Origin of the sequence: Mucilaginibacter dorajii (genome assembly GCF_024808255.1) — a bacterium.
GTDB lineage: Bacteria > Bacteroidota > Bacteroidia > Sphingobacteriales > Sphingobacteriaceae > Mucilaginibacter > Mucilaginibacter dorajii.
The window spans coordinates 115,344-172,744 of the sequence record NZ_JANTYS010000015.1; the positions used below are offsets into that span (position 1 = coordinate 115,344).

Sequence of the window (57,401 nt, forward strand, 5' to 3'; positions counted from 1 at the left end):
GTGCCAAATGGTTCGAGATCGATCCGGTTTACCCGGTAATGAAATTAATGCACTGGATGCATATCATCAGGCTGAGGAAAGCATATTTATAGGACGATGAGATTATTAGACTTTTGGACTATAGGACAAAAGACTAATAGCTAAAAAATAATTGGCATTAAGAAAAGCGATTCTAACGGATCGCTTTTCTTATATACATCCCTATGCAAGGAAGGGTGTTCTATTTTGAAAAAGGCCATCATGTCCCAAAATCCAACAGTCCTAAAGTCCAACAGTCCCAAAAATCCCTATCTTTGCCGCTCATAAAACCCATACCATGAGTGTTTCTGTATTAGCTCAAAATTTACGCGGATCTGAGATCATTAAGATAGCAGGTGAGATAAACGAATTAAAAAGACAAGGCCAGAATATCGCTAATCTAACTATCGGCGATTTTGATTCAAATATTTATCCCATTCCGGATGACCTGAAAGAAGGCATTGTTGCGGCTTATAACCAAAACCAAACCAACTATCCGCCGGCTGACGGCATGCTTAACCTGCGCGAAAGTGTTTCGGTATTTTTAAGCAGCCGGATGGGATTAAACTATAAGGCCAATGAGATCCTGATCTCGGGTGGTTCACGTCCGCTGATCTACTCCACCTTTTTGGCGCTGGTTGATCCGGGCGATAAGGTAGTTTTCCCGGCACCATCATGGAACAACAATCATTACAGCGACCTTACCGGCGCTAATGCCATTATTGTTGAAACCAAGCCCGAAAACAACTTTATGCCAACCGCCGATGAAATTGCACCTCATTTGGAAGGGGCAACTTTATTAGCACTTTGCTCGCCATTAAACCCAACGGGCACCATGTTCAACAAAAAAGATCTGGAAGAAATTTGTGACCTGGTAATTGCCGAAAACAAAAAACGCGCAGCCGGCGAAAAACCGTTGTACTTGCTGTACGATCAAATTTATTCGCAATTAACCTTTGGCGACTTTAAACACTATGATCCGGTTACTTTACGTCCCGAGCTTAAACCATATACTGTATTTGTTGATGGCGCATCAAAATGTTTTGCCTCAACAGGTGTACGTGTAGGCTGGGGATTTGGTCCAGCTAATATTATTGATAACATGAAAGCCATTGTTGGCCACATGGGTGCCTGGTCGCCTAAAGCCGAACAAGTTGCTATGGCTCATTTCATTACCAATACCGCGGCTGTTGATACCTACTTAGCCGACCTTAAAGGAAAGATCCAGGCCAGCCTTACAACCCTGCATGAAGGTTTCCAGGCGATGAAGGCCGAAGGCTTTAGTGTAGATTCTATTCAACCGATGGGTGCTATTTACCTCACCCTAAAAATTGATTATACCGGCAAAACCACTCCTGATGGAGCGGTTTTAAATAACTCTGCCGACATCAACTTCTACCTGATCAAAGAAGCTAAGGTGGCTTTGGTACCGTTCTCGGCCTTTGGTACCGATGATGATGTAAACTGGTTCAGGGCATCGGTAGGTGCAAGTACGTTGGAAGATATTCAACAATTGATACCAAGGATTAAAGAAGCCCTTGCTAAATTGAAATAACAGCTTTTTGATATTATTTTACAAAGGGGTAATGCATTACAATATGCACTGCCCCTTTTTTGTATGGCCATTTTTATATCGTCATCTTATGACATATGATCAATTGGGCCCGTAAAGAGTTCATTGTTGTTCGATACAAAAGCGTATGGAAGAATAGCCTGGACGAGAAAACGGACATGAGTTTGCCCTTGCGACTGCAAAGCACCCGAAAGAAAGCCTTTAGGGCCTGTTTAAAATCGCATTAACACAAAACGATGGCGCAACTTTTAAAGTAAAGTTACCTCAATAATCAATGCGTGAGCTATAACAAACAGGTAAATTAGGGTAAATAAATACCAGGCAGGTTTAAAACCTGTTAAAGCAAATACCCGGAAAAGAGATAGATAGGTAGTAGTAGATGTATCATACAAAGTAAATGGCCAGATATAGCTATCCGGCCATTTACTTTAATTATAATTTACCAACGGCCACCGCCGCCGCCGCCTCTGTTATCTTTTGAGTAGCCGCCGCCACCGCCGCCACGGTTACCGCCGCCGCCATAGCCGCCACCGCCGCCACGGTTGCCACCACCATAACCACCGCCACCTCTGCTGTCTCTTGGTTTTTTATCTTCAGCCTGGCTAACAGCAATTGACCTGCCTTTAACATCAGATCCGTTTAAACCTGTGATAGCTGTTTGTGCAGCTTCGTCATCAGGCATTTCAACAAATCCGAATCCTTTGCTTCTGCCAGATTCCCTGTCAATAATAATTTTTACAGTGCTAACTTCACCGTACGCTTCAAAAAGCTCTTTTAAATCGGCTTCCTCTAATTGAAAAGGAAGGCTTCCTACAAATATGTTCATCAATCTTTAATTTATAAAGGCAAGGTTATTTAGTTGCCCAGTTTTGTTAACATCAAATATAGTAATAGATATTTGATGATTACTGCATCATTTGGTGAATACCTGCTTTTATTTTTAAAAAAAGTTAACTTTTATTGATTTTAGGTTAAAAAGGTTCTGTTTTTAACTGTAAAAGAGCAGTTTAATAATTGTTAATATTATTTGCCGTGTTATTTAATTGAAAAAATTATAAAAACAAGCGGTTTATTATTTAAAAACGGGCGGGCAGATAATTTTTATATTTAATGGTAAATACCACTGTGCTATTTAGATGATCGGCAACTTACCTGTAAGGCATTTATGCTTAGCTTACCGATTGAATGGTATATGATTTGCCGTTGAGTGAAAAAGAATCGCCTGCAGATTTACCACTAAGCTTGAGACCAACCGGGGAAGCCGGTGAAACCGCGAAATAAGTTTTACCACCTGCCTGCAAACTCCCTGCACTGATAGCGAGGTAAAAATTTCCGTTATTGGTTACAATCACGCTGCCTGGTTCGGCAATAGTAGCTGTACTGCTAACGCCTATGCGGTTTAAGGCAACCAGGAGTTTATTAGCCTCATTTAATTGGGCCAGGTTACGGTTGGTTTCCTGCTGAGCCATTTCGCGGCCGGTTTCGTACTTATCGCCAGCGCTGCTTTTGGTATCATCATTTGATGATTGCTGAGCCTCCTGAATAGCAAGTTCGGCGGCATCCATACTACGACGCACATGGTCAACACATAAATTGTATAATTCTCTTTTCAGATCACTCATCGGCACAAATAAAGCAATAATTGTGGAAGATTGCGACGGCGACAAGCGTATTGGCCATAGATGGACAAATTCTGCTGTTCCTCCTGGCTATTAGCATACAAGGCATTTAAACATCGCCAAACGTTATTGCCAGTTAACTTATGTATACAAATATCATAACATAGATATAACCTGTAGCCACAGGCAAAAATGTTAAATTGGGCTATAATATCTATGGAACCACTATCACAAATCAAAGGCGTTGTAAAATTGCTTGCACTACTTTGTACACTGCCATTTATCTACGGATGTACCAAACAAAAGGTAATTGAGCCAGAATCACCAGCTAACAGCATTTATTTTTCAACCACTTCGTCTTCAATTGATTCGGGCATTTTTGCTTCATACTGGCTTAATGATAAGTCGTATCGTCTGCAAACTTCTACCAGCGTTTTGGGTGAATATCGCAATACGCTTTCTGTAGCCTACGCCATTACAGTTTATGGTAAAGATGTATATATAGCAGGGGCTTTAAACGATTCTATGGGCTATTGGAAAAATAAGAAATTTCACTGTATAGCGGTTAACAACAGAGCAGCATATGGCATAGTTACCAACGGAACAGATGTGTATACCTTAAGCGATGATGCCAATTACACCCCGGTTTGCTATAAAAACGATAAGCTTTATGGAGAGGGCGGAGTAGCTATCGCGATGGGTGGAAACGATGTGTATGTTGTTTCAAGAACATTTTTATTTAAAAATAATGTACCTACTAATTTTTCCACTCACTTTTCCTACATCGAGGCTGTAGCCGTTAGCGGGAATAACGTGTACGTGGGCGGAAGAGGAAATGAACTTTTAGGTGCGCCAGCCCGCGTTTTAAAGAATGGCGCGGTAGTGTTTGAAACAGATAACTTTCTTTTCGTGAAAGGGTTAGCTGTTAAAGGAAATGATTTGTATGTAGCCGGCAATAGCCAGCTACGCGGAACAATATCCGTTTGGAAAAACAATGAGAAGACCATACTTGCTACACCCGACGGGGCACCGGCAGAATTAAATTGTATAGCGGTGGACGATAATGGTGATGTTTACGCAGGCGGACAAATAGACAACATCGCTGCCAATGTCAGCGAATCAGCCTATTGGAAAAATGGTGTACTAACCATTCTTAGCACCGATAACTCCATTGTTACCGGTATTGGAATAGTAAAAAAATAAATGCTTATGCCCCAATGTTGTTAACCTGATCACCCGGAATACCGCGTTGCGATTTTTTTTAATCTTAAATTCCTCTTAATTCACCCCTTCTATGTTGACATCGGAGCGCAACGTTATAGATGGAGGATGCAATTTCAAAAATTAAATAGTTAATTCAGGTACTTATTTGTGGGAATCGTCAAGAAAAATAAAAGTCCCCTTGCACTCGCTGCTTGGGGACTTTAAACCTAAACCTTATCACTATTTGCAGGTATGAACCTACAAAGTAGATAAACGCTTGAAATAGCCGGGTTGGTATATATGCTGTTATGTAATTGACAATAAAATGATAATTATTATCCAATTTACCTGCAATTAACTATCTATCAATATCTTATATTTAATTCATTTCAGCCATTATTAAAAACTCAAACGAGCTTAAAAGTATGAGGCAAAAAAACGAAGGGTAGTTATTACGTGTTTTGCCCAGTATGACCATTCGTGCCCGCCACCGTGTTCCTCATAAATATGAGGCATCCCGGCCTGCAACATTTTTTGATGCAAATCGCGGTTGTACCTTATCAGCAAGTCGTTTACACCACAATCAAACCTAACCGGTGGGAGTTGGTTCCTATAATGTTTAAAGGTTGCAAACACATCCTCGTCAACTACATTGTCCTGTGCGTAATATTTTAAAGGCTCTTCGGCAAAAAGCTTAATCTGCGGTAAGCTGGTGATAGACGACATACCGGATACAGCCCTAAACAAGTGACCGTATTTTGCACCAATACGTAAAGCGCCAAACCCACCCATTGATAAGCCCGAAATAAACAAAGGCGAATCTTTTTTTGCACCTGCTATGTTCTCTCTTATGGCCATAGGCACATCTTCGGCTATCCATTTTTCAAAATTGTAGCCGCTGTTAAGTAAATAGCCAGATCCGTCGCCCCAAAGCCCGTCTGATGGCATGGCAATAATCATGGGTGGCAATTCGCCATTGGCTATTAATTCGTTGGCTGTTAAATGCACGCCGGCGCTATGGCTCCAGCTCCAGACGCTGCCATACACACCATGCAGGAGTATCACAATGGGCACGGTATCCGCGGGCTTTGCACCCGGCGGCACGTAAACACAAATATCTCCCCGGCCTTTAAGGTTAGGGCTTTTTACCGTAATAAAGCGCAGGTTGTTACTTTCAAACTGCGGGTTCGAAATCTCTGTTGTTTTAAAGGGCATCTTCTTGATGGAACACTATAACTCCTTTGGCGTTTCTGCCATTAAGCATGTCGTCAAACGCTTTATCCAGTTCATTTATTTTATAAGTACGTGTAATCATTTCTTCCAGCAGCAGGCTCCCAATCTCATAATGATGTACAATTTGTGGAAAATCTACCTGCGGACGGCATTTGCCATACAGCGGGTTTATATAAATTTTATCCCATTCAAAAAGGCGCATATCAATGGTCACATCCTGTTCAATACCACTAACCTGTACCGCGGTACCTGCGTTGCGCACCATAGCCAATGGCGCCGCTCCTAACCCGGGTATGGCAGTACATTCAAAGGCGTAGTCGGCACCCCGGTTTTCGGTCATGGCTTTTACCTGTTGCGCGGCCTTTAAAAGCCCGGTATCGGCGCTATCGGCCAAAATGGTATGCGTTGCGCCAAACTTCAGGGCCATATCCAACCGGTTTTGGTTGATATCTATGGCGATGATCATCCCGGCATTGGCAATTTTTGCACCCTGGATCACATTTAAACCTACGCCACCTGTACCCAACACCACTACTGATGACCCAGATTTTACTTTGGCCGCGTTAATTACCGAGCCATAACCAGTCATTACTCCGCAGCTAATAATGCTTGCTGCCGGGAATGACATAGTTGTTGAAGCATTTTTAACTACTGCAGATGCTTTAACCAGTGTATACCCGGCTATGGTACCTATGTTAAATGAACGCAAAACAGGCTCGCCGTTAAACGTGGTACCCAACAAGGCAGCATGCCCGGGTGTATACCCATTGCCACCCGCCGCTACCGGCGAAGCCACCTCACATAGGTGTTGGTTACCCTCTAAACATTGAAAGCATTTACCGCAATGCATTGCCCAGTTTAATATCACTTTATCGCCTGCGCTAAGATCGGTTACCCCGGCACCTACCTTTTCAATAACGCCTGCCCCTTCGTGGCCTAAAATGAGTGTTTTGCCCCAGTTAAGGGAGTCATAATCGGTATGGCAAAGGCCGGCGGCCATTACTTTTACCAACACCTCATCGGCCTGTGGGTCCTGTACCAGGATGTCCTGTATCGAAAAGCTTCCGTCGCCATGGGCAATGGCTGCTTTGCACGTAATTGCCATGCTTTAATATTTATTGTTTAGCAGATATAAGGTCAAATTTCCATGCCTTTAATGGTGCCCGTGAGCGTGAAATTTGCCAAGAAGTAACGAGCAAAAGTAGGGCTACAAGTGAAATTAAAACTATACAAAATTATTCAATAAGTGGCCAATATTATCCCTTTACCTTTCTTATTGAACACTATTTTAACTATAAGTATAATTTACCTGAATAAAATCCACCACTATAAACCCCGTTTATTCATTGTATATTAGTATTGCTTTATGTTGTTTTGAATACCAATTATAACATCATGAAAATAATGAAACTTGCTGCAATTACAGGTATGTTTTGCATTGCAGTTACAGCAGTGGCAGCTACGTGGCATTTGAAAAAAAGTGAGCGTAAAAACGGCACAGGCGACGAGATCATTTATCATATTTTTCAGCGGAGTTTTTTCGATAGTAATGGCGATGAGCATGGCGACCTGAACGGCATCCGCCAGAAGCTGGATTATTTGCAAGAGCTGGGTTTTACATCTGTACTGTGTACCCCACTTTATGAATCCATTTATTACCATAATTATTTTGCTATCGATTTTCAAAAGATCGACCCTAAATATGGCACGCTGCAGGATTATTTGGTGCTCATTAAAGAACTTCACAAACGGGGAATGAAGTTTTATATGGATATGGAAACCCAGTATGTTACCGAAGACTCCAAATGGTGGAAGGATGCCTATGGCAACCCTAAATCATCATACACTGATTACATACTTTGGGACGATCATGAAAATAAAAAACCATCCACCATTGTGAGCGGCCTAACCGAATTAAAAGGCTATGATGGCGTTACCCATAAAATTACCACAGCCAATTTAAACAGCGAAAAATCAAAAGCTTATAACGATAAACTATTCAGTTACTGGCTGGACCCTAACCACGACGGCAAATTTGACGACGGTGTAGATGGTTTCAGGATTGACCACATGATGGATAACCTCGATAATAAAGGGGCGCTGCCTCATTTATTTGACACCTTCTGGAACCCGCTGTTTGCTAAACTGCGGGCTATCAACCCTAAAATAAAGATCGTTGCCGAACAAGCCAATTGGTTTAGCCTGGGGTTGGATTACCTGGACAAAGGCGGCGTTGATGAAGTTTTTGGCATCAGGCTGGCCTATGCCATCAGGCTTTTCAGGAAAGATCTGTTTATGGCTAATGCCGATTCGACCTTAACTATGAACCCGCCTGGTAAGCAGCAGATAGTTTTTATTGAAAACCATGATATGAGCCGATACAGTTCGGCAGTTAGCGGTGATATCCGCAAGCTTAAAATAGGCTGCGCGCTTAACCTGTTGATGGGTGGCACGCCGGCTATTTATTACGGGCAGGAGTTGGGCATGACGGGCGCATCGCAAAACTTTGGCCCGACCGATGCAAATGAGATCCCGGAGCGGCAGGCCTTTGATTGGTATGCCAACGCCCAGGGCAAAGGCATGGCCTACTGGTACAAACAAAAGGGCGAGCATAAGGATCAATTCAATGACGATAAGCCCAACGATGGCATCTCTTTAGAAGAGGAGCGAAAAGATACCAACTCGTTGTTTAATTATTATAAGGCGATGATCCGCCTGAGAAGATCAAATTCCGCCATTACTAAGGGCACTTATAAAACAGTTGATAATGATAACGACAAAGTGTTTTCGTTTATCCGCAGGGATAGGGAAAAGGCGGTTGTTGTAGTGGTTAACCTATCTGATAAAGATCAGGTAGCTAAGGTTGATGTGCCTGGGTTGGTTGGCAAAAAAGTAAGTGTTTTTTTAGGGAAGGATATGCCTGTGGTAAGCGAGGGTAAATTGAACCTGAGTTTGGCAGCTTACGGGATTGGGGCCTGGGTGGTGGAGTAAGCAACGACAATTTTTCACCGTAGAGACGCATTACATGCGTCTGAAACTTTACAGAGCGGATTTGTGATTTGCTTGTCCTGCGGGAGACGCATGTGATGCGTCTCTACAAAAAAGTTGACTACACTATCCTCTTAGCGTTATCCTTTGCAAAAGTATCCCAACCCGAATATGATTTTTTGCTGCCGCCGGATTTGGCACCGGTGCTTATCCTTTGGAAGGAGTGACAAACTGCTACGGCCAAACCATCTGTCGCATCTAAAAAATCGGGGGTTTCGGTAAACTTCAGGAGGGTTTGCAGCATTGCGGCAACCTGTTCTTTGGTGGCGTTGCCATTGCCGGTGATGGATTGTTTTATTTTGCGGGGCGCGTATTCCGTAATCTCTACATTGCGCGATAAAGCTGCAGCCATGGCTACGCCCTGCGCTCTGCCCAATTTAAGCATTACCTGGATGTTTTTGCCATAAAATGGCGCCTCAATAGCCAGGCAATCGGGATGGTAATTGTCAATAAGGGCAACAGTTTTTTCGAAGATACGCTGCAGCTTCAGCATATGATCATCCAGCTTTTCCATTTTTACAACGCCCAGGGCTATCAGTTCAATTTTTGGTCCGGTTTCTTTAACCAGGCCATAGCCCATTACCGCTGTACCGGGGTCAATCCCCAAAATGATCCGCTCCTTTGTGTTAGCCTGCTGCATACTGTTCAAAGGTAGGTAATCAAAGCAAACTATTGTGTAAAACGGCTATATATTGCTCACGGCTTATCATCCTGGCCCCCATTGATTCCAGGTGATCTGTATGTACCTGGCAGTCTATCAAATTAAACTTACCACTCTGGCACAGGTAAATAAGCGCCATTTTTGAAGCATTGCTTACCCTGCTAAACATACTTTCGCCACAAAAAACATCGCCAACCCAAATGCCGTAAAGTCCACCCACCAATACTTCACCCTCCCAAACCTCTACCGAATGGGCATAACCGGCCGTATACAGCGCAATGTAAGCATTCATCATATCATCGGTAATCCAGGTACCATCCTGCCCCTCGCGCGGTGCTGTCGAGCAGGCTTTAATCACATCGGCAAAACAGGTATTTGAGGTGATATTAAACTTGCCCAAGCGCATTATCTGTCGCATGGATTTAGAGATCTTTAACTCCTGTGGATAGAGCACAAAGCGTTCATGCGGCGAATACCACAGGATGGGGCTTTCATCACTGTACCAGGGGAAAATGCCATGCTGATAAGCTAATACCAAGCGCTGGGTAGATAGGTCGCCGCCTACAGCCAAAAGCCCGTCTGGTTCGGCCAGATCGGGCTCAGGAAATATTAAACGTTCATCAAGCCTGAATATCATCGGGCGCAAATTTACGCTTTGCGCCGAATCACCAGTTTTTTATTTTGCGCTTTAATAACCGCATCCATATATATCTGCATTTCGGTGTATTTTGCTGCGGGTATAATATAATCCGTAAGGTTAAATTTCGCCGTGCCGGTTACCTGGTTTTTAGTTGCATCGTAAACATATTTAACATCGTAACTGCCGTAAGTAAATTTTAGCGTTTGATTAGCAGGAAGCGCCTCCACTTCAAAACCAGCAGGCAGATCAATAGTTGTTACGCATGATTTTTGCAATGGCGTGTCAAAATAAAAATCATTCTTCCTTTTCTCAACAATGGGAACTGTGCCTTGCCAAAGTGAAAATACGGAAGGCTTATAAAACTGTTTATCGGCTGTTGCTACATCACAAAACTTATCATATTCAAGGCTTATATCTACTTCTTTTACACCGCCATTATCTGCCGATGGTGTAAAACTAAACACCGATGGCTGTTTCATATGCAAATCGCGTATAATGTATTCCTTTTGCTCATCGGTTTTTAGGGCAGCAACGCCGATGTAGTCCGATCTGTATATTCCTGTACTCAGAATTTTTAACTGAGCTTTGGCTCCTCCATCAACATCTAAAACTATATGTACCTCGCTGTTAAACTGGTTATCAGCCGCCAAACTTTTAGGTGTATTTATTAACCGTCCTCCATTTTCTGTAATTAAAAGCGCCTTGGTGTTCTCTGTAGACGGATCCATTTTGCCGAATGGCCTGGTATTACTTGTACACTCCAGCCAGGTGGTGTCATTTTTAAACGGAACGCACAAAACAACGTGATTAAACGTATTAGCCGGAAAAGTGGCATCAATAGGCTCGGCATTATTTGCCGACCTTATAACTGTATAATATGAGTTGATATTAACTGCTGTGAGTAAAGCCCGCATGTAGTTGGATAGTGCTTTACAATCCCCATATTTTTTTTGGTCTACAAAGGTTGCCGGGAAAGGCTTATAACCACCAATACCCAACTGGATCCCCACGTATCTCATGCTTTTTTGCATATAGTTATATAAAAAGCGGGCTTTCTCTTTGTCCGTTTTTATGGTATCGGTCATCTTTTTGACCTCAGCAGCCCGTTCCGGGCTCAATGTGCAGCCATCTGCATATAGCGCCTTTATCCAATTTCCAAAAGATTGCCAGCTGCTAAAATCGCCGGGGTAACCGTAACAATCAAATGAACTTGCAGCAAAAGATATTTTTGGTAAAACGCTCCATAATAAAACATTTTCCTCTTTTTTTATAGCCTTCAAATTTTGCGCTTTCCATGTATAACTTTCAAGGCCGTCGGCATTCCCTTTTTCGGGCTTTATTTTGGTATTGGTGTTTTTAAACCGGAGGCCAATTGTGGGATTATAAGAGATTTTATAATATAAAAACTGCGCCGATTGCTCAACCTGATTTTGAATGTACCAGCTATCCAGGCCAATAAAACTGCTTTCGTCTTCTTCATAAATTTTCTCAATAGTGATAGGGTAGGATGCAACAGCATGCTTAACGGCTAAAAATCTTTCATTGGTAACCATAGTTTCGTCATCTGCCTGGGAGCCATCGTACATATCACTTTTGCGATATTTTTTTATTTGCTTACCCAATGCATCAAAAACATTCATTTCTATGCTACTGTAGGAATCATATTTTTTATTGTAACCCATTTGCATGACAGCTTCATTATCATCTTTTTCATTTAATATAGTTATAATGCTATGATGTTTCAACAACATTTTTCCGGGCCCTTTTACGGTAACTTCATCATTTGAATATCGCACAACCGAATTTGCATCCTCCTTTAACGAATCGGGAATGGTTGAGGCGATGTATAAATCTTTAGGGATGTTTTTATCCTGGCCATGGCTTTTGCCATATAGTGCACATAAGGCCGCTGTTATAAGCAGCAGCCTGGTATAATATTTGGTAAACATGTTGTTATTAACCTTTTTTAAGTACTACCTGCTCGTTAAGCATATCATGCATTAGCTTGTAAAATTGCCTTAGCTCATTGTAGCTTTCCTTATCGTAATGAGCCTCCTTGTGTTCGATGATATAGCGTATTTGAATATATCCGTCATCTTCGGCCACCATTCTTTTAAAGCTGATGCTTTTATCCTGCATGGTCATAACGTTGCTTTTGGGCAAAGCATCAATTTTAAAACCAGCCGGCAATTTATATCGCCCAATTACCTCGTATTTAGTTAAGTAACCAAAATCAATATCCGTTGCGCGATTTTCGCTTAAAAAAGGATTTATGCGCATGGTGCTGAACAAATTAGGATTAAAGTAAATGTAATTACCATCTGATCCATTAAGGTCCAGGTTGAAAGATACATTTTGTGTTAAAGGGAGTGTATCAACCTCTATATTTTCCATTTTCAGGGAATTTATTTTAAGGTTATTGTCGTTATCCCGAATAAAGTCAATGTACTTTTTTTCACCATCTGTTTTATAGCGTCGGGTGTTGTTTATTTTGTGATACGAATAACTAACTATATTGGCCGTTCCGGCAATTTTACTATCCGGCAATATATCTGCATTTATAATGGTTAACTGCTTTACCGGGTCTTCCCTTTTAATAAAAACCATATCATACTGATTGGTAGCTTTATCAATATAAAGTCCTTCTGAGTTAAGTAATTCGTCGGGAGTTTCGTTATACAAATTATATTTATTAGTGGCATCAAGTATATATTCTTTAACGGTATCAACAGGCACGTAAACCACGGCTCTGTTAAATTGCGATAACGAGGTGTTATAACGCACCACTCTCCCATTATCGCGCGTACTTACTATCATGGGGTATGCTTTTACTCCCGACTGTTTAAGCAGATGGTACAAGATAATATTTACTTCGGCCGAGTTTCCGGTTTTCTTTTCCCAGGCCCGGTAGGTGCCATCGGTTGTATACCAACGATCTACACCATCCCACTTCATTATATTTTTTACAGTATTAAAAACAAATGCGATTTTTTCTTCGTCGGTTTTAAGTGCCTTGGCTTTGTTAATGATTGCTTCCTCGCCGTTAAGTTTTCGTTTAAGCTGCCCTCCAAAATCCTCATCGTCGGCTATAATGCCGCCAACTTTCGCCCAGGTGTCTGAGTACGATTTGAAAAACCCATAGGTAGATTTTACAGACGTTAAAGTGAAGTGCAGACTTAGCAAATTATCGGCATAAGAACGCATATAAGGCTCATCATGCAGCGATGGAATATTAACCAGCACTCTGCTTTGTCTCTCCTCATTGTACATTACAGCTTCAGAGCCGCTGCCAATGCTCCTTGCATCGCTATGGTGTTCAGATTTGAAATACGGCTGCCATATGCGCCTGTTTTCCCTGAAGTATAGTATATCCGGGATGGAGGTATCCAACTCACTGTAACGGGTTGGTATCTTTTCCTGAAAATCCCAGGATGGGAAATTGCTGAAAGATTGTGTGCCAAATTTATATTTATATTCAATAACTGAGCCTGGCTTTACGTTGGGCATTGAAAACACAATGACGCTACGTACTTTATCAATGGCCTGCGTGTAAATAAGCTTTTTATCTACTTTTGTTATTTCGGGCTTTCCGTTAACCAGGTTAATGGTTTCGGCCTGTACATCGGTAATATATTCCAACCTGTTGCCTCCATAAAACTCAATACGGATGTTAGCCTGATCTTTGCCATTATCATTAAATATTTTTATCCGTTTATGGTATTCGCCCTCAATATTAAAGGTGGCATCGTAATAAATATCAGCTTTATTAAAAAGTACCTCGGCATTCGCGTCGGGTTCAAAGTCGCATTTGGTCATTTCAAGATCAGCATTATCTATCTTTCCAAAATGCACAACGGCAGGATTGGTTTGCGCTTTGGCAAATGATGCAAAAACAACAGGAATTAAGAGTGTAAAAATTCTTCTCATATAAAAAGTAACAAGGATACGGTGGCACAATATAACAAATAAGTCATTATTTTATATACTTCATTATTAACCACTTTATACATTTGATTTTATAATTTTACAGCATCACCTGCTTTTGAATTTTAAGCATGCTATTTTGGCACTACGGGAGCCCTTTGTGCATATATTTAGTAAACTGGCAATTGATTTGATAGACCATAGTTAATGAAGCAAAAATTTTATGATACTGCTGTGAAGCAGGAAAAAGCTGTTTTGGTTGGCGTAATGACACCGCACGTAACCGACGAACAGGAAAAAGAGTATTTAGAAGAACTTGAATTTTTAGTAGCCACTGCCGGCGGCGAAACCGTTAAATGGTTTACCCAAAAACTGCAGCGACCGGATAGGGCTACGTTTGTAGGATCGGGCAGGCTGGAGGATATCAGGGCTTTTGTTGTTGAAGAAGAAATTGATATGGTAGTTTTTGATGATGAGCTATCGCCATCGCAACTACGTAATATAGAAAACGAATTGCAGGTAAAAATCCTGGACCGTAATAACCTTATCCTGGATATTTTTGCCAACCGCGCGCAAACCGCCCAGGCCAAAACCCAGGTTGAACTGGCACAGCTACAGTATTTACTGCCCCGCCTTACCCGCTTATGGACCCACCTTGAGCGCCAAAAGGGTGGTATTGGTATGCGCGGCCCGGGTGAGTCACAAATTGAGACCGACAGGCGTTTAATCCTGAACAAGATTACGTTACTGAAAGACAGGCTTAAACAAATCGATAAGCAAAACGAAACCCAGCGCAAAAACCGCCAACAAATGGTGCGTACCGCTTTGGTGGGTTATACCAACGTAGGCAAATCAACCATTATGAATTTGATTTCCAAATCGGAGGTATTTGCAGAGAATAAGCTGTTTGCAACCCTGGATACTACCGTGAGGAAGGTGGTGTTAGAAAACGTGCCATTCCTTTTATCAGATACGGTAGGTTTTATCCGCAAATTACCTCACCAATTGGTGGAGTGTTTTAAGTCGACCCTGGATGAAGTACGTGAAGCCGATATATTGATCCATGTGGTGGATGTATCGCACCCTAATTTTGAAGACCAGATCCGTACGGTTAACGAAACGCTGAAAGATATTGGCGCTATTGATAAACGGATGATCACGGTATTTAACAAGATAGATGCGTTTAAACCCGAAGATCACCAGCTTGAGCAACAAGCAGAGCCGTTAACCCTGGATGACTTTAAACACAGCTGGATGGCCAAAAATAATAGCCCGGCTATATTTATATCGGCCACAAAAAAGGAAAATGTTGATGAGTTCAGGGCTTTGCTTTATGAGGAAGTGAAGGAGATACATACTGAAAGGTATCCGTATGACCATTTGTTGTATTAGGAAGCCCCTGGGCAAACGCATCTAAATAGTTAACGGGGATAAGCCTATTGTGTCGGGAAGATATAGGCATCAAATGATATCTTGTTTTTATTGCCTGGTGCTGGTTAAATGATCCAGGTGTCGAAAGGGCTTGTATTTGCTAACAACAGGCACCAATATTTGGATGCGCCTAAATTGCGCCATACATCAGTTTAGCGCCAACCTTGTTTAGACATAAACCATTGATTATTAGTTAATTATAAGATATCATATCTAAAATGTGTTAAGTTATGTTAACCCAATTTAGATGCGTTTGCCCTGAGGAGGCCCCCTAACCCCCTGAAAGGGGAACTTTTGATTAGTAAATTGCAAAAGCAAAAAGAAGAATCCTCCCCGGATTCTTCTTTTTGCTAAAATTTTTCCGGGTTAATTAAGCGAACTTCCAGAAACACTTTATGAAGATGATCAAAATCTTTATCGGTTGTAACAAGGGTTAAATTTAACAGCGCCGCGGTAGATGCTATCCACAGATCGTTTTTTCCCATATTGCGGGGAGTGGCAAATTGATAATCGTTGAAGGATGGATTCCTTCGTTGTGAAAACGTGTCAATTTGAGCGTATGTTTCTACCAGGTTTTCATTTATATCTATTAAAAATACCGTTTTTAATAGAACCTCAATTGCATTCCATTTGTCTTTGCCCCAGTTGTTGCGTAATGCAATAGATCTTATTTCACCCAGGGTAACTACCGATACGTATAATTTGTGCCCATCTGGATTTATCACCGTATTTAAGAGCCTCTTTTTAGGCTCTTTGGATAAGTGAAATAAAATATTGGTATCCAGCAATAAACTCATTTACTCTCTTTCAGAATAATAAGAGCCTCGTTAAGTTCATCGATAGTAAGCGACGCGCTGTCTGGCAACAAAGCGAGATCGTCATCTATCTTTTCGGGCCTTTGTCCCATTTTAGTTGCAAAGGCAACAGGTCCTCCTGCAGCCAAAATTTCATCAATAGAATATGATCGGGGTATCTGCGGAATATATGGACTTGCTGATGTTTTATTTTTTTCTGCTTTCATAGCTGCCTCCTATACAAATATAATAAAATCAATCAGTTAAAAACAGTTCCTCTTGTATCGCCGGGATAAAATTATTCTTCAAGGCCGTATCAAAAAGCAGCTTAATCGCTTTTCTGCCCTCTTCGCCTAACTCTACCGAGTATTTATTTACGTAAAGTTCGATGTGTTTATACATCACTTCCTCGCTCATTTCCTGGGCGTGGGAACGAATGAATTCGAGGCCCGATTTTGGATTGGCAAAGGCAAACTCTACCGACTTACGCAATACCCGGTTCAATTTGTGTTGCACATCCAATGGCAAATTGCGGTTTGCTACAATCCCCCCCAGCGGAATGGCGCAACCTGTTTGTTTTTCCCAATGATCGCCCAGGTCGATGATCTTTTTGAGGCCTTTATCCTGGTAGGTAAACCTGTTTTCGTGGATGATCAAACCGACGTCTACCCGGCCTTCTAACACCGCGTTCTCAATATCAGAAAAAACAAGTTCAACCTTGTTAGTGGCATTCGGGAAGGCATTGCCCAACAGGAAATTAGCCGTAGTATATTTTCCAGGGATCCCTATTTTCAGGTTCGGGTTGCCGGTTTCGAGTTGCGAGAGCAGTTCTTCAGGATCGTTCTTGCAAATCAGCATGGGGCCAACGCCAAAACCCAGGGCACTGCCAGAGTCAAGCAATACATATTTATCGGCTACGTAAGCAAACGCGTGGTAGCTTAATTTGGTTACATCCAGCTCGCCGCGAAATGCTTTTTGGTTAAGGGTTTCCACGTCGTCATAAAACACCTCAAACTTTAAACCTTCGGTATCAATTTTATGGTGAATAAGTGCATCAAAAATAAAAGTATCATTAGGGCAGGGAGAAAAACCAAGCGTTAGTTTCATAGTAAAATGTTATAACAGTACCTATAAATCAATGATCGCGTCGATGAGATCGATGGCAAATGTATTCAGATTTTTTATGGCAAGCCCTATTTGCCAGCTCGCCCGGTTACGTTTTTCTACATAATTTGACACAGCCCTGATTTGCATGCATTTTGCATTTGCCTGCTGGCAGGCATAAAAGAAAGCCGCGCCTTCCATACTTTCCAGTTGAGGGCTTAAACGGGCCTGCACTTTTTTAATGGATGCCTCATTGCCGTGAACCGTGTTTACTGTGATAGCCCTGGCTTTTTTCAAATAAAAGTTACTTTCAACCTCCTCAAGCGTGGTTGTAGGTTTAAAGGTGTTTTCGCCAAAGCCAAGGGTGGTGATGGGGATAAATTGCTCATCATCTTCGGCACCGGTTTCAGAAAAGGTGTCTTCGGTAACTTCTACTACGTACCCGGGTTGTATGTTCCTGTCAAAACTTCCTGCAATGCCAAGATTAAGTACCAGGTCATACTTTTGGCGGGTAACCTGCTGGCCAAGTTTAAAGGCCGTGGGTACCATACCGGCACCTGTTATCAACACGTCTATTTTATTGCCAAAATGCCTGGTTAATGGTTCAATCTCGGGCGCGGTGGCAGCAACTACTAATATGAGCATCTTGCTTTTATAAATTTCATTACGCTTTTTTGACTGCTAATATAAAACAACCAGCCTGTTTTTGTTTTGTATATTTGCACCCACTATTTATTATGATGATACATATAACGCGCAAGGAACATTTTAATGCCGCTCACAGGATGTACCGTGAGGAATGGAGCGCTGAAAAAAACAATGAGGTGTTTGGCAAATGTGCCAACCCCAACTGGCATGGTCATAACTACAATTTATTTGTAACCGTTAAGGGCGAAGTTACGCATGCTACCGGTTATTTGATAGACCTTAAAGAACTAAAGGTAATCATTAATGAATATGTGATTGAAAAGCTTGATCACAAAAACATTAACAAAGATGTTGATTTTATGGCAGGCAAAATGGCATCAACAGAGCTGCTTTGCATTGAGATATTTAACCAGCTGAAAGCTCCGATTGAGGCCTATGAGGGTGTGTTTTTACACTCGGTTAAATTGTATGAAACTGAAAATAACTCGGCCGAATATTTTGGCGGATAAATGATAAGATGATAGATAAAGATCACATTCCAAGCCGCGATGATGACGATGACGACATTGACGGTTACACCAAAATAGACCGGTACAATCCTAAACTGATAGAAAACCTATCGGCCAATTATCTGAACGTACTCAAACAAATAGGCGAAGATCCTGAACGCGAGGGATTACTGAAAACACCCGAGCGGATTGCCAAAGCCATGCTGTATTTAACCCATGGATATGATCTGGATGCTCAAAACATTCTTAACTCGGCCATGTTTAAGGAAGAGTACAGCCAAATGGTAATAGTAAAGGATATTGAAGTATACTCCATGTGCGAGCATCATATGCTGCCGTTTTTTGGTAAGGCTCACATCGCCTATATTCCTAATGGCTATGTTGTAGGCCTAAGCAAAATTCCACGTGTGGTTGACGCCTTTGCCCGCAGGCTGCAGGTACAGGAGCGTTTAACCAACCAAATTCGTGATTGCATACAGGAAACATTAAACCCAATTGGTGTGGGCGTAGTTATTGAATGCCGCCACTTGTGTATGAGTATGCGCGGTGTACAAAAGCAAAACTCGGTAACAACCACATCGGCTTTTACCGGCGAGTTTTTGAAAGAGAAAACACGTACAGAGTTTTTAAATTTGATAAGTTCTAAATTGAGTTAAGCCCCCCAGCCCCCTGAAGGGGGAGCAGGCACGGGTATTTATAATTAAATAATAAACATAAAATTCCCCCTTTAGGGGGTTAGGGGGCACATGAAAGCATATATTTTTCCGGGGCAGGGTGCCCAGTTTCCAGGTATGGGTAAAGATCTGTACGAACAATCAGACAAAGCCCGCGAGCTATTTGAAAAAGCAAACGAGATATTAGGTTTCCGCATTACCGATGTAATGTTTGATGGCACCGCCGAAGACCTGGTGCAAACCAACGTAACCCAGCCGGCCATATTTTTACATTCAACAATTTTAGCCTCGGTTTTGGGCGATGATTTTAAGCCGGAAATGGTTGCCGGTCACTCTTTAGGTGAGTTTTCTGCCTTGGTAGCAGCCGGTGCTTTATCATTTGAGGATGGCTTACGTTTAGTAGCTGCACGTGCCAATGCCATGCAAAAAGCCTGCGAGTTACAACCATCAACCATGGCTGCGATTTTAGGCCTGGATGATTTTGTTGTTGAAGATGTATGTCAGCAGGTTACTGATGTAGTAGTAACCGCAAATTACAACTGTCCTGGTCAGCTGGTAATATCCGGTACCATTGAAGGTGTTGATGCCGCCTGCGAAAAATTGCTTGCCGCCGGTGCAAAAAGGGCGCTTAAACTGAAAGTTGGTGGCGCGTTCCACTCACCGTTAATGGAATCGGCAAGGGTTGAATTGGAATTGGCCATTGTTGCTACAGAGATCAACGCCCCTGTTTGTCCCATCTACCAAAACATTGATGCCAAACCCTATACTGATCCGGCATTAATCAAACAAAACTTAATAGCCCAGTTAACCGGCGCTGTAAGGTGGACACAAACCATAAAACATATGTTAGAGGACGGTGCCACTTCCTTTACCGAAGTTGGACCAGGCAATGTATTGCAGGGCCTTGTAAAAAAAGTTGACAGGGCAATTGCAACAGCGAGTGCTACATTACCTCAATAAATTTTAAAGGCGCTGTAAACAGTGCCTTTTTTTGTTTAAATCAATTTATCTGATAGCATTTTGACTACCTCCGGAAAAATACGTTTATTGCTAACCCTTATTGGTATCGGGTTATTACTGACAGCTATTTTTGTTCAGAAAACGTATACCCCGGTTAATAACCTGGTGCAAACAGGGCAAAGTCTTGAAGATAATCTGCACAAAAAAGAAGCCTTTATTTTTAACCAGTTAAACAATAAGGTAAAGTTTAACCAGTTAAAAAACCTTGCCGAAAGCGATCAGAATGCCATCAGTTTCATTGACAATTTTACCACAAACCATAGCATATGGTTTGTTACCGCTTACAATAACAAACTGAGTTTTTGGAGCGGGATCAAAGTTTTGCCAGATACCCTTCAAAACATAAAGGAAGGAACATCTTTCATCAAACAACCTAATGGCTACTACGAAGCTATAAAGAAAACAGATGGCGATTTCTCTGCTATATTTTTTATCCCGGTAAAAATAAATTACACGTTTACCAACCAATACCTGCAAAATACCTTTGCCAGGGATATTACCACCAGCAACAATATCGAGATAGCCGAACTTGGCGACAAAGACGTTTATGCTGTGCATAACAGCACCAATGATTACCTTTTTTCGATAAGACAAAAGCCTGATAATATTAATTACGCTTTTGTCTACTATGAATCAGTCTTCTGGATCCTCACCATTTTAACGCTTTGTGTGCTCATCCACAACATCTGTTGTTATATGGCGGCTAAAGCATACCCTTGGTTTTCGGTATTGGTTATGCTGTTGTTTATCGTGTTATTCCGGGTTGTTAATTTATACTACCACCTCCCCGATTTCAGCGGCACTATCAAAATCTTCGATCCTAAACTATATCAATCGGGCATTCTCTACCCTTCTTTTGCCGATGTCTGCATCAATATCATTTGTGTATTTTGGTTTGTGACATTTATATATCTGCAACGGCACAGGTTATTTACCAAAGTATATGGCGGGGCTTTAGGCTACCTTACCGTAATCCTAAGCATTTTACTGTTATTAGTGATATCTACTTCGCTATTGAGGTTGTTTTATGACCTGGTTATTCACTCCCATATTAACTTTAATGTAAACAACGTACTCGGGCTTTCATCGTTTAGCTTGCTGGGCGTTTTAATGCTTTGCTTTAGTTTCCTGATATTTTACCTGCTTGATGATGTTTTACTTTACCTGTGCCTAAAGCTGGATGTGCCTAAATCTCACCAGTTTTTTTTGCTGCTGGTAGGTATTGTTAGCACCACCGTTGTATTCATGGTATATTACGAGTTTACTATGTTTTACCTGCTGTGGATGCTGTTGGTATTGATAAGGGCCTACGGTTTTATATACCAGGGAAGCAAGCTAACCACAAGTACCTTTTTATACATCATTTTTATTTGTTCGCTTATTTCGGCTATAAAACTGAACCATTTTGAAGGCATTAAAGAAGGAGAGGTACGCAAAGCGCTTGTGCACAAATTGGAAGATCCCGAAGACCCTGATGCTGAAAACTACTTTAAAAGAATAGAAAGCAGGATTGTTACCGACACCGCCATTATCCGTTATTTTAAAGAGAATGTTCATAATAACGAATACCTTACTACCCGTTTTCAAAAACTATATTTTGATGGCTACCTATCTAAATACGGATTAAAGATCCACGAATATAACGCCGGCGACCAGCCCATGGGCGACGCCGACGACCTGCCGATTAATACGTTTAAAGACCTGGTTGTATATAGTTCCTTTAAAGTGCCGGGTACGCATTTTTATCGTTTTCCGCAATCGTTTGGCTTTCAAAGCTATTTTGCTATCCTGGCTATAAATAGCAATAGCAGGCAATTGGGCACCCTGGTGGTTGAGTTTAAAGCAAAGCCTCTGCAAACCGGGGCTTTCCCTGAGTTACTGTTAGATGGCCCCATCCGCTCCGAAGATGAATTTAAAGATTATTCATACGCCTATTATAGCGATGACGTATTGCTAAGTCAGAAAGGGAGTTACGTTTACTCGCTAAACAATACCGATTTTAAAGGAAAACTTAAAGAGTATGTTGTAAAAACCACCAAAAGCAATAGTCCGGAGTGGTATAACGCTTTTAGCAAATATGAGCACCTGGCCTACAAACCCAGTAAGCGTAATTTAATTGTAGTGAGTAAAGAAATTAATCCGCTTTATAATGGGGTTACTTCTATTACTTTCTTTTTCATGTCGCTGCTTATATTTAGTGCCATTGTCATTATAGCCCGCGGAGCCTGGATGCGTATCAGGATCCTGAGCATTACAAACGATAGGATCCGTTGGAGTTTTAAGATTAATTTTGGCAAGGTACTTTACAAAACCCGTATCCAGTTTGTAATGATCATAGCTGTGGTAGTAACGCTTATTGTGGTTGGTTTTATAACCTTTATATCTATAGGTAACCAATACCATAATCAGCAGGAAAAACAAATAAGGGATAAAATAACCCGCATTGCAGAGGCTTTTCAAACAGGCACCCTAAACCGCTACATTTATAACGTAAACGAAAAAAGCCAGGTAGATTTTAACGTGCTGGCTAAAACCTACGCCACAGATCTGATCTTGTTTGATTTGAAGGGCATACCACTGGTAACCACGCAGCCCAAGATCTATGAATATGGCCTGGTAGCTAAAAGGATGAACTCAAGGGCGTTTATTTATTTAAGTAAGCTTCAAAAAACCGAGATCGTTAATGATGAGCGGATTGGGGAGTTAAGTTACAAAGCTGCCTATGCTCCTATTGTTACCTCAAATAATAAAACGATAGCCTATATCCAGTTGCCTTATTTTTCAAACGAGGCCGATTATAAAGAGCGGATAGGATCATTATTAAACGTGATGATCAATGTGTACGCCCTGGTTTTTATAGCGATAGGATTGTTTGCCATTATTATTGCCAGGCAAATCACCGCGCCATTGAGCTTCATACAGGAAACCCTGAGTAAAACCATATACGGCAAAAAGAATGAACCTATCAAATGGCAGCGTAATGACGAGATTGGAGCATTGGTAAAAGAATATAACAAAATGATCTCGGCGCTTGAAAATAGTGCTAACAGGCTGGCCCAGTCTGAAAGGGAAAGCGCCTGGCGCGAGATGGCCAAGCAGGTTGCCCATGAAATTAAAAACCCGCTTACCCCGCTTAAGTTAGGTTTACAGCTGCTTGATAAATCATGGAGGGATAAGGATCCGAAGTTTGATGCCAAGTTTGAGCGCTTTAGCAAATCATTTGTGGAGCAGATAGAGAGTCTATCGTCAATAGCATCTGAATTTTCGGCATTTGCTAAGATGCCGGATACACGAATTGAGCCTATAAATATTTTTGAGATGCTGAGCCAGGCAGTTACCATTTTTAAACAAATGGACAATATTTACATAGTATACCAGGCACCAGAAACACCATTTGTTGTTGCTGCAGATAGGGATCAATTGTTGCGCTGCTTTAACAACCTGCTCAAAAACGCTATTGAAGCAACCCCGCCCGACAGGAAGGGAGTGATTGAGATCAATTACCTTATCACCAGTAAAAACATACTGCTTACCATTAAAGATAACGGCAATGGTATCCCAGAGCATATGCGCGAAAAGATCTTTGAACCCAACTTTACCACCAAAAGCTCGGGTACCGGGTTAGGACTTGCCTTTGTTAAAAACTCCATTGAAAATGCCAACGGCAAAGTATGGTTTGAAACCACCATGGAAATAGGGACCACCTTTTATTTGAGCTTCCCATCTGCGTAGATTTGAGGTGAAAGGGTAAAGGCGAAACGTAAAAGGTAGCTGCATGAAAAGTTTAAAGCGAAAGGTAAAAGATGACTGCATTCAGTTGTAAAGCGATTACCTCTTCTAACAAAATCTGATAATATACCACCAAAAACCTTTTACCTTTCGCCTTTACCCTAACTTGCGTTTTCACCCAACCCTATACCTTCACCAATTTCTTCACCGTCTCGGTAACGTGCGCTAAGTGGTGCCTGCTGTGCCATGAGTATAAGGCCAGGCCTTTTTTTAGGGATACGGTATCGCCGGATGCGGGGTGTACAAAGCTGCGTTCCCATTCGTTTTCGGTAAAGCTTTCAAACAGTGCTACCATATGAATATGAATCCCTTCCAGCATTTTTAATGACGACTCTACGGGCAGGCGATAATCAGGCAACAGCGCCCAATCGGCTTCTTCGTATGGTTTTATAACAGGGTTCTTTTCGGTAAGGGCCAGTTTAAAACGGGTAATAGAGTTCATGTGACTATCTGCCAAATGGTGAATCACCTGCCGTAATGTCCATCCTCCGGTACGGTACGGTGTATCCAGTTCCTGGTAGTTTAAGCCGGTGATAGCGCTTCTTAATTTACCCGGCAACGTGCGCAAATCATCTATCCATATCAGGATATCTTCATCGGTGAATGATGCCGGTGGCGCGAATTTCCCTATCGGGTATTTCATTTGTTCGTCTGTCATAAGCTCTAAAAAAAATTAAATTAGGGATAATTTTATAGTACCACAAGCTTTAACTTAAATTAGCGTTTTGTACGTGTTATAAAAACCGATGATAAAAAAGTTATTTTCAGTACTGCTGCTCTTCAATTTTTCATTAACCTATGCCCAAACCATAAAAACCGATATTTTGGTAATAGGCGGCGGCCCCAGCGGCACCGCGGCTGCTATACAAGGCGCGCGCAGCAAATTAAAAACGCTATTGGTTGAACCGGGCGCCCAGCTATTCCCCGGCATGACAGGTCAAACCACAATCACCATAACGCCGGGAAAAGAGCTATCATCCGGCACCTGGGGCGAATTTCGCAAACGCATCAGGGAGTTTTATAAAAACACTGCCGGTTACGATACCACCTATAGCGCGCCATTAAAGTTTGAGCCCTATACGGCGGCGTCTATCGTTAAAAAAATAGCCGATACGGTAAAGAATCTCACGCTAAAACTAAACACCCCCATCAGCAATATTAAAAAAGATGATGACGGTTGGACAGCAACCATTTCCCAGGATGGAAACACACAATTGATAAAAGCCAAAGTGCTGATTGACGCTACAGCCAATGCTTCGGCAACCGAAAAATTCAGTAAGGATTTTAAAGCGTTTAACTTTTTTGCCGATGACCATCAGTCGAATGCATACCGTACCAGTATAGCTACCGGGGTAGGATTTTCGGGTCAACTTGCGGATACTATATCCCCTAAAAATAATTATCCGCAATGGCCCTCTTACTGCATTCCGCTTAATGCTATTGTAGTCAGGGGGACAACCAATTTGCTGGTCACCACTAAGCTTTTCCCCGAGGATGATATCCAATACCTGGCTAATCAACTTACATTGGGGCAAGGCGCAGGTGCAACTGCCGCTTTTATAGCCTTTTTTAAAACCAATACCACCAAACTTAATGTACGACTGATACAAGGCGAGTTGCTTGATTTTAAAGGATACCTAATGCCCTTTACCGATGTAAAACAAAGCGACCGTTATTTTAGGGCGATACAGCAGATTGGCGCTACGGGCCTCATAAAAGGGGCACAGGATTCGGGCACAAAACAGGTTTATTTTATGCCCGATTCCATCATTAACACTGCCGAAATTGAACCCGTGTTGAACGACATTTATACCCGTACCTTTTTATGGTTTAACCGCGAAAAACCAGGGGCAAAATTCACAGTGGGTAACACGTTGTCGCTAATCAGCGAAATTACCCTTGCCGAGCCGAAATCACTGCAGATAGATATGGCTAAAGCCTGGAAAAACCAATACAAGTTTACCAGTGATTTTGATTTGAAACGTTCAATTACGCGCCGGGAATTTGCCATATTGATCAACAAGTTTTTGAATCCGTTTAGCAGAACGGTTGATTTAGGGGGAAGGTTGATCAATTAGAGCGGGAAAAGGTATGGGGGGGGGGGCGGAATGGACGTGCAAAGTAGATAAGAGCTCCTATGGAGCTCTAAAATTGGGGTATGTTATTTCTACAAAGCTTTCACCCCGCTGGGGTGCCGCCTGTCAACTGGATGACATCATACAACCAATTATCTGAAGAATGCTGTATTCTTAAAAAGTCAAATCCTCTTCGCCAAATTGTCCCAGAGGGACAAAAGCTTTGTAGAAACTTATAAAAAACGAAATTGTGCTCCAGCGGAGCACAACCCCACGTAAGCCAAATCTCCCTTACTTCCCGCCAACTACCCCAACCATAAAATCAAGCGCGGCTTTATCCGGCAATACTTCGGTAGCCGGCTTCTCTCCAAGGATCATCACCTGTTTATTCCCCGCATCATACGCCGGCCAGTTTGGTAAACCGTTCCCGTTAGGGTTTCCCGTTTTGGCAAAGTTGGCCCAATAACCGGATATGGTTGTTGCCAATTGCTGATCGACCGGCTCCCATGGTCGGTTCAAAAACCTGAGGTTATCATAAGCGTAGGCTACCTCGCCGGTGTGGAAGGCGCCGTATTTTACAAAATCGGCTGTAGCAGGCAAGCGGCGGGTGAAACGATAAACGTATACTTTAGCCTTACCCTTGCTGCTCTGCACATTTGCCCAGGTATAGTTTTGCACGCCAAAAGTTTGATCACGACTGATATTGATCTGTGACCTTCCAGCCTCCGCATCCGTACCAGCAGGGTAATATTTCAAAAACTCCGCCGCCTTATCTTTATATTGATCAGTAATCTGCTTTTTATAATCTTCGGCATTTTTGAGCTTGCCTACAAAGGCATCATCCTCATTCCAACCGGTAAGCAGGGGCACGCTATTCTCTTTGTTATCGGCAAAAGTTTGTGCTATAGATACCGGCAAAACGTAACCATCAATAATTGGTCTGCCTGCAAACTTGCCTACCAAATCCGCAGCTGGGACTTTCCGCAAATCGGCAATCGAATTGGCATTAAGCGATTGGGCTGCTTTAACACCGCTTTGTTCTGCAGCCTGTAATGTGGTACCACCAAACGGGCCATTTAAAAAACTGGCACCACTTTCGGCTATGGCACGCTGAAACAGGCCTTTGCCCAATGGCGATGCCACCAGGCAATTCACGCTCATAGAACCAGCCGACTGGCCGGCTATGGTGACATTACCCGGATCGCCACCAAAGGCTGCTATGTTTTGTTTAATCCATTTGAGGGCCGCCAGCTGGTCCATCAAACCATAATTACCTGATGCCTTATGGCCCGATTCTTTAGTCAGTTCGGGATGGGCAAAAAAGCCGAAAATGCCAACGCGGTAATTGATCACCACAAAAACTATCCCTTTTTTGGCCATTGCCTCGCCGTCATAAATAGGCACTGCCGCGCCGCCCGAGCCAAAGCCACCACCATAAATATAAACCAACACTGCCCTTTTTTCTGCGGATGATTTTGCACCGGTCCAAACGTTCAGGTACAGGCAATCCTCGCTGATGGGTTGGTACGGGATCAAAAACTCCCGGGTGTATACGCCAAACTCATCCGGCTTAGGCTGCATGGGGCTTGCCGAAAACGTAGTGCATTCTTTTACGCCTTGCCAGGGCGCTACTGGCCGTGGTTCCTTCCAGCGCAGATCGCCAACGGGTGGCGCTGCAAAAGGGATCCCCTTAAATACATGGACATCACCGCCTGTGCTTACACTTCCCGAGATCTTTCCGGCGTTGGTAGTCACAACATCCAGGCCGCTTTGCGCAAAAGCAAATGAACTATTTATCATTATCGATAAAAACAATATAAAAAGATTTTTCATATAGATGATTTCTATTTGAATGTGTGACAATATAAATTTAAGGCTTTTTATTGCTTGCTTTATATTTTGCGGTGCGTGTATCATCAATGATACCCTTCCAGTTTAAGCCGTAACCAAAATCATAAACATGGCCCTGATCGTCTGTATAGCATTTCATATCGTGGGGTACATCTTCAAATTGAGCTTCTACGGTTTGCATATCTGCCGGCATTTGTAAGGGCAGTAATGCCGATGGCTCTTTTTTACCCGTAAGGATATCCAGGGTAGCCTGGCCCTGTACACCAAAGTCAACTACTATAGCATCGGCATCTTTTTCAAACTCCGAAAATACCATTGGGTTGGCCATGTTTACAGATACAATTACCGGCTTGCCCTTCATTTGTTTGTAGGTTTCGGTAACCATTGCCAGATCGGTAATGTTGATGGCGGTTGATGATTTATCCTTGTAGCTGCGGTTGGTAAACTTCTCTAAAGGATCGCCACCGGCTATGCTCACCGCACGGGCGGTTGTTGCTTTGTATTCGCCGTATTGCAGGTTTACCGGTACATAACCATTGCCGCCGCTCTTGGCATCCTTACTATCATAACCACCGCCACTATTTGGGCTGTTAATAAATACCAGGGCATAATCGGCTTCGTCGGGATTCTCGGTTACTTTAAAGTATTTTTTAACTGTCTCCATGTTAACAGGATATTCCAGTTTTTCGGGCGTCTCCATTCCTAAAAAATTTCTGCCTGCCGGGGTGAATTTTTTAGGCACATAAACGGTTTTACCAGTTTGCAATGGTAAAATGTTTGCCTTGTTCTTCAGCATCACAATAGATTTAAGCTGAGCTTCGTAACCAGCCGTCATAAACTCCGGGTTACCAACCACATTTTTTGAAACCTCCGGATCTAAATAAGGGTTTTCAAATAAGCCTGTCCTGAAAATATTACGCAATAACCTTACGGCCGATTGTTCAAACCTGGCCCGCATAAAAGCTTCGCCATGTTCTTTTACGCCCATCTGGTAAGCCGCTACAACAGGTGCTACTTCATTATTGCCACCAAACTGATCAACACCCGCCATCAATATCTTATAATGGCGCTGGGCCACGCTAAGCCCTTCTACTCCCCATGATTTACCGGAGAGAAACACATCCACAGCGGTTTCATCGCCGGTTACCAGCCAATCGGTACAAACCACGCCGTCAAAATGGTATTTTTTGCGCAGCAGATCGTTAATGATATAGGAGTTGTAGTTATTAGCTACGTTCTCATGATTTTTAGTATCCTGTTTATAAGATATGGTGTAGTAAGGCATCACCGATGCCGCCATGCCGGTTTTACCGTTTAGCTTGAAAGCGCCTTCGGTAAAAGGGATCAAATGCTGTTTAAAGTTATTGCCTGGGTAAACGGCGTATTTGCCATAACCATAATGCGCATCGCGGCCACCTTCGCCGGCACCACCGCCCGGCCAGTGTTTTACCATGGCATTCACGCTGCCAAAGCCCCAGCCGCCATTAATTTCCTTATCGCCCAATGAAGTTTGAAAACCATCGATATACCCACGGGCCATATCGGCAGCAAGCTGCGGATCTTCGCCAAAAGTGCCGCTTACCCTCCACCAGCGTGGGTCAGTAGCGATATCAACCTGTGGCGATAAAGCTGTAGCGATACCTAAGGCCCGATACTCCAGGGCAGCAATATGACCAAAGTCCCCCACTATTTTAGGATCAAATGTTGCCGCAAAACCCAGTGAACCCGGCCACATAGAAATAGCGCCACCCGCTCCGGCATTAAACTCGGCAGTTGCCAGGGTACCATGCCGCGGATCGGAACTGTTGTTATTCGGTATGCCTAAACCCAGACCTTCAACAAACGCCTGTGCGTTATTATTCCATTGCGCGGCTATCTCGGGGCTTTGTACCGATGTGATCAAAACATGCCTTACATTATCTTTAGCTAAAAACTCCTTTTGCTGATCAGACAGATCATACGGTTTAGCGCCACTTTCGGCAAATACTTTCCCGTTATAAGTTCCTTTAAACGGTCCAGCCGGCGCTGCCGGGATAGGCTGGTGCTTGCTGTATAACATTAAACCGGCAATTTGCTCAACACTCATTTTGCCCGCCAGGTCCTTTGCCCGCACGTCAACGGGTAAACGCCAGTCCTCATATTTATCAAGTTTGCCGTTTTTGTTGAGGTCTTTAAAAGCCAGCCCATCAACGGTCAATATTTTTACGCCCGATGTGGTGGCATATCCTAACTGTTGCCCGCCTGTATTGGTTACTAAAACAATATCACCGGTTTTCTTTTCTGTCCACTTGGTTTGGCCCATTGCCACCGTAGCCGGAAGCAGCGATAACAGCGCGATAAATTTGAGTTGATTAGCCATGAAGATTGTATTGTTGGTTTATGTTTATAATTGCCTTGTACCTATAAAAGCCATTGCAACATATGGTTGCAATGGCATAGTTTATATAGTTATTATGTGTAAGAATATAAGCGTCATTGCGAGGCACGAAGCAATCCCCGATTGGCAGATCAACCAAGCAAGATGCCCTGTATAGTAGGGGATTGCTTCGTCATTCCTCCTCGCAATGACGTTTTTAGAAGACGTTACTTCATCTTCATTTCATTAATAGCAACTTCAGGCGTAAGCACTTTAGTTACTTTTTCAACAGTGATATCTTTAGCCAGTTTGAAAGTAGCCTTTTCCTCAATCTGCCTTGATGACGAACCTACTCGTACTTCGTATTTGCCGGCATCAGCTATCCATGCCTGCCTGTTAGTGTAAAAAGAAGCCAGGTCGGCTGATTTAATAGTGAAGCTTAGGGTTTGCGATTCGCCTGCTGCTAACAACCGGGTTTTAGCAAAGGCCTTTAACTCCTGCTGCGGTTTATCCAGGTCTTTTTTAGGCGCGCTTAAGTATAATTGCACCACTTCTTTACCTGCAATATCGCCTGTATTTTTAACTGTTACAGTAGCGGTAATGTTGTGCATAAAGTTAGCTGAGCTCAGCTTTAGATCACTGAATTTAAATTTGGTATATGATAAACCGTAACCAAACTCATAAGCAGGTTTAACATCGGCAGCGTCATAATAGCGATAACCCACGTAAATACCTTCCTCATAAATAACCTGGGTAGGTTTTTCTGCAGGTGTGCCCGGGAAATTATTAGCCGATGGCACATCTTTATAATCCATAGGGAAAGTGGTTGCCAGTTTACCCGATGGGTTAACCGCACCACTTAGCACATCGGCAATGGCGTTACCCGCTTCAAGGCCCGGTTGCCACGCTAATAAAATACCATCAACCTCATCGCGCCAGCTGGCTACTTCAATAACACCGCCTATGTTAAGTACCACAATTACTTTTTTTCCTTTAGCATGGAAAGCCGCAGCTACACCCCGGATCAGACCTTTTTCGGCTTCGTTAAGGTAATAATCGCCTTCTAATTTCCTGTCGGCACCTTCGCCAGCATTACGACCGATGGTGATCAGGGCTTCATCGGCACCATTGGCTTCGTCGGCAACAATGCTGTTCACATCCATTTCGGGAATTGGAGCAGGGTGATCAAAAAAGTTTTTAGGTTTTGGCTGCCTGGCTTTCATATCAACCAGGTAAGCGCCATAGTTTTTTGATAATGTTTCCTGTACTTTAAAACCGGCATTGCTTAAGCCTTGCATTAATGAAATAGTGTAGGCCTTGTTTACATCACCACTACCTGTACCGCCGGCAATGATATCATAAGAGGTATTGCCGAACACAGCGATGCGTTTTGCAGGCGCAAAGGGCAATGCATGATCTTCGTTTTTAAGCAGTATCATACCCTGGGCAGCAGCCTCGCGCGATACTTTGGCATGTGCGGCCAGGTCAGGCTTATCAGAGTATTTGTATTTGGTAAATGATGGCGATTTGATGATCACATTTAAAATACGCTCTACGTTTTGGTTCAGTTGGTTGATACTTAATGAGCCGTTTTTTACAGCAGCAACTATGGCTTCTGATTTATCGGGGCTACCCGGCATGATCAAATCATTACCAGCCTTCATTTGTGCTACCGCATCTTTACCGCCAAACCAATCGGTCATTACAAAGCCTTTTAATTTCCACTCGTCTTTTAAAACGGTAGTAAGCAGGTCGCGGCGTTCAGATGTAAAGGTGCCGTTCAGTTTATTGTAGGATGACATTACCGTCCATGGTTGCGATTTTTTAACCGCCAGCTCAAAGCCTCTTAGATACAGCTCGCGCATAGCACGCTCGCTCACAATGGTATTGATGGAGTTACGGTTAGTTTCCTGGTTATTGGCGGCGTAATGCTTAATAGATGTGCCTACACCATTTGACTGGATGCCGTTAACGATAGCGGCCGTCATGCTCCCGGCTACCAGGGGATCCTCTGAATAATATTCAAAATTACGACCACCAAGTGGGTTACGGTGGATGTTCATACCCGGTGCTAATAAAATATCTACACCGTATTCGCGCACCTCGTTACCAAAGGCAACGCCTACTTTATTTAACAGTTGGATATCCCAGCTTGATGCCAATAAAGTAGCAACCGGGAAGGCGGTAGCATAATAGCTTACCGATTTATCACCATTACGGAATGGTTCGATACGCAAACCGGCCGGACCATCAGATACCGTCATAGACGGGATGCCTAAACGCGGAATAGCGTGTGTACGCCCCGCAGCACCCGGAACCTTTTCCGGAATATTATAAGCATCAGGATCTGATGGAGGCAATTTGAAACCACCGATATCAATGGCCTCAGGCTTTTTACCTTTAACAGGTGGTGGTACGCCGGGCATTTTAAAGCCCATCCCCACCACTAATTTTGATTTTTCCTCCAACGTCATGGCAGCTACTATCTGCTTCACATTGTTTGCACGCAATTGCAGCGGCTGTTTTTTTGTTTGGGCTTGTGCCGATGCGACGAAACTCCCGGCAGTACACATAAATACAATAGCAACACTAAGTTTGTAGCTTATCCTCATGATTAATAATTAAAAAGAAATGGTGCGTAATAATTGGTTATAACTTGTTTATTAACAGCAAATAAAACCATTGCGTCAATATAACACAATAGTATATATTATCTTTTGTAATTGCAAGTTATTATGGATAAAGAGGTAATAAGAACAGACGGACGACTATTTTAGGCTGATACAAGATTTCGCGCAAGTTTGATTTGCATACGGGAGACGCATGTGATGCGCCTCTACAGAAAAAATTAATAGCTAAACTTTCTTCTTAAACCAGGGCACAAATACGCTGGTACTGGCCTGGTACGCCTTGAAAGCTTCTCCTTTGGAGCGCAGGGATTGTTCTTCAGTAGCAGGAATTCCTGTTACATTTACAAGCAAGTAAAGGATAATAGCCGGACTAATAATAGCTAAATAGCCATAAGGCGAACCTAAAGAAAAAACAAAATAGGAAAGCCACATCAGCCATTCAAAAAAGTAGTTGGGGTGGCGCGAATAATACCATAAACCCGTTTGACAGATCTTGCCTTTATTGGCCGGATCTTTTTTAAAGAAGGCCAGCTGCCTATCGGCAATGGCTTCGCCGGTCACGCTGATAAACCAAAGGATAAAACCGGCATACTCAAATGATGATAGTACCGGGTTGGTATTTAAACAAATGATGAAAAACGGGATAGCTAATAATACATTGGAGATGGCCTGGAACTGGAAAAAGAAAAAGAATTTCTTCTCGGCAATGGGGGCCCATTCTTTGCGTAATTGCTGGTAACGGCCTTCTTCCTCATCTAAATACCTGATGATGCGTGTGGTTAAATGAGTGCCCAATCGCGCGCCTGCAATAATAACCATAGCGCAAATGAGCATCTTTCTATCGTGATAACCTGGTGCCAATAAAAAAAGGATAATGGCGATAACGGGGAAGTTGTAACTCCAAAAGATATCAACCACCCCGGCATTTTTTATTTTATGCGCCCAAAGCCATACCAGCATCATAATGACGCAGCACGCCAACAGGCTATAAATTACCAAACATAAAAGCGAACTATTCCCCATGTTTTTTCCCAAATAACTCTTTTACACCCTCACCGGGTTTTAATCTAAAAAGCTGGATGAGTACAAAGGCACAGCTGGCAATACTACCCAGCGCGAACAGTAATATCAGCCAGATCACTTTAATGAAGATACTTTTTTCCTTATAGCAAACCCAAACAAATATCACCAGTACATTGGCGTAAAAGTCCCAAAGGGTAGCCCGCATCCAGGGGATAGCGCCCAGGGAATCCCAATTTGTAAACAGGTTGCTGTTTAAGCTGGTAGTGATTACAACGTAACACATCCACGCCAAAACAATACTGAAAAGCACTTTTAAGGCATTGATCATAATATGCCGTGGTTATTTAGCTTTGGCTGCTGTGATAAATTTAAGGGCGTCGTCGGCATGTTCTTTCCCCTGCATCATGGCTTCGTGGGTATAAACTATTTTACCTTTTAAATCAATCACAAAAGTTTCACGGCCCGTCATGAAAAACTTTTTGTGGATGCCAAACATATTGTAAACCTTATTATCGGGATCGCTTAATAAAGTGAAGGGAAGTTTATAATGATCGGCAAAGCCTTTGTGGCTGGCAACTGTACCGCCGTTTATGCCAATAACCATGGCACCCGCTTTGGTAAATTGATCAAAACTATCCCTAAAAGCGCAGGCTTCTTTGGTACATACCATGCTTTCATCCTTGGGGTAAAAGTAAATTACTAATACTTTTTTGCCCACATAGTCGGTAGTTTTAAATGCCTTGCCGTTTTGATCAAGCAACGAGAACGACGGCGCGTTATCTCCGGTTAATAATTCTTTACCGGTTTGGGCTTGTGCCGCGCACGAAAACAGGAACGATGCCCCTAACAGGATGATGAGATATTTTATCATAGTGGTGTCCATTTCCATAATGTACGAGATTTTTGACAACAAGCGATTTAATTGCTGATAAAATAAAAAAGCCACCACTTTGTTTGAAAGTGTTGGCTGTATATTACGCTTGTAACAAAGATTTTATGGTGCTTTGTTTTGATATCATTAGACAACACGGCAATGGCGAAGTTTTTGATGTAGATGCGGTAATTTTATGATGCGGTATTAAGTTATTAGACGCTTTGTTGGCAGGAAACGATTTCATTTTTTATATTTGAGTAGGAACAGAAATTTAGCTAAAACAATGAGTAAAGTTCACGTAGTAGATCGCCTTTTAGAAAACATGGATAATATGCATGAGCTCGGCCGTCAGCGGGCCTTTGAATTGGGCAACCCATTTTATGCGCAATTTGAAGAGGATGGTGATTATTGGCGAAAAGAGTTACCTAACGGCGAAAAATTCTTGGTAACCATTGAAGTTATAACAGATGAAAACGATATGCCAATACACATCAACGATCACATTGTGAAATCATTGAATGACCGATAAAGTACCCGAACTAATCTTCGTATGCGGTTGTAATGCGGCTGGCAAATCAACTTTTATCAGAACAAGGCTTAACGAACTCTCCGGCTTTGAAATCATCATGACCGATGTTTACCGGGGCCGCACAAAAGATATTTTTCGTGATGCTATTAAAGAAAGAATATCATATTAGAAACGGTATTTAACGATGAGTCATTTAAAGACCTGGTAGATGAGGCTCGAAATGCAGGCTATTACTCTTCATTAATTTCTTTATTTTTAGATAATCCACAACAATCAAAAGACAGAGTTGCTGTTAGGGGCATGCAGCAAAGCGGTATAACCATTTCTGGAAGTAATGTAAGCCTCAATTTTAATGAGAGCTTTAAAAACCTGGCCACCTATTTCTTTTATTTCGATAATAGCTATTTTATATTCACCGGAAAGGGTGGAAAAAATCAGAACATCATGAGCTTTCAAAAAAGCATATTGATTTCTTACCAATCCAATGATTTGAAATATCCGCAGCTATTTGCCCAGTATAGCTTTAGTAAACAAAGGCTAAGTGATGAGGCTTATGCAATAATAAAAACGAATGAGAACTATACGAATCAGGAATTAGGCCCTTCTCCAAATTTTAAATTATAGCAAATTATGCACACAAAAAAGCCGGACTTTTAAGGTCCGGCTTTTTTGTGAAATTATGCAGTCTTTTATACCAAATTCTTTTTGATATAACCAATGCTTTTGGCAATGCTGTCAAACGGATCGCCGGGGCAAATATCCTGTTCAACAAAAAAGTATTTCATGCCTGCTTTTTTTGATTGGGCAAGGATCTTTTTAAAGTCGATAACGCCGTTGCCTACTTCGGTAAATTTCTTTTCGGGCGTGCTATCCATATCTTTCATGTGGAACAGTGGGAAACGGCCCGGGTATTTATCAAAGAAAGCGATAGGGTCCTGACCTGCTTTGTTCATCCAGTAAAGGTCCATCTCCATTTTCACCAGGTCGGCATCGGTATCGTTTAGTAAAATCTCGTACGGATATTGGCCGTTATCCTGTATAAATTCAAAATCGTGGTTGTGGTAACAAAGCTGGATGCCTGCTTGTTTACAGGTTTGCCCTGCTACGGTAAGCATATCGGCCACTTTTTTATAGTGGTCAAGGTCGCCACGCTCGGCTTGTGATAAGTAAGCGCAAACCATATATTTTAAACCAACTGCAGCAGCATCATCAACGGCTTTTTTCCAGTCGTTAAGAATGGTACCCATTTGCGATGCCCCGTTAACCTGTTCCTGGCCTAGGCGGTAGTGCGCGCTTGGCATAACCAAACCAGACTGGTTTAAGGCACTGGCAAAACCTTTGGCATTCATGCCGTAAAACAACTCAGAGCCGGTATAGGTAGCACCTTCTACAGAGTTATAGCCTATTTTGGCCACTTTAGCCAAAGCTGCCACCGGGTCTTTTGCCATGGCATCACGTACGGTATATAGTTGCAGGCCTATCAACTTTTTGTCGTATGCAAATAAGTTAGGTGCTGCTAATAGTCCGGCAGATAAAACGGCCGAAGTTTTTATAAAGGAACGTCTGGTAATCATAGTTCTGAGAATTAATAATTGATTATGATTGGTGTTTTATGATTGGTTAGCGTAAAGATAGCGTATTAACTACACCAAAAGCAAAGACAAAATTTAAATACAATGGTTTAATTAAACCCTCCGGAGAAAATGCAGTCACATTGTTACGAAGCTGATATCAGCCTAATTTGATACGCCTTCTTTTACGCCTTACACAATTACCCTATGAAACTGCCTGCAAGTTTAGCTTTCATTATTTTGCTATGTTGCGCTTTGCGTAGCTATGGTCAATCAAACAGTTTTCTGATTCGCCTGCGAAGTATGCAGACAACATCCAACTTGTCTGATGATGACCGCAATAAAGATTCCTTTGGGTTAAATATTGGCTACGGCAAAATGATCCCCGGTAATCACTTTGGGTATGACATTACCGGTTTTGCCGACTTTATGAACTACAATTATTATTTTGATGACAATAAGCGTTTTGAGGGCACAACCTTGTACACCGGCCTTGCGGTAAGTCCTCATTATACTTTTAATCCGCAAAACGAGGTTCGGTTTTCTGCCGGTTTTTCGCTGAAGGTGGGTTATAACTGGGGCTATGGTAGTGTAAAAGAGTATAGCTCTCAAAAAGATGATTATCGTTACCAGCTGGAGAGGAAAGTTGCAAATGGTGGCTATTCGGTAGCTTTCGCGCCAATGGTCAGCGTGAGCACCCCTTTCGATATCGGCACGGTTGGACTCGAATTAGGATACGATAGTTCAAATTTTGGGCAGGGTATCAATAAACTGCGTTCAACCTATTATCCGCCTTTAAATTATCGTTCAGGATACCTTTTTTTAGGTGTTTTTATCCGCCTGCATCATTAATAACTATGGCCCAATGTTGTTCTTTATCAGCATATCTATCAATTAAGTAGTTGTTTTTACATGCTAACAACATTCTTTTCCCTAAACTTGCAATATATACCGTTGTTTATCCTAAACAACCCTTTATAAAACATGAGTCAGGATTTTTACGAGCAGATATTTAGCAAGCAGCAAAATTTGGAATACGTACCTTCTAATAAGGAGATTACCAAATGGGCGCTGCGGGTTATTCATTTATTATATCCCGAACAAACAGCCAAAATGTTTGCCACTGTTGAGGAACTGAAGGCCGAGTTTGTTTTGCTGGAAGCCGAGCTTTACAACATTATGGAGGCTACCAAAGCTTGTGCCGATTGCGATAATAAAAAGCGCGCGGCCAACTTTTTTGAAAACCTGCCCCAGCTTTACCAGGTCCTTAATACCGATATCCAGGCTATTTTTAATGGTGACCCCGCGGCACGCAGCGAGTTTGAGGTGATCCGTACCTATCCCGGTTTTTTTGCCATATCACTTTACCGGCTTGCACATCATTTATATATAAGCGATGTGCCATTGATTCCCCGGATCCTTACCGAATACGCGCACTCCAAAACGGGTATCGATATTCACCCGGCCGCCGCTATAGGCGAATATTTTTATATAGATCATGGCACCGGTATTGTTATTGGCGAAAGCTGCAATATCGGTTCGCATGTTAAGTTATACCAGGGGGTAACTTTGGGGGCCTTAAGTGTGGATAAAAGCATGGCCTTTACCAAACGCCACCCCACGGTTGAAGATAACGTGGTGATCTATTCGGGTGCTACGATCCTTGGCGGCGAAACTATTATAGGCCACAACAGTGTTATTGGCGGTAACGTTTGGCTAACCAAAAGCCTGCCGCCAAATTCAAGGGTTTACCATACACCCAGCATTCGTATCTTAAAAAAATTATCGAGAAGGATTTTTGGCGAGAAGAAATAGGTAGCATTTTGCCTATCGCTTAAAAGCCATCAAGCGACGTTCACCAGCATGCACCCGTGCTGGCCAACTTTATGGGTATTGTAAACGAGAATATTTTTCAAAGATTTAAGATCTCCGTGCCTTTTGATCATATGCCTCGGAATATTTAATATTCCTCCCACAAAGTTACAGGCCAGCCACAGCGCAAAAGACGATGCTGTAGGGTATTCGCCGCTCATATGCTTAAAGCGGGCAATCGCTGTTTGATCATCCAGAATTTCTTCGCAAGCCTGGTAAAAAGGGAAGACGCGTGCATCTCCGTTTTCACCGGTTAACAGCAGGTCTATTTTTTTGCCATCTGGCAGCTCTTTCGAGATGAAATTTTTGATGCGCTCCTTTACAACTGCTACATCACTGCTGTGAATGGTGGTTATGGCGCTGAGTTTTGCAATTGCGCCTGCCTGGTTGCCGCTTACCGTAAACATGGTAGCGCCCTCGCCGGATAAACTACCTGCAGTCGTGGAGTTATAAAGCCCATCACTTGGGCAGGGCTCCTTCTTAAACCAGCCGCCAAGGGTATCAAGCGTATAATTATTTGCCGAGATCTCATCAACGCCACCTAAAAGATAGGTATGGGCAGGATTTTCGTTAACCAGCATGGCTGCGTCAAGAGCCGCGTTTTCAAACGCCAGGCCCCGGTGTACGTGTGTAAGGTTATAATTTTTATTATTGTTAATAAGCGCTATTTGCGATGATATGGTATTAGGCGTGCCCTGCACAAAGCTGCCGGGGGTAAGCATATCTTCGTTATACTCAATGATCTGGTTGAGGAATTTACCGTTCTCTTCCATGCCGCTTACCTGGGTGCCAATGATAATACCGTTGGGTTTATCATTATCGGCCAGTAATGGTAATGCCGCGCCTGCTCCCATCCGGGTACTCTTACTCATGCGCCTTAAAGCGTTGCCATTAAAATGTGGATATTTTGGTTCAATGGCGTAAAGCTTGTTATCAACAGCAACATGCAGCTGCTCAATATCAATATCGCCAAAGGTTTGCTGGGGCGAAATACAGGCGGCTTTATGGATATAGAACATCATGGCTTCGAAAATACTAATGAAGTACAATTACCTCCAAAACCAAATGAATTTGACATGACGTGGGTGATAGCCGCCGACCGGTGATCCATTACCGGCTGTAGCCGTATATCCGCGATAGGCTCACTGAAATTCAGGTTAGGATACAATTCCTGCCTGTCAATATTCAGCACGCTATACACCGCCTCAATAGCGCTGGCTGCCCCAAGGGTATGCCCCGTGAAGCCTTTGGTTGATGCAAAGTTGGGGAGGGTACCAAACAGGTTTAACATCGCCCGGCTTTCTACTTCATCATTATTTTCGGTACCTGTGCCGTGGGCATTTATAAAATCTATATCGGCTGGGTTTAATCCGGCACTTTCCAACGCGCTTTTCATAGCCAGGTATGGGCCATCACCTTCAGGTGATAATGAGGATGGATGATAGGCATCATTGGCATTGCCATATCCGCTAACACAGGCGTAATTTTTTTTACCCGTGGCGTCGCTCTCTTTTTCCAGTACCAGGAAGGCCGCGCCCTCACCTAAGTTTAAACCTTTGCGGTTTTGATCAAAGGGCGTACAAGCTTCGTCGGATAGGATGCGCAATGCGTTAAAGCCATTCACCGTAAATTTGGCCAGGCTATCGGCACCGCCAACAATTACCCGGCTGGCCAGTCCGTTTTTGATCAAACGGCAGCCATACATAATGGCGTTTGCCGATGAGGAGCAAGCCGTATTCATGGTATTTACCACGCCGGTAATGTTGTACCTGTTTTGGATAAACAGGTTTACCGACGCGTAATCAAACGATCTGACGTATTCAACATTTTCGGTATCGCCATGGGTATTTGCATACAATTCATCGGTAAGGCACATGCCGCCAACCGTTGTGGCCCCCACAAGGGCGGTATCATGTGCCGAAAGTTCATCGGGGCTGAGCCCGGCATCGGCAATAGCTTCTTTAAAAGCGTGCAATGCAAGTAAGGTAGTGCGCGTTACGCCAGGCTGAGTAACATTAAGTTTTGTTTTAAGTTCATCGGTGCTAACTAAAACCTCGCCAAAGGGCAGCAGACCAGAATACCGCGAAGGGAAATTGCCGCCACCTTTGATAATACCGGTTTTGCCCATTACCAATGCCGCGTGATTTTCATTAACCGAGTGCCCAATAGCACTGATTACTCCTATCCCGGTTACAACAATCCTGTCCAATTTTGCAGCGTTTTATTTTTGCCCGTGTTCTTTAATATAAGCAGCCATGGTATTTACATCAACCAGTACTTTGCGGCCCTCTTTGGGGTCTTGTATGTTAACACCGTACTCGCGTTTTAACAATACAATAAGTTCTAATGAATCGATGGAATCAAGGCCCAGGCCATCACCAAATAACGGCTCATCGTCTTTAATGTCTGCCGGGGTAAGATCAGTTAAGTTTAGAAACTGGATGATCTGAACTTTTAACTTCTCCTTTAATTCTGCTATTTCCATCTTTATCTATATTAAATTTTTTCTTTTTAAACCTATGTATGTTAACCCCTGGAAAACCAGCGTAATACCTAATAACGGAATGATGCTGATCACCACATCTTTTAATCCCGCGCCCTGTAAAAACAACCCGTAATAAGCTTCAATGCACCAATGCAACGGCGATAGGGTGCTTATTGTTTTTAACGCGCCCGGCATGGCAAATGATGGCACCATTAAACCGCCAATGGCTGATAATATCACGATGGATACCGCCCCAAAGCCGTTGGCTTGTTCCTGTGTATGGGCAAATACACCTACGCATATGGCATAGCTTACCGCGCAATAACCACAGGCCAGCGTTACAATAAACAGCCCGAAGATATCGGCAGGTAAGTTTAAAGCAGGCAGGTTAATATACGGAAAAACCCAGATGCCTAACGAAAATATCACCAACGCCTGAAATAGGGTAACGCACAAATAAGTGATTTGCTTTGATAATAAACCTACCGCGAAATTAGTAGGCAATGTTTTTAAACGGATAAAGCTGCCGCTGATCTTTTCCCTCACCACGCTGCCACTTAACGACATGATGATGAAAAACATGGCAAAAATAGTCCACGATGGTACGTTATGCTGCGTGGCGTTTGGCGCTTTGGTGCTGCCATTTTTTGATACCGGCACCTGGTTAATGGCGGCCTTGCCGTTCTGCATTTCGTTTTCTAATGCCGCGGGCATTTCTTTTTCGTTGATGGCGAAGTAGAGCGTACGCAATGTTTCGCGGCTTTCCACAATTTGCAAAGCGCTGCCCAGGGCTCCATTTACCGAGAACCTGATCGACTCGGGAATGGATGGGTTATAATACAGTATAAGCGGTGTGGCAGCCGAAGGGGCTACCTCTTTAGCCGAATCGGCCTGCAATCCAAAGCTTTTTAAGGCTTTGTTTGACGATCCTTTTGCTTTTGCTTCAATCTTCTGCGTAAAATCTGCTGGGATGGTGATGGCCAGCATGGCGTCATTGGCGTGCATTCCATCGGCAATTTGCTGCGGGTTTTGATCGCCTGCCACCTGCGTCACTTTAAACATGCCAATTTTGTTAATAGTGGCAATCAGCTGGGCACTTAGTTTTCCGGCGTCTTTATTACAAACTACTACAGTAAGTTTGTTTTTATTCATGAGCTGGAAAGTGCTGTTCTGGATGCTGGTTACCACAATAACCAAAATAACCGGCATGATAAACATAAGGGAAATGCCCACCTTATCGCGCAGCAAAATTCTTACATCTTTAATAATGGAAGCCCGGAGCTTGAACATTAGTTGCGGTACTCCTTTCCCGTTAAGTTTAAAAACAACTCCTCCAAATCCTGATGACCGTATTCTTCCAGCAGATCATCCAGTTTGCCTTCCCGCACAATTTCACCTTTATCTACCAGGGCTATCTGCTCGCATAAACCTTCGGCCTCGCTCAATTGATGTGAGGTATAGATTAGCGTAGTGCCGTTTTTATTGAGTTGCTTTAGATAGTCAATAATTGCATGGCGGGTTTGCACATCCACCCCAACAGTCGGCTCATCTAAAAACAGGATCTTTGGATTATGGATCACCCCGATGGCCAGGTTAACCCTGCGTTTCATCCCGCCAGAAAAATTTTCGACGGCCTTGTGGCTTACTTCTGTCAACCCCAGGATCTCCAATAACTCAGCCGATCGTTGTGCTATTTGCTTGCGGTTCAATCCGTACCAGGCCCCAAAAAACTCCAGGTTTTCAATCGGGCTTAGTTCCTGGTAAAAAGAAAAATCCTGTGGTACAAAGCCAAACAGTTTATTTACGGCCTTGCTTTTTGTGCCGATTTTATGCCCTAATAACTCAATATTACCGGCATCGGCAACAAGCAAGCCCGTCATGAGGTTCATAAGCGTGGTTTTGCCTGCACCATTTGGGCCAAACAGGCCAAAGCGTTCGCCCTCTTTGATCTTTAAATTAAGGTCATGATAGGTCACTCCCGAATTACCGGGGTAATGAAAACCAAGGTTTTCGATATTTACCGCGAGAGATGTGTTGGTTACCATTTGATATTTTTCAGTATGGTAAAAGCTTTCTTTTCAATTTCGGCAATTTCTAAAAGATAATCGCCCATTATATTAAAATCGTCCTGGCTGCCAATGCGGCCTTTATAAATACCCGCAGCCTGTACCGCCGCTGTGCGCCACAGATCCCCGGCCTGGGTAAACATTTCCGATGCTTTGAGCAAATCCGCGTTGGGCAGGTAATCATTCGCCTGCTGCAAAAAGGCCGCGTAAATATAGCGGAAACCGCCACCGCCGGTACCAATTTCTTCCTGCATGCGCACCAGTTGGGCAAGGTATAAGCCCGCTGTTTTTATACCCAGTTTATCGCGCCAGGTTTTGATTTTTCGGCCTGTATAACTTATCCCGCTAACACCCGCGAAAGGGCCTGGGATTGAGAGCATGGTAAAGGCGTTCTTTTTGATTCCGTTTTTAATGGCCTGCCTGATCTGGTCGTCGGTAATTGGCATTTGATTACCCGGGTAATACAATTGGCCCTTCGGCGCTAAAGCACCTTTGGCAAAGCGCACCCGTTCCAATTCGTAACTGGTAAGCGTAGTAGCGTGTTCCATAATTGGGTCGCTGATCAGGTAGTTATCTCCCTCTTTACCAAAAACAATAAGGTTATGCGCGTTAAAGTGAAACCTGTACTCCTTAGGAAAATACGACAAGTAATAAACCCCCACCTGTGCGCCAACCGGCTGGCCGGCTTCCAGGCTCTCCATTAAAGCCGCCTCGGCTTTTTCTTTTGAGCTGAATTTTTTTTGCACCACCGGTATTCCCAATGATTTGCAAGTACGGTTAAATATAAAGCCCGGCATAGAGCGAAATGCTATGGCCGGTCCGTTATTTATTTTTATTAACGGTACGTACACAAAAAACAACCCGGCACCAATGCCAAAAGCCAGTGGCTCGGTTATTTTGCCGTTCGAGATCTTTTTTAATAAATTACTGGTAACCCCCGATTCGCAATGTGCAGCTTGTCCGTGTTCAAAATCAATCTTCATGCACATCCATACTTTTTAGCTCTGCAACCTTTACATTAAAGGCTTCGGCATATTTTTCTAATTCTTTTTCTGATAGTTTATTAAATACATCGGGCTTTAGGTGGCGTTTGATCTGCCATTTCCAAAACCCGGTATAATCGGCAACAATACTGGTATCCATTAACCGTAATTCCATAAAAAACAACAGCGGACTGGCCTCGCCATTTAAAACCTTTTGTTTTGCCTGCGCAATGCGGCCCTGTATTTCTTCCCAGGCTACATCAAGCGCTTTGATCTTTACATCCCAGCCATCGCTTAAAGTAGTTACGTATTTACCCGTGCTATCGGTTGCGTAGCATACTTCTTTTGTGATTTTACCAAGCGAACTTAAATCCTGGGGTACGTTTTCCTGTTTCATGGTTTTTAAGCCTTAAACAACTGTAAGCATGGCATACATGTAAGAGAACCTGGAGCTTTCGGGCACCAGCAATAAGATCTTTTCGCCAACTTTTAATTTGCCGCTGTGAAACAACTCGTTTATCATCAAATAAACAGAAGCCGCGCCAACATTACCCACGGTGTAGAGGTTCATGAACCATTTTTCGTAAGGGATACCGCCGCCATAAATCTCGATCATTTCGTAGATCTTCGGCCTGAAAAAGTCGCTACTAATGTGTGGTAAAAAATGGTCAATATCATTAACCCCTAAACCACGCCTTTCAAAAATCTCTTTGATCTTTTTACCACCCAGCGGAACGATGTTATCACTCAGTAAACCAATATCCTGTTTTATGCTGAAAATAGATTTATTCATTACCTCTTCGGGCGTAAAATCCATGAAACCTTTCAGGCTGCCATCGGGTAGTTTTTCGGCCCCCATATACATACAGGCATCCATTTCGTTGGCGTATGATACACCTTCAATCCAATCCACCCGCAGGCTGATGCCGGTTTCGTTAGGCTTATCAGTCATTAAAAATGCCGATGCGCCGTCGGACAGCATCCACCTTAAAAAATCTTTATGGAAAGCTATGTATGGGTTTTCAGTAAGTTCCTTGAGTTTCTGAGCTTCCTCTTCAAACACATCAGATACCAGCAGCCCCGAAAATCTTTCTGAGCCGGTGGCAACCGCCTGTTTGCAATCGCCGGATTTGATGGCCATATATGCATACTTTAAAGCATGCATGCCCGCGCAGCAAACACCAGCCGGCGATACCACTTCAATGGCACCGGTTTCGGGCAGCCAGCCGTGGGTCATTACACCATGACTGGGCATCATTTGATCTGGTGATGAAGTACCGCATGAAAGCAGGGCAGTTTCCTCAATTTTAGCTGAAGTATTTTTAAATAACTCTTTAACAGCCAGCGCGGTCATTTGCGCGTTGGTGTGGGTAGCTTTATGATTTTTATCTAAGGCGTAGTACCTGGTTTGGATACCATTATTCCTCAAAACTATTTTTTTTGATTTCGAGGGTTTGTTGTCGATATAACCCAGGTACAGCTCCATGTCATCACTCGCAACAGGCTCGTTTGGCAAAAAAGCAGATGTGGTGTTTATATAAACCTCGTTAAAAGACATGTAAATGTTAATTTAATTGTAAATAATAATTCATTTTAGCCTCAATCCGTTGGCCAAAAAATGGTTTTATAAAAATCATATCCAGTATGAGCAGGATAGGCGCTCCTATAAACAGGGCAATAAAAAGATAATATTTAAATGCCGTAAGCCATGGCCCTTTGTTTTTGCGTTTAGCAATAGTTTTTGCCCATACCGCAAAAATGATCTTGGCCTTGCCCTCAATAAACATCAGGGGATACTTGATATGTACGGCATCCTGATGCATAAATTCGTCCTGCAGGCTATCCCAGTAAACCATATCCATACGGGCAGCTATAATCCGGCCAAACCTGGCAACACCAATAATTTCCTGCTCATCAATACCGGGCTTAGGGAATATATTTAAATAACGTTCTTTTTTACCGGTTAGCATCCAGTAAAAAATGGTGATGAAGCTTATGGGGTTAAGATGCCTGTCAACAAGGGCAATATTACCAACCAGCTTAGCCCCGGTGTTTTGTATTGATGTGCGGAAGCGCTCAAAAGCGTTAAGCCACATATTGCGTGCCGCGCTGATGGTTACCACGGGTGTACCATTCAGCACTTTCATAAAATCGGGGTGGTTGATGAGCGAGTTTGAAGGAATGCTTGGCGATAAAAACCAGGGTTGATAGCCAATGATAACCAGGTCATACTTAGATTCCTTTAGCGTGAAAGGTTCTATCTCGGCAGATGCCCCCAGTACACAATCGGGCATTACACTAAAAAAGGTGGACCCTTTCCACGGAAAATTATAGCTGTTTACCATTTTAATGGCCACCTTCTCAACCGAATAACCGGCATCAATCACGGGCTGCGTAAGCGAATCAATGATATCGCTCATCTGGCCCGACTGGGTGTAGTAAATAGCTAAAACTTTTTTATTCATCACAGCTTAGTTTAGGTCTTCGGTATGCAAAACTTTTGATGTTTTGCTATAGTCAATAATTGCCCGCTGTACAACAGGCGACAGTGTTTTAAAGTTTTTCACTACCAACTCCTTATCTTTTTCGATATCGGCCTTGTAATGAACAATTTTGGGGGCTTTTTCCTGGATCACCAAACGTAAAAAATGCAGATCGGTGTTTTCGGGTTCGGCCTGTAGTGCCGTTTCCAGCTTGATCCTGCCGGCTTTGAAAAAGCTCAGCTTGTCTTTAGGTTTGCCGGCAAGGCTTGCTTTTTTCATTAATAAAGCGCCCTCGTAGCCATTGTTCCCCGCATCGGCCAAATTAGTAAGTTCCTGGTTTATTTCGTCGATATTGTCAGACGCCATAGCCTTGTAAAAGGGAGCCTTCTCCAACTTTTGCGCGTAAACTGTAGTGCAATTCAGTATTAAAACAAGCAAAAAAGCACAGGCAAGCGCCCAATGCATTCTCAGATAATTTCTCATAATCCTTACCAAATGTAATAAATAAAACAAGCCGTGCAAACCAATTGGCGTGTTGGCCTTATAGCCATATCCCCAACCCATTTAAGCTCATTTAGTTTTTTATTTTTTTATTAATGGGTATCAATGTATTAGTAACAGAGGCGAGAATTGGTGGAAGGTTTAATTTGAGGAGGCATAAAAGATGTGGGCGAATGCTCCCGGATACAAAACAAACAATAGCGACTCTGGCAATTCAGATATTACCAATAAAGATTTAACGTTGTTAAACCTGATGCCCTTACCTGCCTTTAATTCATTCATTGCAGCAACAGTATCTGCATTGGGAATATTATTTTCATTTTTTACCTTAACAGATATACCCATCTCCTTCAGAACCTCTACAACCAAGTGGGTTTTGCTATTGAAAGTCGAATAAACTAATTGTTTGGCTCATGTTAATTTTGAATCCTAATTTGACTTTCGACTATTTGCCGTGTCTTACCAATGTTTATAGCCTCAAATCATTAAAAATCGATTTTCTTTCGCTTACTTTGAGGTTTGAATTTTTTTAAGGAATTTAATGGTATAATTTATCGCATCTTCCGTATACATGCATATGAAAATAGAAGTCGTTGGTTCACATGGATAAAGCTCAACAGTTTGTGGGGGAGTGGGCCGTGGTTTTAGGGGGATCAAGCGGATTTGGTTTTGCCGCTTTACAAAAGCTGGCAAGCCATGGTATGAACATAGCTGTTTTATACCGTGAAACAGCCATCACCGAAAAACCACTTAAAGAAAATCTTGCCAAAATAGCTACCGAAAACGCCGTAACTATATTGCCTTTCAATATAAACGCGCTTGAGCCGGGCGGTCGCGATTTATTTTTAAAACAATTTACGCAAGTTGCTGTACATAAACATTGTGTTAAGCTATTGTTGCATTCTATAGCCCGGGGCAATTTAAAACCACTGGCGGCAAGTGCAGCAGATACCGAAAACACGAATGTTCTTTCTACAGATGATATACAAGCCACAAGCTACGCCATGAGCAATAGTTTGCTGGATTGGACCAGGCTTTTGTTAAACGCCGGTTTGTTTAACGCCGATGCCCGGATAATTGGGCTCACCAGCGATGGTGCCCATAAATATTGGGAAAGCTATGCCGCAGTATCAATTGCCAAGGCATCGTTAGAGAGCCTGACTAAATACATGGCTGTTGAGTTTAGCCGGTTTGGCTTAAAAACAAACCTGGTACAGGCGGGGGTTACCGAAACAGCATCGCTGAAAAGGATCCCCGGCAGCGATAAACTGATAACCCTGGCCAGCGAAAATAACCCGATGGGGCGCATAACCAGGCCAACGGATGTGGCAAATGTGATATATATGCTTTGTACCGACGAAGCTTTTTGGATAAATGGTTCATTGATTCATGTAGACGGTGGTGAACATTGTTTGTAACTATTATACTTTTTAATGCATGAATAACCACATACTTAATCATTTACCGTATAAATCAACATTCCGTTTTATTGACAACATTACATCATTAAACGAGAATGGGGTTACCGGTGATTTTACCTTAAAACAGGATGCCTTTTTTTACGAGGATCATTTTGAGGGTAACCCTGTTACCCCGGGTGTGATCATTACCGAAATTATGGCCCAGATAGGCCTGGTGGTATTGGGCATTTTCCTGATTATGAAAGAGCCGGGCAGAGAATTGTCAACCGATCCATCTTTATACCCGGTGCTTACCTCAACCGATGTTTCTTTTTACAAGATGGTTTTACCGGGTCAAAAAGTTACCGTTATTTCTAAAAAACAATATTTTCGTTTCGGTAAGCTTAAATGCACTGTCGAAATGTTGAATAGCTCAAAAGAAATTGTTGCCCGCGGTACATTTGCCGGTATTATTAAACATATTGATTTAAAATGAGCAGGCGCGTTGTAGTTACGGGAATGGGCGTGATATCGCCAAATGGGATAGGGGTAAGCGCGTTTCTTAATGCTATACAAAACGGGGTATCGGGCATTAAATTTATACCTTTGTATGAAGAGCTAAAGTTTAGCTGCCAGGTTGCGGGCAAGCCAGATTTTGTACTGGAAGACTTAAAAACTAAAAACTACATTTCTGAAGTTACCTTTCATGGTTTAAAAGGAACCAATATAGGCTACGGCTTAATGGCTGCGCTTGATGCCTGGGCCGATGCAGGCAACACTTACGATACCGAAGAAACCCGTTGGGAAACCGGCTGCATTTTTGGCAACAGTGTATCTGATACCGAAGCCATGAAAAACGTAATAACCCGGGTTGATAACAAAGAAGTAAAAAAATTAGGATCACGCGTGGTTGAGCAGGCTATGAACAGCGGCGTTACCTCCTATGTGTCTGGCCGATTAGGCCTGGGCAATAAGGTAATCACCAATTCGGCTGCCTGCGCAACGGGAACACAGGCCATTTTAATGGGGTATGAGGCTATTAAAGACGGCTATGCCAAACGGATGCTTGTGGGCAGCAGCGAGTATGTGGATACCTACGTATTTGGCTCGTTTGATTCTATGCGCGTACTATCCCGTAAATTTAATGATCAGCCTGAAAAAGCATCCCGGCCAATGAGCCTAACCGCCGGCGGTTTTGTTCCGGGATCGGGCGCGGCAGCTTTGGTCTTGGAGGACCTTGAATTTGCCCTGGCCCGCGGCGCAAAAATTTATGCCGAGGTATTAGGGGGTAACACCAATAGCGGAGGCCAGCGTGCAGGCGGATCTATGACGGCTGCCAATCCCAAAGGCGTTATCCGGTGTATTGAGGAATCGATAGCAAACGCCAAAATCAATCCGAACGATATTGACCTGATAAGTGGCCACCTTACTGCTACCAATGCCGATATGCAGGAAATTCAAAACTGGTGCCAGGCCCTGGGCCGCTCGGGGGCCGGCTTCCCGGTGATGAACTCCCTTAAATCCATGATAGGCCATTGTTTAAGTGCCGCGGGCTCTATCGAATCTGTGGCATCAATATTGCAAATTGTACATGGTTTTGTGCATCCAAATATCAACATGGATGATCCAAATCCACAAATAAGCGACTACATCAGCATGAATTGCCTACCCACAACCATGCTGAAAAAAGATATCAATATTGTTGCAAAAGCTAACTTTGGCTTTGGCGACGTTAATTCCTGCTTAATATTTTCTAAATTTAACCCTAATGACACGACAAGAAATTTTAACTGAACTAAAAAAGGTTTTATCGCCATACACACTTGAGAAAGAAGCACTGGCCAACATTGACGAAAGCACCAACCTTATTACCGACCTGAAAATTAATTCAGCTAATCTTGTTGACATCATCATTGACGCCGAAAGCAAATACAACATTGAGATAGATTATGATGCTGCCGATAAAATGGTAAACGTTGGCGGTTGTATTGATGTAATAGAAGAGAAGACCAACCAGCAAATATGATTGAAAGTGCCGGTAATGATATTATAGACCTTGCAGCAATAAATACCGAACGTACAAAAGAGCAAAGGTTTTATACAAAATTCATTACCGGTACCGAAACATCACTTTACAGCTCCCCCCCATTGGCTGCTTTACCCTTTGAGTTTTTTGTGTGGATGTTATGGTCGATAAAAGAATCGGTTTATAAATTCATGCAACGGCATCAGCCAGATCTGGTGTTTTCTCCCTCAAAAATTGTCATTACGCAAATAGCGCCATCAGTAAATTCGCTTTTAACTGTCCCTGAATTAATAGTTGAAGCACTGGGCTTTAGCAATAGAAACGTTTACAATAGTAAGATAACTTTTGATACAGAGGTATTTTACGCAAACACTATGATCACGGCAGGATATATCTATACGGTAGCTAATGATCAAAACAATTTTGATCATCTATACTGGGGTGTTCAACAAATCCCGCAAAGCGATCCATCTTCTCAATCCCGGGAAGTGCGCAAATTCGTCCTCAATAAATTGGCATCAGTTATTGACAAAGGCAATCTTAGTATAGTTAAAAACCAGGCTGGCTGCCCTATATTGTTTAGCGGTACGGCAATGGTAAATCAGCCAATTTCATTGGCACATCACGGGTATTACGTAGCCTATGCCTTCCCTAAAAATGGCATCTAAAAGACGCTCACTAACTGTTGCGCTGGTAACATTTAAATACAGTCGCACGTAAAACGGTAAATAATTATCCATTGGTTATGGACGACCAACTTTTGGCCCCTGCAATCCGTAAAACCTGTGGCGATATCCAAATATGAGACTACCTGTTAAATTGTTACTGCTGTTTTTAGGTTTACTGGCCGTAGGGTTTGGGTTTTACGTTAATCGAAGGTACTCACTCGAAAAAAGGTATGTTTCCGCTCCCGAAAAGAAGCATAAAAACAATATTTTAAGAGTAGGTATCATTGGCGATAGCTGGGCAAGCGGCACATCGTTGGATACCATCATGACAGATGAGTTTTTAAGGCGGGGCATTAAAACCGAGATCATATCTTTTGGTGAACCTGAAGCCAAAACTAAAGACATTTATGATAACCTTTATGCCAATCCAGGCACGCCGTACTCCAGCAGTGAAATTTTGCACCATAACCTTGATTATTGTGTGATCCTGGCCGGTACAAGCGATGCATCGGGAGAAATGGGTGCCAAGTTTTATGCCTATTACTGCACCCTTATCATTGATGATCTGCTTAAAGATAAAATCGAGCCTGTATTTGTTACCATGCCGGAGTTTGGTCTTAGAGAGGCAGAAGATAGCTTAGGGGTGTTAAAAAAAGTACGTAACGAGGTAGGTTCATTAATTATTGATAATGGCAGTACCGGCACCTTAGATGACTACCGTAAACAGATAAATGAGGTACTAAAAGATACCCACCTGAAGGATTCGGCTATAGTGGTGCCTTTTAATTTGGTGTGTGATAATTATCAGAAACATAAGATATTGTACCGTAACAACAGTCATCTTTCCATCGCTGGCAAGCAAAAGATGGGTCGAATAATTGTCCAATATATCCTTGATAAAATGCACAAGAGCGACTCGCAGCCTGCGCAACCGGGAGGAACAGGTTCGGCAAATATTGTGAGTTCAACACCCGCGGCAGCTGCAAAGCGATCAGGAAGTTAACGATTTAAGGTCGATTTTAATATCGAACACGGGACATCTAATGTTGAATAATGAAGTTAAATCTTCGGTGTTGGACATTCGGAATTCATTATTCGATATTATTGCTACTTCTGTTTTTTCTCAACTTAATGAGCTAAGGCCTCGATCTTTTTAATATCCCTATAACAAATATAAAGTGGGATAAATCCAAAAATGCCGAAGCAACAATCAATACAGCGCCAGTAAACAGGGATCCCACGGATAGGGCCGGCTATAAATGCCAAAGGAAATACCATAACGCAGGCAATCATCCCAAACTCAATAACCCAGATGTTTTTAACAGGATCCCGCAGCGGGCCAATAAAAACGGTAGCTATCACCAGGTGACCAAAAGCCAGCCAATCTGTACCGTAGCTTAAATAAGGATAGTTTTGATTGGTGGTTTTAACAGCCGTATAAACTGCAGTGATCCAACTGTGCATAAACGACGGGAATACATCAGCATGTGCAGCCATAAAAGCCAGCTCGGTTTCAATAGGGAACGCAGTAACGCCGCTTAATACCAAGCCGATAATAAATACAATAACCCAGGTTTTTACCTTTTTACGCAGTTGTGATTCGGTTTTCATAATGGGCTGAATTTAAAGATTTGTTTAAACAAATCTGGCGTTTTTAGATGCTAAAAACCGGCGGGCGCATATGAGGTTAACGCAAAAAGTAAATGTAAAGTACGCCCGAAAAAATATAGTTACAAAAGCTATTTATCCTGCAAATCCGTAAATATATTTGGTTAACAAGCTCAATTTCAAGCCTGCTTTATGATCCCCGAAAACAAAAAGAAAGCCGTGGCCCATGCTTTGCAATCAACCTTTGGCGTCAACGAATTTGATGAGATCCACGAACTTACCGCAGGCCTTTCATCGGCCCTGGTTTTCAAAATTATTATCGATAGTAAGCCTTATCTACTTCGTATAATTACCCGCACGGATGCCATGGCCGATCCTACGCACGAGTATATCTGTATGAAAGCAGCAGCCGAAACCGGAATTGCCCCAAAGGTTTGGTATGCCAATGTGGATGAAAGAATTTCGATCATTGATTTTGTAGAAGCAAAGCCTTTTCCAATTACTGAGGCTAAAGTTAAAATGCCGGATTTGCTGAAGCGGTTACATACCCTGCCTCCTTTTCCATTCCGCATCAACTACCTGGATAAGATGGATGAGTTTGTCGCCAGATTTAGGGAAGCAAAGATGATCCCAGGGAAATTGGCCACGGGAATATTTGATGCCTATGCAAAAATTAAAGAAGTATATCCGCGAGATAGCCACGATTGGGTAGCTTGCCATAACGATCTTAAACCAGAGAACACGCTGTTTGATGGAGAACGCGTTTGGCTGGTTGACTGGGAAGCTGCCTTTTTAAACGATCCTTACCTCGATCTCGCCATATCGGCAAGTTTTATAGTAGGGAATGATGCAGAGGAAAGGGACTACCTTAAGGTATATTTTGGCAAAGAGGCCGACAATTATCAGCATGCCCGTTTTTTCCTGATGCGCCAGCTGCTTCACCTGTTTTATACGGTAGTATTTATGCAATTGGGTAAAGCACCGGATAAGCCGTTAGATTTTAATATACCGCTACCCGGTTTCCGGGAATATCACGACCTGATCTGGGCGGGCAATGTTAGCCTGGCAAATGCAGACAACAAACTGTTATATGCCCACGTTCATATGGAGCAGCTTCGGCGTAATTTGAGGCTGAAGCGTTTTGAGGATTCGTTGCTAATTGTTTCTAAAGGCGCGGAAGGTTAGCCATTCATCTACCAGCGAAATCCCTTTCACCCACCTGTAATGAATTCGTGTTATCTTAAGGCACCTTTTTTGAGTTAGACACGAATGCCCGCCGACCCGGTTACAATTTAATCGAATTTCACGAATTTTGGAATTGATCGATAGCACAAATCAGGGCAAACGCATCTAAATAATTAACGGGGATAAGCTGTTATTTAATAATAGGTAACAGGTACAAATATTTGGATGCGCCTACATTGCACCATGCATCAGTTTAGTGTTAACCTTGCTAAAATATAAAACATTGATTATTAGATAATTATAATGTATTTTACCTGAAATATGTTAAGTTATGTTAACCCTGGTTAGATGCATTTGCCCTGCAGCACAAGTTAAAATGTGATTGAAAAAATCGTGAAATTAGCTATAATCTATTTTACGGGCGTTTAAATTCGTGTTTACTCAACTCCCAACTTGTGAGAAAATAAAGTTTAATATTAAAAGCGATTTCCCTTATTCATCTACGGGACTCAGGTTCGAAACTTTTTTTATATTTGTATCAAAGGAAATGGTGTCTTCCTACTTAACCGCCCTAAAAAGCTGATGGCGCCTACATTTAATTAACCCGCGGATTTTATACCGCGCTAATTTTTTGTAGGTGAATAATTTCAATATCCAAACACATTCAGGTACACCGGGCAATATCATATTGCATCGCTCCTGTTTTCCCAACTCTTTCGTGATCAAAGTAAGCTGCATTCCCGCTTCTGCGCCGAAGAAGATTTGCCGCGTTCATAAATCATCGATTTTAAACTTAAATTAGCATCACCATAAAATGAAAGATAAACTATTTCCGTCCGCTCATTTCCAGATCCTCAAATCGCTTTTAAGGTGGACTATCATCATCATTCCCATCGCTATAGCCATAGGCAGTATGGTAGCTTTATTTTTAGGGTTGCTTAACCTGGCTATTCATTTCAGGTTTAAACATACCTGGCTGTTATACCTTTTGCCCGTAGCCGGCGTAGGCATCCACTTTATTTATAAACTGGTTGGCAAAACATCTGAGAAAGGGAACAACCTTATCATCGACGAAATCCATCAGCCCGGGGGGGGCGTACCCAAACGCATGGCACCTATTGTGCTGCTTACTACAATCATTACCCACCTGTTTGGTGGTTCGGCCGGACGCGAGGGTACGGCGGTGCAAATAGGTGGCAGTATTGCACAGGCCTTTGGCATATGGTTTAAACTTAATGAAATTGATACCCGCATTGTACTAACTGCCGGAATAGCCGCTGGTTTTGGAGCCGTATTTGGCACACCGTTAACAGGGGCCATATTTGCTGTGGAAGTGTTAATTATTGGCCGCATTCAATATAGTGCTTTGCTGCCCTGCTTAATAGCTGCCATTATTGCCGATGTTACGGTAGCTGCCTGGGGAATACATCATACACAATACCATATAGCGGTTTTCACCGCTGTACCTCATTGGTTTTCGCAGTATACTACTTTTGATTTTGTGCTGTTGTTTAAGATCATTGTAGCATCGGTAGCGTTTGGCCTGGCCAGTTACCTTTTCGCCTTCCTGGTGCATGGTCTTAAATCATTTTTTGTGAAAAATATTCCCAAACAATGGCTTATCCCCATATTGGGAGGATTGATCATTATTGGCCTCACGGCAATTATCGGCAAGCCCGATTACCTGAGCCTGGGTATCGATGCTGAACATGCGGGGGCTGTTACCATCCCATCGGCATTTAATACTGCCGATGCTGATACCTGGAGCTGGCTCTGGAAAACCATTTATACCACGGTAACCCTTTCAACCGGCTTTAAAGGCGGCGAAGTTACGCCGCTGTTTTATATAGGCGCAACGTTAGGTAACACCTTATCTGTTTTAATGGATGCGCCGGTAAGCCTGTTTGCGGCCCTTGGCTTTATCGCTGTTTTTGCAGGCGCTACTAATACACCAATAGCCTGCACTTTTATGGGGATAGAACTTTTTGGCGGCCAGTATGCATTGTTCTTCGCCGTGGCTTGCTTTACGGCTTACTTTTTTAGCGGGCACTCGGGTATTTACGGTTCCCAACGTATCGGCATCTCAAAAACAGGTCAGGACGGCGTTGAGGAAACCCTATCTGAAGTCACAAAAGCAAGGCAAACCTATACCCGGCAAAAGCTGGAGAAATATAGGTTTAGGAAAGGGTAAGTAACAGAGTCTTCTAAAAGCCTTACGTTTTATGAGCACCCCGTAGGAGTGAAAACTTTGTAGCATATAAATCATGGATCTTTTGGGTGCCGTAGGTACACCACTTAATCCCTCCAATTTAACCTCACCATATCAAAATGATAACCACCACCTTTCATTTTGATAGGCATTATAACATTAACAAGATTGGTTTTATGTGGGTTTTATGGTCTTTCGGTGTTTAAAAGCACTTTTATAGCCCCCAACCCCTTTTTGGCATGTATGTGGTAATGCCGCCTGTATATTCATTAAAAATTTAAATATCATGGCAGCATTTTATATTGTGCTTGAGGTAATTGCTTTTATAGCAGTTATAGTTGTTCCGCTAAGTGGCCCTAAACGCGTTAAGAAACAAGCAGCCGCAACTGTTAGCAGCCTTGCGGTTACCGAAGAGGGTTACCTGGAACAATTGGCAGGCAACCCGGCTCATCACTTACCGGTGCATTAATTATTAAAACCACTTAATTTGATAAGAAAAGCCTTTCATTTTGATAGGCTTTTTTTGTGTACCAAATATTTTTAACTAAATAAAATATTCATTTACACAGGCTAAACACCCAATTGGCCGCAGTCGGGCACATCGGGCATTCTTTTGGCATCGGGGTTTGTACAGTTATTAAAACGATTGACGCGAATAACTGAAATAACTCATAAAAGAAATGGAAGATGAACGAATTATTGTAAGACCAGCAATCCCCGCTGATGTGGTATTTGCAGGTGTGATCATTGATGAAATGGAAAGCTCGGCCATAGCCCGTGGGTCGGGGATCTCAAAACGATCGGCGGCATCACTTATCGAAAAAATAGACGCGGGTAAGGCCATCATCGCCATAACCGAAAACGGCGAATGGGTGGGCTTCAGTTACATTGAATGCTGGGATAACGGCAAATTTGTATCAAACAGTGGGCTCATCGTTTCGCCCAAACACCGTAACAACGGCATAGCCTCACTAATTAAAACACAAATTTTTGAACTGTCGCGCAGTAAATACCCGGCTGCTAAAGTTTTCAGCATTACATCGGGCCTGGCAATCATGAAAATGAATACCAAACTGGGCTTTGAGCCGGTAACTTATGCCGAAGTTGCCCGCGAAACC

Annotated in this window: 57 protein-coding genes and 1 riboswitch (2 of these 58 cut by a window edge); of the genes, 24 read left to right on the forward strand and 33 right to left on the reverse strand. The window is 42.7% G+C overall.

All coding sequences use genetic code 11. The features are described from left to right. On the forward strand, window positions 1–92 hold the final stretch of the coding sequence (locus FHS10_RS19705) for an acyl-CoA desaturase (RefSeq protein WP_259093786.1). It extends 643 nt beyond the left edge of the window; 92 of the gene's 735 nt are visible here — the last part of the coding sequence; its start codon lies beyond the left edge, outside the window; it ends in the stop codon at window positions 90–92. 224 nt (window positions 93–316) lie between these two features. Further along, on the forward strand, window positions 317–1,573 hold the full coding sequence (locus tag FHS10_RS19710) for a pyridoxal phosphate-dependent aminotransferase (RefSeq protein WP_259093790.1): 1,257 nt from the start codon (window positions 317–319) through the stop codon (window positions 1,571–1,573). 457 nt (window positions 1,574–2,030) lie between these two features. On the opposite strand, the gene rbp is transcribed toward FHS10_RS19710, so the two are convergent. Both rbp and FHS10_RS19720 read right to left on the reverse strand, forming a co-directional pair. Further along, window positions 2,031–2,417, reverse strand: a complete 387-nt coding sequence (gene rbp / locus FHS10_RS19715) for an RNA-binding regulator (protein WP_259093792.1) — start codon at window positions 2,415–2,417, stop codon at window positions 2,031–2,033. Between the two features lie 343 nt (window positions 2,418–2,760). Beyond that, the gene (locus FHS10_RS19720; RefSeq protein WP_259093794.1) at window positions 2,761–3,213 is read right to left on the reverse strand and encodes a 3-oxoacyl-ACP synthase; all 453 of its coding nucleotides are present in this window, start codon (window positions 3,211–3,213) and stop codon (window positions 2,761–2,763) included. A 213-nt stretch (window positions 3,214–3,426) separates the two neighbouring features. Here FHS10_RS19720 and FHS10_RS19725 point away from each other — a divergent pair, with 213 nt between their 5' ends. After that, window positions 3,427–4,413, forward strand: a complete 987-nt coding sequence (locus FHS10_RS19725) for an NHL repeat-containing protein (RefSeq protein ID WP_259093795.1) — start codon at window positions 3,427–3,429, stop codon at window positions 4,411–4,413. 417 nt (window positions 4,414–4,830) lie between these two features. Here the strand turns inward: FHS10_RS19725 and FHS10_RS19730 are convergent, their stop codons facing one another. Beyond that, window positions 4,831–5,628 carry an alpha/beta hydrolase gene (locus FHS10_RS19730; protein WP_259093798.1) on the reverse strand — a complete coding sequence of 266 codons (798 nt, stop codon included), beginning with the start codon at window positions 5,626–5,628 and terminating at the stop codon, window positions 4,831–4,833. After that, a complete protein-coding gene (locus FHS10_RS19735; RefSeq protein WP_259093800.1) occupies window positions 5,618–6,751 on the reverse strand; it encodes an alcohol dehydrogenase catalytic domain-containing protein in 1,134 nt (377 codons plus the stop codon). The genes FHS10_RS19730 and FHS10_RS19735 overlap by 11 nt, the downstream gene beginning before the upstream one ends. A gap of 290 nt (window positions 6,752–7,041) precedes the next feature. Here FHS10_RS19735 and FHS10_RS19740 point away from each other — a divergent pair, with 290 nt between their 5' ends. Continuing rightward, the gene (locus FHS10_RS19740; RefSeq protein WP_259093803.1) at window positions 7,042–8,637 is read left to right on the forward strand and encodes an alpha-amylase family glycosyl hydrolase; all 1,596 of its coding nucleotides are present in this window, start codon (window positions 7,042–7,044) and stop codon (window positions 8,635–8,637) included. Between the two features lie 118 nt (window positions 8,638–8,755). Here FHS10_RS19740 and ruvC read toward each other — a convergent pair whose 3' ends face one another. From ruvC to FHS10_RS19760, 4 genes are read right to left on the reverse strand one after another with little or no spacing between them, the layout of a single operon-like run. Continuing rightward, window positions 8,756–9,334 (reverse strand): crossover junction endodeoxyribonuclease RuvC, encoded by a 579-nt coding sequence (ruvC, locus tag FHS10_RS19745; protein WP_259093805.1) that lies wholly within the window; start codon window positions 9,332–9,334, stop codon window positions 8,756–8,758. A gap of 19 nt (window positions 9,335–9,353) precedes the next feature. Continuing rightward, complete coding sequence (aat, locus tag FHS10_RS19750; RefSeq protein ID WP_259093807.1) at window positions 9,354–9,992, reverse strand: leucyl/phenylalanyl-tRNA--protein transferase; 639 nt, start codon at window positions 9,990–9,992, stop codon at window positions 9,354–9,356. An 11-nt stretch (window positions 9,993–10,003) separates the two neighbouring features. Further along, window positions 10,004–11,944: a DUF3857 domain-containing protein gene (locus tag FHS10_RS19755; RefSeq protein WP_259093809.1), complete on the reverse strand. Its 1,941-nt coding sequence runs from the start codon at window positions 11,942–11,944 to the stop codon at window positions 10,004–10,006. Between the two features lie 7 nt (window positions 11,945–11,951). Next, window positions 11,952–13,922: a DUF3858 domain-containing protein gene (locus tag FHS10_RS19760; RefSeq protein WP_259093812.1), complete on the reverse strand. Its 1,971-nt coding sequence runs from the start codon at window positions 13,920–13,922 to the stop codon at window positions 11,952–11,954. A gap of 204 nt (window positions 13,923–14,126) precedes the next feature. Here FHS10_RS19760 and hflX point away from each other — a divergent pair, with 204 nt between their 5' ends. Beyond that, entirely contained in the window at window positions 14,127–15,311 is a 1,185-nt protein-coding gene (hflX, locus tag FHS10_RS19765; RefSeq protein ID WP_259093813.1) for a GTPase HflX, read from the forward strand. A gap of 389 nt (window positions 15,312–15,700) precedes the next feature. Here the strand turns inward: hflX and FHS10_RS19770 are convergent, their stop codons facing one another. Genes FHS10_RS19770 through mqnB form a run of 4 tightly spaced genes read right to left on the reverse strand, consistent with a single transcriptional unit; the run spans window position 15,701 to window position 17,893 of the window. Continuing rightward, the gene (locus FHS10_RS19770) at window positions 15,701–16,147 is read right to left on the reverse strand and encodes a type II toxin-antitoxin system VapC family toxin (protein WP_259093815.1); all 447 of its coding nucleotides are present in this window, start codon (window positions 16,145–16,147) and stop codon (window positions 15,701–15,703) included. After that, on the reverse strand, window positions 16,144–16,371 hold the full coding sequence (locus tag FHS10_RS19775; protein ID WP_259093817.1) for a hypothetical protein: 228 nt from the start codon (window positions 16,369–16,371) through the stop codon (window positions 16,144–16,146). The genes FHS10_RS19770 and FHS10_RS19775 overlap by 4 nt, the downstream gene beginning before the upstream one ends. 28 nt (window positions 16,372–16,399) lie before the next feature. Continuing rightward, window positions 16,400–17,251 (reverse strand): menaquinone biosynthesis family protein, encoded by an 852-nt coding sequence (locus FHS10_RS19780; protein WP_259093820.1) that lies wholly within the window; start codon window positions 17,249–17,251, stop codon window positions 16,400–16,402. Between the two features lie 21 nt (window positions 17,252–17,272). Then, window positions 17,273–17,893: a futalosine hydrolase gene (gene mqnB / locus FHS10_RS19785; protein ID WP_259093822.1), complete on the reverse strand. Its 621-nt coding sequence runs from the start codon at window positions 17,891–17,893 to the stop codon at window positions 17,273–17,275. A 95-nt stretch (window positions 17,894–17,988) separates the two neighbouring features. Here mqnB and FHS10_RS19790 point away from each other — a divergent pair, with 95 nt between their 5' ends. The 4 genes from FHS10_RS19790 to FHS10_RS19805 all read left to right on the forward strand — a co-directional run bounded on the left by FHS10_RS19790 (window position 17,989) and on the right by FHS10_RS19805 (window position 23,831). Further along, window positions 17,989–18,405 (forward strand): 6-pyruvoyl trahydropterin synthase family protein, encoded by a 417-nt coding sequence (locus FHS10_RS19790; protein ID WP_259093931.1) that lies wholly within the window; start codon window positions 17,989–17,991, stop codon window positions 18,403–18,405. 8 nt (window positions 18,406–18,413) lie between these two features. Beyond that, entirely contained in the window at window positions 18,414–19,061 is a 648-nt protein-coding gene (gene folE, locus FHS10_RS19795) for a GTP cyclohydrolase I FolE (protein WP_259093824.1), read from the forward strand. Window positions 19,062–19,151: 90 nt separating this feature from the next. Then, a complete protein-coding gene (gene fabD, locus FHS10_RS19800; RefSeq protein WP_259093826.1) occupies window positions 19,152–20,039 on the forward strand; it encodes an ACP S-malonyltransferase in 888 nt (295 codons plus the stop codon). A 60-nt stretch (window positions 20,040–20,099) separates the two neighbouring features. Further along, window positions 20,100–23,831, forward strand: a complete 3,732-nt coding sequence (locus tag FHS10_RS19805; protein ID WP_259093829.1) for an ATP-binding protein — start codon at window positions 20,100–20,102, stop codon at window positions 23,829–23,831. A 181-nt stretch (window positions 23,832–24,012) separates the two neighbouring features. On the opposite strand, the gene FHS10_RS19810 is transcribed toward FHS10_RS19805, so the two are convergent. Continuing rightward, entirely contained in the window at window positions 24,013–24,546 is a 534-nt protein-coding gene (locus tag FHS10_RS19810; protein ID WP_259093831.1) for a YfiT family bacillithiol transferase, read from the reverse strand. Window positions 24,547–24,634: 88 nt separating this feature from the next. On the opposite strand from FHS10_RS19810, the gene FHS10_RS19815 reads away from it, so the two are divergent. After that, window positions 24,635–25,966 (forward strand): FAD-dependent oxidoreductase, encoded by a 1,332-nt coding sequence (locus FHS10_RS19815; RefSeq protein WP_259093834.1) that lies wholly within the window; start codon window positions 24,635–24,637, stop codon window positions 25,964–25,966. Between the two features lie 288 nt (window positions 25,967–26,254). On the opposite strand, the gene FHS10_RS19820 is transcribed toward FHS10_RS19815, so the two are convergent. The 6 genes from FHS10_RS19820 to FHS10_RS19845 form a co-directional block, all read right to left on the reverse strand. Then, window positions 26,255–27,796: a carboxylesterase/lipase family protein gene (locus FHS10_RS19820; protein ID WP_259093837.1), complete on the reverse strand. Its 1,542-nt coding sequence runs from the start codon at window positions 27,794–27,796 to the stop codon at window positions 26,255–26,257. A 37-nt stretch (window positions 27,797–27,833) separates the two neighbouring features. Continuing rightward, window positions 27,834–30,173, reverse strand: a complete 2,340-nt coding sequence (locus tag FHS10_RS19825) for a glycoside hydrolase family 3 protein (RefSeq protein WP_259093840.1) — start codon at window positions 30,171–30,173, stop codon at window positions 27,834–27,836. Between the two features lie 224 nt (window positions 30,174–30,397). After that, complete coding sequence (locus tag FHS10_RS19830) at window positions 30,398–32,782, reverse strand: beta-glucosidase (RefSeq protein ID WP_259093842.1); 2,385 nt, start codon at window positions 32,780–32,782, stop codon at window positions 30,398–30,400. 243 nt (window positions 32,783–33,025) lie between these two features. Further along, window positions 33,026–33,763 carry a DUF1295 domain-containing protein gene (locus FHS10_RS19835; protein ID WP_259093845.1) on the reverse strand — a complete coding sequence of 246 codons (738 nt, stop codon included), beginning with the start codon at window positions 33,761–33,763 and terminating at the stop codon, window positions 33,026–33,028. A 49-nt stretch (window positions 33,764–33,812) separates the two neighbouring features. Further along, a complete protein-coding gene (locus FHS10_RS19840) occupies window positions 33,813–34,151 on the reverse strand; it encodes a DUF1475 family protein (RefSeq protein WP_259093847.1) in 339 nt (112 codons plus the stop codon). A gap of 12 nt (window positions 34,152–34,163) precedes the next feature. After that, complete coding sequence (locus FHS10_RS19845) at window positions 34,164–34,712, reverse strand: peroxiredoxin (protein ID WP_259093849.1); 549 nt, start codon at window positions 34,710–34,712, stop codon at window positions 34,164–34,166. Window positions 34,713–34,980: 268 nt separating this feature from the next. Here FHS10_RS19845 and FHS10_RS19850 point away from each other — a divergent pair, with 268 nt between their 5' ends. After that, window positions 34,981–35,226, forward strand: a complete 246-nt coding sequence (locus FHS10_RS19850) for a hypothetical protein (protein ID WP_259093852.1) — start codon at window positions 34,981–34,983, stop codon at window positions 35,224–35,226. Continuing rightward, window positions 35,216–35,395, forward strand: coding sequence for an ATP-binding protein (locus tag FHS10_RS19855; protein WP_259093854.1), 180 nt, complete (start codon window positions 35,216–35,218; stop codon window positions 35,393–35,395). The genes FHS10_RS19850 and FHS10_RS19855 overlap by 11 nt, the downstream gene beginning before the upstream one ends. A gap of 104 nt (window positions 35,396–35,499) precedes the next feature. On the opposite strand, the gene FHS10_RS19860 is transcribed toward FHS10_RS19855, so the two are convergent. Further along, the gene (locus tag FHS10_RS19860) at window positions 35,500–35,706 is read right to left on the reverse strand and encodes a hypothetical protein (RefSeq protein WP_259093855.1); all 207 of its coding nucleotides are present in this window, start codon (window positions 35,704–35,706) and stop codon (window positions 35,500–35,502) included. Between the two features lie 209 nt (window positions 35,707–35,915). After that, the gene (locus FHS10_RS19865; RefSeq protein WP_259093857.1) at window positions 35,916–36,800 is read right to left on the reverse strand and encodes a TIM barrel protein; all 885 of its coding nucleotides are present in this window, start codon (window positions 36,798–36,800) and stop codon (window positions 35,916–35,918) included. Between the two features lie 204 nt (window positions 36,801–37,004). On the opposite strand from FHS10_RS19865, the gene FHS10_RS19870 reads away from it, so the two are divergent. Together FHS10_RS19870 and epsC are read left to right on the forward strand one after the other, a co-directional pair. Next, the gene (locus tag FHS10_RS19870; protein ID WP_259093859.1) at window positions 37,005–37,649 is read left to right on the forward strand and encodes a hypothetical protein; all 645 of its coding nucleotides are present in this window, start codon (window positions 37,005–37,007) and stop codon (window positions 37,647–37,649) included. A 132-nt stretch (window positions 37,650–37,781) separates the two neighbouring features. Next, entirely contained in the window at window positions 37,782–38,612 is an 831-nt protein-coding gene (epsC, locus tag FHS10_RS19875) for a serine O-acetyltransferase EpsC (protein ID WP_259093861.1), read from the forward strand. 29 nt (window positions 38,613–38,641) lie between these two features. Here the strand turns inward: epsC and FHS10_RS19880 are convergent, their stop codons facing one another. The 11 genes from FHS10_RS19880 to FHS10_RS19930 form a co-directional block, all read right to left on the reverse strand. Next, window positions 38,642–39,691, reverse strand: coding sequence for a beta-ketoacyl-[acyl-carrier-protein] synthase family protein (locus FHS10_RS19880; RefSeq protein WP_259093863.1), 1,050 nt, complete (start codon window positions 39,689–39,691; stop codon window positions 38,642–38,644). Beyond that, complete coding sequence (locus tag FHS10_RS19885) at window positions 39,688–40,878, reverse strand: beta-ketoacyl-[acyl-carrier-protein] synthase family protein (protein WP_259093864.1); 1,191 nt, start codon at window positions 40,876–40,878, stop codon at window positions 39,688–39,690. The genes FHS10_RS19880 and FHS10_RS19885 overlap by 4 nt, the downstream gene beginning before the upstream one ends. A gap of 12 nt (window positions 40,879–40,890) precedes the next feature. Beyond that, window positions 40,891–41,154 (reverse strand): phosphopantetheine-binding protein, encoded by a 264-nt coding sequence (locus FHS10_RS19890; protein WP_259093865.1) that lies wholly within the window; start codon window positions 41,152–41,154, stop codon window positions 40,891–40,893. Window positions 41,155–41,160: 6 nt separating this feature from the next. Further along, a complete protein-coding gene (locus tag FHS10_RS19895) occupies window positions 41,161–42,444 on the reverse strand; it encodes an ABC transporter permease (protein WP_259093867.1) in 1,284 nt (427 codons plus the stop codon). After that, entirely contained in the window at window positions 42,444–43,199 is a 756-nt protein-coding gene (locus FHS10_RS19900) for an ABC transporter ATP-binding protein (RefSeq protein ID WP_259093869.1), read from the reverse strand. The genes FHS10_RS19895 and FHS10_RS19900 overlap by 1 nt, the downstream gene beginning before the upstream one ends. Beyond that, window positions 43,193–44,203 carry a BtrH-related acyltransferase DarH gene (gene darH / locus FHS10_RS19905; RefSeq protein WP_259093872.1) on the reverse strand — a complete coding sequence of 337 codons (1,011 nt, stop codon included), beginning with the start codon at window positions 44,201–44,203 and terminating at the stop codon, window positions 43,193–43,195. Before darH ends, FHS10_RS19900 begins: the two co-directional genes overlap by 7 nt. Further along, complete coding sequence (gene DarG, locus FHS10_RS19910) at window positions 44,193–44,600, reverse strand: flexirubin biosynthesis protein DarG (RefSeq protein WP_259093874.1); 408 nt, start codon at window positions 44,598–44,600, stop codon at window positions 44,193–44,195. Before DarG ends, darH begins: the two co-directional genes overlap by 11 nt. Window positions 44,601–44,612: 12 nt before the next feature. Next, window positions 44,613–45,761, reverse strand: coding sequence for a dialkylresorcinol biosynthesis protein DarB (gene darB, locus FHS10_RS19915; RefSeq protein ID WP_259093877.1), 1,149 nt, complete (start codon window positions 45,759–45,761; stop codon window positions 44,613–44,615). Between the two features lie 7 nt (window positions 45,762–45,768). After that, complete coding sequence (locus FHS10_RS19920) at window positions 45,769–46,668, reverse strand: hypothetical protein (RefSeq protein ID WP_259093879.1); 900 nt, start codon at window positions 46,666–46,668, stop codon at window positions 45,769–45,771. A 6-nt stretch (window positions 46,669–46,674) separates the two neighbouring features. Continuing rightward, window positions 46,675–47,169, reverse strand: a complete 495-nt coding sequence (locus FHS10_RS19925) for a hypothetical protein (protein WP_259093881.1) — start codon at window positions 47,167–47,169, stop codon at window positions 46,675–46,677. Window positions 47,170–47,328: 159 nt separating this feature from the next. Further along, window positions 47,329–47,556 (reverse strand): hypothetical protein, encoded by a 228-nt coding sequence (locus FHS10_RS19930; RefSeq protein WP_259093883.1) that lies wholly within the window; start codon window positions 47,554–47,556, stop codon window positions 47,329–47,331. 233 nt (window positions 47,557–47,789) lie between these two features. On the opposite strand from FHS10_RS19930, the gene FHS10_RS19935 reads away from it, so the two are divergent. The 6 genes from FHS10_RS19935 (at window position 47,790) to FHS10_RS19960 (ending at window position 52,284) form a co-directional block, all read left to right on the forward strand. Continuing rightward, window positions 47,790–48,605 (forward strand): SDR family oxidoreductase, encoded by an 816-nt coding sequence (locus FHS10_RS19935; RefSeq protein ID WP_259093885.1) that lies wholly within the window; start codon window positions 47,790–47,792, stop codon window positions 48,603–48,605. A gap of 19 nt (window positions 48,606–48,624) precedes the next feature. Continuing rightward, on the forward strand, window positions 48,625–49,083 hold the full coding sequence (locus tag FHS10_RS19940; RefSeq protein ID WP_259093887.1) for a 3-hydroxyacyl-ACP dehydratase FabZ family protein: 459 nt from the start codon (window positions 48,625–48,627) through the stop codon (window positions 49,081–49,083). Further along, on the forward strand, window positions 49,080–50,381 hold the full coding sequence (locus FHS10_RS19945; RefSeq protein WP_259093889.1) for a beta-ketoacyl-[acyl-carrier-protein] synthase family protein: 1,302 nt from the start codon (window positions 49,080–49,082) through the stop codon (window positions 50,379–50,381). Before FHS10_RS19940 ends, FHS10_RS19945 begins: the two co-directional genes overlap by 4 nt. Beyond that, window positions 50,356–50,613, forward strand: coding sequence for an acyl carrier protein (locus tag FHS10_RS19950; RefSeq protein WP_259093892.1), 258 nt, complete (start codon window positions 50,356–50,358; stop codon window positions 50,611–50,613). Before FHS10_RS19945 ends, FHS10_RS19950 begins: the two co-directional genes overlap by 26 nt. After that, on the forward strand, window positions 50,610–51,281 hold the full coding sequence (locus tag FHS10_RS19955) for a holo-ACP synthase (protein ID WP_259093895.1): 672 nt from the start codon (window positions 50,610–50,612) through the stop codon (window positions 51,279–51,281). The genes FHS10_RS19950 and FHS10_RS19955 overlap by 4 nt, the downstream gene beginning before the upstream one ends. A 133-nt stretch (window positions 51,282–51,414) precedes the next feature. After that, a complete protein-coding gene (locus FHS10_RS19960; RefSeq protein WP_259093898.1) occupies window positions 51,415–52,284 on the forward strand; it encodes an SGNH/GDSL hydrolase family protein in 870 nt (289 codons plus the stop codon). 125 nt (window positions 52,285–52,409) lie between these two features. On the opposite strand, the gene FHS10_RS19965 is transcribed toward FHS10_RS19960, so the two are convergent. Further along, window positions 52,410–52,892: a hypothetical protein gene (locus tag FHS10_RS19965; RefSeq protein ID WP_259093900.1), complete on the reverse strand. Its 483-nt coding sequence runs from the start codon at window positions 52,890–52,892 to the stop codon at window positions 52,410–52,412. 189 nt (window positions 52,893–53,081) lie between these two features. On the opposite strand from FHS10_RS19965, the gene FHS10_RS19970 reads away from it, so the two are divergent. From FHS10_RS19970 to FHS10_RS19985, 4 genes are all read left to right on the forward strand, one after another. After that, window positions 53,082–54,074 (forward strand): phosphotransferase, encoded by a 993-nt coding sequence (locus FHS10_RS19970; protein ID WP_259093903.1) that lies wholly within the window; start codon window positions 53,082–53,084, stop codon window positions 54,072–54,074. 534 nt (window positions 54,075–54,608) lie between these two features. Further along, a riboswitch (Fluoride riboswitch) is annotated at window positions 54,609–54,673 on the forward strand. 215 nt (window positions 54,674–54,888) lie between these two features. Then, entirely contained in the window at window positions 54,889–56,265 is a 1,377-nt protein-coding gene (locus FHS10_RS19975; protein ID WP_259093906.1) for a voltage-gated chloride channel family protein, read from the forward strand. Between the two features lie 304 nt (window positions 56,266–56,569). After that, on the forward strand, window positions 56,570–56,752 hold the full coding sequence (locus FHS10_RS19980) for a hypothetical protein (RefSeq protein WP_259093908.1): 183 nt from the start codon (window positions 56,570–56,572) through the stop codon (window positions 56,750–56,752). A gap of 211 nt (window positions 56,753–56,963) precedes the next feature. Continuing rightward, window positions 56,964–57,401, forward strand: the 5' portion of a protein-coding gene (locus FHS10_RS19985; protein ID WP_259093910.1) for a GNAT family N-acetyltransferase. Its footprint extends 108 nt past the window's final position; only the first 438 of its 546 coding nucleotides appear in the window; its start codon is at window positions 56,964–56,966; the stop codon falls past the right edge of the window.

What these genes read in the sequence shown, in the direction of transcription:
- FHS10_RS19710 (WP_259093790.1), top strand. Translation starts at nt 317, where the DNA reads ATGAGTGTTTCTGTATTAGCTCAAAATTTACGCGGATCTGAGATCATT.
- rbp (WP_259093792.1), bottom strand. Translation starts at nt 2,417, where the DNA reads ATGAACATATTTGTAGGAAGCCTTCCTTTTCAATTAGAGGAAGCCGAT.
- FHS10_RS19720 (WP_259093794.1), bottom strand. Translation starts at nt 3,213, where the DNA reads ATGAGTGATCTGAAAAGAGAATTATACAATTTATGTGTTGACCATGTG.
- FHS10_RS19725 (WP_259093795.1), top strand. Translation starts at nt 3,427, where the DNA reads ATGGAACCACTATCACAAATCAAAGGCGTTGTAAAATTGCTTGCACTA.
- FHS10_RS19730 (WP_259093798.1), bottom strand. Translation starts at nt 5,628, where the DNA reads ATGCCCTTTAAAACAACAGAGATTTCGAACCCGCAGTTTGAAAGTAAC.
- FHS10_RS19735 (WP_259093800.1), bottom strand. Translation starts at nt 6,751, where the DNA reads ATGGCAATTACGTGCAAAGCAGCCATTGCCCATGGCGACGGAAGCTTT.
- FHS10_RS19740 (WP_259093803.1), top strand. Translation starts at nt 7,042, where the DNA reads ATGAAAATAATGAAACTTGCTGCAATTACAGGTATGTTTTGCATTGCA.
- ruvC (WP_259093805.1), bottom strand. Translation starts at nt 9,334, where the DNA reads ATGCAGCAGGCTAACACAAAGGAGCGGATCATTTTGGGGATTGACCCC.
- aat (WP_259093807.1), bottom strand. Translation starts at nt 9,992, where the DNA reads ATGATATTCAGGCTTGATGAACGTTTAATATTTCCTGAGCCCGATCTG.
- FHS10_RS19755 (WP_259093809.1), bottom strand. Translation starts at nt 11,944, where the DNA reads ATGTTTACCAAATATTATACCAGGCTGCTGCTTATAACAGCGGCCTTA.
- FHS10_RS19760 (WP_259093812.1), bottom strand. Translation starts at nt 13,922, where the DNA reads ATGAGAAGAATTTTTACACTCTTAATTCCTGTTGTTTTTGCATCATTT.
- hflX (WP_259093813.1), top strand. Translation starts at nt 14,127, where the DNA reads ATGAAGCAAAAATTTTATGATACTGCTGTGAAGCAGGAAAAAGCTGTT.
- FHS10_RS19770 (WP_259093815.1), bottom strand. Translation starts at nt 16,147, where the DNA reads ATGAGTTTATTGCTGGATACCAATATTTTATTTCACTTATCCAAAGAG.
- FHS10_RS19775 (WP_259093817.1), bottom strand. Translation starts at nt 16,371, where the DNA reads ATGAAAGCAGAAAAAAATAAAACATCAGCAAGTCCATATATTCCGCAG.
- FHS10_RS19780 (WP_259093820.1), bottom strand. Translation starts at nt 17,251, where the DNA reads ATGAAACTAACGCTTGGTTTTTCTCCCTGCCCTAATGATACTTTTATT.
- mqnB (WP_259093822.1), bottom strand. Translation starts at nt 17,893, where the DNA reads ATGCTCATATTAGTAGTTGCTGCCACCGCGCCCGAGATTGAACCATTA.
- FHS10_RS19790 (WP_259093931.1), top strand. Translation starts at nt 17,989, where the DNA reads ATGATACATATAACGCGCAAGGAACATTTTAATGCCGCTCACAGGATG.
- folE (WP_259093824.1), top strand. Translation starts at nt 18,414, where the DNA reads ATGATAGATAAAGATCACATTCCAAGCCGCGATGATGACGATGACGAC.
- fabD (WP_259093826.1), top strand. Translation starts at nt 19,152, where the DNA reads ATGAAAGCATATATTTTTCCGGGGCAGGGTGCCCAGTTTCCAGGTATG.
- FHS10_RS19810 (WP_259093831.1), bottom strand. Translation starts at nt 24,546, where the DNA reads ATGACAGACGAACAAATGAAATACCCGATAGGGAAATTCGCGCCACCG.
- FHS10_RS19815 (WP_259093834.1), top strand. Translation starts at nt 24,635, where the DNA reads ATGATAAAAAAGTTATTTTCAGTACTGCTGCTCTTCAATTTTTCATTA.
- FHS10_RS19820 (WP_259093837.1), bottom strand. Translation starts at nt 27,796, where the DNA reads ATGAAAAATCTTTTTATATTGTTTTTATCGATAATGATAAATAGTTCA.
- FHS10_RS19825 (WP_259093840.1), bottom strand. Translation starts at nt 30,173, where the DNA reads ATGGCTAATCAACTCAAATTTATCGCGCTGTTATCGCTGCTTCCGGCT.
- FHS10_RS19830 (WP_259093842.1), bottom strand. Translation starts at nt 32,782, where the DNA reads ATGAGGATAAGCTACAAACTTAGTGTTGCTATTGTATTTATGTGTACT.
- FHS10_RS19835 (WP_259093845.1), bottom strand. Translation starts at nt 33,763, where the DNA reads ATGATGCTGGTATGGCTTTGGGCGCATAAAATAAAAAATGCCGGGGTG.
- FHS10_RS19840 (WP_259093847.1), bottom strand. Translation starts at nt 34,151, where the DNA reads ATGATCAATGCCTTAAAAGTGCTTTTCAGTATTGTTTTGGCGTGGATG.
- FHS10_RS19845 (WP_259093849.1), bottom strand. Translation starts at nt 34,712, where the DNA reads ATGGAAATGGACACCACTATGATAAAATATCTCATCATCCTGTTAGGG.
- FHS10_RS19850 (WP_259093852.1), top strand. Translation starts at nt 34,981, where the DNA reads ATGAGTAAAGTTCACGTAGTAGATCGCCTTTTAGAAAACATGGATAAT.
- FHS10_RS19855 (WP_259093854.1), top strand. Translation starts at nt 35,216, where the DNA reads ATGACCGATAAAGTACCCGAACTAATCTTCGTATGCGGTTGTAATGCG.
- FHS10_RS19865 (WP_259093857.1), bottom strand. Translation starts at nt 36,800, where the DNA reads ATGATTACCAGACGTTCCTTTATAAAAACTTCGGCCGTTTTATCTGCC.
- FHS10_RS19870 (WP_259093859.1), top strand. Translation starts at nt 37,005, where the DNA reads ATGAAACTGCCTGCAAGTTTAGCTTTCATTATTTTGCTATGTTGCGCT.
- epsC (WP_259093861.1), top strand. Translation starts at nt 37,782, where the DNA reads ATGAGTCAGGATTTTTACGAGCAGATATTTAGCAAGCAGCAAAATTTG.
- FHS10_RS19880 (WP_259093863.1), bottom strand. Translation starts at nt 39,691, where the DNA reads ATGATGTTCTATATCCATAAAGCCGCCTGTATTTCGCCCCAGCAAACC.
- FHS10_RS19890 (WP_259093865.1), bottom strand. Translation starts at nt 41,154, where the DNA reads ATGGAAATAGCAGAATTAAAGGAGAAGTTAAAAGTTCAGATCATCCAG.
- FHS10_RS19895 (WP_259093867.1), bottom strand. Translation starts at nt 42,444, where the DNA reads ATGTTCAAGCTCCGGGCTTCCATTATTAAAGATGTAAGAATTTTGCTG.
- FHS10_RS19900 (WP_259093869.1), bottom strand. Translation starts at nt 43,199, where the DNA reads ATGGTAACCAACACATCTCTCGCGGTAAATATCGAAAACCTTGGTTTT.
- darH (WP_259093872.1), bottom strand. Translation starts at nt 44,203, where the DNA reads ATGAAGATTGATTTTGAACACGGACAAGCTGCACATTGCGAATCGGGG.
- DarG (WP_259093874.1), bottom strand. Translation starts at nt 44,600, where the DNA reads ATGAAACAGGAAAACGTACCCCAGGATTTAAGTTCGCTTGGTAAAATC.
- darB (WP_259093877.1), bottom strand. Translation starts at nt 45,761, where the DNA reads ATGTCTTTTAACGAGGTTTATATAAACACCACATCTGCTTTTTTGCCA.
- FHS10_RS19920 (WP_259093879.1), bottom strand. Translation starts at nt 46,668, where the DNA reads ATGAATAAAAAAGTTTTAGCTATTTACTACACCCAGTCGGGCCAGATG.
- FHS10_RS19925 (WP_259093881.1), bottom strand. Translation starts at nt 47,169, where the DNA reads ATGAGAAATTATCTGAGAATGCATTGGGCGCTTGCCTGTGCTTTTTTG.
- FHS10_RS19935 (WP_259093885.1), top strand. Translation starts at nt 47,790, where the DNA reads ATGGATAAAGCTCAACAGTTTGTGGGGGAGTGGGCCGTGGTTTTAGGG.
- FHS10_RS19940 (WP_259093887.1), top strand. Translation starts at nt 48,625, where the DNA reads ATGAATAACCACATACTTAATCATTTACCGTATAAATCAACATTCCGT.
- FHS10_RS19945 (WP_259093889.1), top strand. Translation starts at nt 49,080, where the DNA reads ATGAGCAGGCGCGTTGTAGTTACGGGAATGGGCGTGATATCGCCAAAT.
- FHS10_RS19950 (WP_259093892.1), top strand. Translation starts at nt 50,356, where the DNA reads ATGACACGACAAGAAATTTTAACTGAACTAAAAAAGGTTTTATCGCCA.
- FHS10_RS19955 (WP_259093895.1), top strand. Translation starts at nt 50,610, where the DNA reads ATGATTGAAAGTGCCGGTAATGATATTATAGACCTTGCAGCAATAAAT.
- FHS10_RS19960 (WP_259093898.1), top strand. Translation starts at nt 51,415, where the DNA reads ATGAGACTACCTGTTAAATTGTTACTGCTGTTTTTAGGTTTACTGGCC.
- FHS10_RS19965 (WP_259093900.1), bottom strand. Translation starts at nt 52,892, where the DNA reads ATGAAAACCGAATCACAACTGCGTAAAAAGGTAAAAACCTGGGTTATT.
- FHS10_RS19970 (WP_259093903.1), top strand. Translation starts at nt 53,082, where the DNA reads ATGATCCCCGAAAACAAAAAGAAAGCCGTGGCCCATGCTTTGCAATCA.
- FHS10_RS19975 (WP_259093906.1), top strand. Translation starts at nt 54,889, where the DNA reads ATGAAAGATAAACTATTTCCGTCCGCTCATTTCCAGATCCTCAAATCG.
- FHS10_RS19980 (WP_259093908.1), top strand. Translation starts at nt 56,570, where the DNA reads ATGGCAGCATTTTATATTGTGCTTGAGGTAATTGCTTTTATAGCAGTT.